Raw genomic sequence first — 57671 nt, forward strand, 5'->3', positions numbered from 1 at the left:
TTTAACGTGATGGGTTCGGTTTTTCATTTATAAGATAAGTCAGTTAGTTTAGTTTTGTACCAAGCTCTTTGACTATCATCATTTTACTGTTGATGGATTGGGTTGGTTGAAACAAGGTCCGGATCGCCGGTTGAAGTACCAGCCGAAGAAGTAAAATAATCGCTAGGAAAAAACGGAAGAGTTGAAGGATCAATTGTTCCATTCGTTATCTTGCCTGCCCCATCCGCCTTAAAAGTTTTGGAAATAACATTGCCTTTAATCTGTCCCCCGTTAGAAAGATAAAAGTCGGCATTGGGTGCAAAAAATAATTGAGTGGTGTTAGACGTTCCCCCACTGACTGTAAAGTGCTGACCGCCAGTCAAAATGACCCCTGTAAAACCAGCTCCAGCAGTAATTGTTATATCTGCCGTTTTGGCATAGAGATTCCCATAAATTGGCATATCGCTCGCAAATGTCAAATCATTCGTTCCACCATAATAAATGTTTAATTTATTAGGATCACCCGCAGACCCATTTGCTGATTGATTAATACTGCCAGAACCGGTGGTAAAGCTCGATTTAACATAAATCGTGAGCTTGCCGCTTCCGGTTACAACAAGGTGACCCGTCTCAACTGACAATTGATCGACGACAATGCTTCTATCGGTATTTCCAGTATCAATGGTTAGAGTATAATTACTCCCAATGTGAATCTTTGAAAAAGACATGTTATTATTCATTGTTAAAGTGTAATTTGGTGCAATCCAACTGTTTACATCCAGAACCCCATTCTTAATTATTTCGTATGAATTTGAATCAGATGGGACGGATGCATTAGCAGGCACTGGATAGCTTGGATAAACAGGGAAATCTGGTAATTTTATTGAATAACCAGTGATTGGCTGAGGCGTGCTCTTAAGAGTAATGCCATTCGTTTGTATATTAACAACTTGTCCTGCAATCGAAGCAGGTCCAACATAATATATATTGCCGTCAATTCGGTTACCTCCCCCACCTGACATCGTAATTGAGTGGACCCCTCCGCTTGTTCCAGCTGTTCCAATAATAGTACCGCTCGCTTCCAAGTCAATGGATGGTTTCGAACTATCCTGAGAGGTCGTAAAAACAGTCATATTGGGTAAAGCATAAGTTGGAGTTTTTGACACATAATTAACACTAAAAGATTGGGTTACCGTAGCCGTTTCTGTCCCAATTTTTCCAACTGAAGTAATCTTATATTGTTTGGTCGTTGCTGCACTGCCACTCGGTGTGACATCTTGCACATTAGCTGTTGCTGTTGGTTGGTTCCCGTTCTGGGGAGAAAAATCAGCGTAGTTAGAAGCCGTTAGATAAGTTGCAAGCGTACTAAAAAAGGCGGAAGCGCTAGTTGCCGTTTTGTACGTACTATTAATTTGATCATTCATCTCTTTTAACTTATAGGTTGCCCCTGCTTCAGCTATATAGTAAGCGGATTGGTGACTCCGATCGACTGTCGCAAGCTTGATATTCGTCTCAGCAACTGTTAGGAGACCTACTCCTAGAATGGAAAACACAACGATAACCATCAAAACAATAGCGAGCGCCATGCCTTGCTGATTCTGGAGTTGTCTTAAAGCCTTCCCAAATCCCTTTCGCATTCCTTTCCCTACTCTCATCAGTTTCTAAGCCTCCTCTTTGCAGGCTTATTTTCCAAGACATCTTTAATTAAACTAAACGCTTTTTGATTCATTTATTGTCTAATATATAAATTTGTAGAAAGGGTTACTTTATTCCCTTGCTGATCTGGAACACTTACCAAAGTAAGGGTTACTTTATTTCCTATTAGAGTGACCCCGAACTGACTGATTCCATTAACCACAGGCTGGCCATTTTTATTTATGGCAGACGTGCCTTCTTTATAGGTCACGTTCTCTTTGACAAACTTCAAGCTGTTATCATAAGGATTCGCCGGCGTGTTATTCTCGTCAACGGTTAGATCACTCAGATCAACACTCCTTATTTGTTTAGTCAGAAGAGACATAGCGAGTCTTACATTATCTTGATTTTTGAGATTTTGTGATTGCACATTGTATTCTTTTAAACCAAGAAGATGGATAGAAGTAATCATAACAAGAACAATAGAGAGGATGACTAATGTAGCCATAACTTCAACTAAAGTTAAACCTTGGTTGCCCGACATGTGTTTGGAAATACGTTTTAATTTTTCCACGAGTACACCGTCTCCATTTGCGCTTGCAGTTGATTCATGGCAGCCGTTTTATAGACTTTTACCGTCACATCTTCCAATGGCGTTTGTTTCGGTGTGAGTTGAACGAACACATAATGAGTGCCGTTTGTTTTTGTATAACAGAGTGATCCTGTACTACTGCAATTTTGAACCGTTGGCGTATACCCGGTTACTAAGCCAGGATTAGTCGAAATTTGACTGATGGAAGAAGATGTACTTTGATTATAAAAAAACTCCATCTCACTGTTCGCGACAAAGGTGGCGTCATCCACCTTATTAGTGATTTGATTGGTTTTGGAGGATTGGACAAACATAGTCAAAAATGGTCCTACAATTAAGGCAAGGAGAACAATAGAGGCCATGACTTCGATCAGTGTAAATCCTGATTTGGAGGTGACTAAGTGTACGATCTTTCTTTTCATTTTGGTCCTATTCTCCTATCGGCTAAAAAAAATATCAGTCATTTTCGTGTCGGATTATATACATTAATGTCAGAGTATACTATATTACACTTAGATTCAATGATTATTCTTTGATGAATTAGTCCTTTATACCTATAAAAGATATTTTTTTAAAAACATCCACTTTCAAACGAGACTTATTACCTACTATAAGAAGCCGAGTGTTAGTTCATCATGGGAGGACTGCGAGTTGATACGCAAACATAAACGACTTGGAGATTTGTTAATTGAAGTCGGTACGATTACGCAAGAACAATTGGACAAGACCCTTAAAGAAAAGGATCCAAATGAGAAGCTCGGAAACGCGCTTGTAAGAAGCGGGTATTTAACCGAGCAGCAGCTTTTGGAAGTGCTTGAGATTCAATTGGGTATCCCATTTGTGAGTCTCTATCAATATCCGCTTGATCCTTCATTAAAATCCATCATATCGAAGGAATTTGCCAAACGTAATCTGTTAATTCCTCTTAGTAAGGAAAATAATAAATTGACCGTAGCCATGGCGGATCCACTTGATTTTTATGCAATAGAAGATTTGCGTTTATCGACTGGTTTTACGATCGAAACGGTCCTGGCAACTGAAGAAGATATTCAGCGCACCATCACCAAATTTTACGAAGTCACAGAAAACATAGATGAATTGGTTCCGGACACCATCCAGGACAGCAGTGCTCCGATTAATTATGATTTGGAAGAAGATGACTCCCCTGTCATTCGTATTGTCAACCAACTCATCCAAAACGCGGTCCAACAGCGGGCCAGTGACATTCATATTGAGCCTCAAGAAACCTCCATCCAAGTACGCTACCGTGTAGACGGGATGCTGCGAATTGAACGGACATTGCCTCGGGATATGCTTAGAATGTTAATTGTCCGAATTAAAGTCATGGCTAATCTTAATATTACTGAAACAAGAAGACCACAAGACGGCCGTGTGAAAATCACGATGGACCATCAGCAGATTGACCTGCGAATTTCCGTGCTGCCTACCATTCTTGGGGAAAAAATTGTTATCCGGCTGCTTACGGTCGGCGAAGCGATTGTCAATATGAGTCACTTAGGCTTTGATCCAGACAATGAAAAGAAATTTAGACAGCTTATTGCCAATCCAACGGGAATTGTTTTAATCACAGGACCTACGGGATCCGGTAAAACGTCTACCCTTTATGCCGCTATTAATCAGTTGAATGACGAAACGGTCAACGTGATAACAGTTGAAGACCCGGTTGAGTATCAAATTGAGGGTATTAACCAAATCCAGGTGAATCCACGTGTTGGGTTATCTTTTGCGGATGGACTGCGAGCGATTCTGCGTCAGGACCCTAACATTATCATGGTCGGAGAAATACGGGATACCGAGACGGCAAATATCGCGGTCCGAGCATCTCTTACTGGCCACTTAGTACTAAGCACCATTCACACCAATAATTCCGTTTCCACCATTACACGCTTAATCGATATGGGTGTGGAACCCTTTCTTGTGGCTTCCTCATTAACAGGGGCCGTTTCCCAGCGGCTTGTCCGTCGAATTTGTCGAGATTGTGAGGAAAGCTATGAAGCGAGTGAAATGGAAAAATCCATTTTTAAAGATCAAGGGATGGAAGTCCCAGAGCATCTCCATCGTGGAGTTGGCTGCGGCAGATGTAATATGACGGGTTATCGAGGGCGTATCGCGGTTCACGAAGTGTTGGTTATTGATGAAGAGATCCGCCGAAAAATCATGAACAATCATTCAGCTTCCTCCATCCAGGACTATGCCTTTTCCGGCCAACACGCCTTATTAATACATGATGGACTTAAGAAAGCTTTACAAGGAATTACCACAGTAGAAGAGGTATTAAGAGTATCAAACAGGGCGGTGTCTCAATGAAAACAGAGTTAGATGACTGGTTAAATTTTGCGTATTCAAGAGGGGCTTCAGATATTCACTTATCGGCTGGGACCCCTCCGACCTATCGGCTTCACGGCGACCTCTTTAAGATTGAAGGGCCTGTGATCTTACCTCATATGACTGAGGAAATTACAAAAGAAATTTTGACAGAAGAACAATATGCGACATTTCTAGAAAACGGGGAGCTTGACTTTTCCTACAGTATTCCTAACATTTCCCGCTTTCGTGTTAATGCCTATCGCCAGCGCTCGTCCGTTAGCATCGCCTTTCGTGCCGTTCCGCCAAATGTGCCGAGGATGGAAGACTTGAAGCTTCCCACGATCCTCACAACGTTTTGCCAAAAGCCTCAAGGACTTGTCCTCGTTGTAGGACCAACCGGAAGCGGGAAATCGACCACCCTTGCTTCTATGATTAACTATATTAACTTAAGCTTTAAAAAACATATCATTACGCTGGAAGACCCTATCGAGTATTTGCATCGGCATCAGAACTCGATTATCGACCAGCGCGAAGTCGGGTATGACACGCAGAATTTTACAAGTGGACTAAGAGCCGCGCTTCGCCAAGATCCCGATATCATATTGGTCGGAGAGTTAAGAGACTTAGATACCATTCAGACGGCCATTACGGCAGCTGAAACGGGACATCTTGTCTTTGCCACCTTGCATACATCGGATGCTCCTAGTACGATTGATCGGATCATCGACGTCTTTCCGCCCGGCCAGCAAGCGCAAATTCGCATCCAGCTTGCCTCTGAGCTCGTGGCGGTCATTTCCCAGCGGCTGTTTCCAACCCCTCATCATGATGGGAGACGGGCTGCTCTTGAGATTATGATCAATAATCCAGCCATCCAAAATCTGATTCGTAATGAAAAGGTCTACCAGATCCCAAGTGTCATTCAGACGAGCCGTGCACAAGGGATGCAGAACATGGAAAATGCGATTCTTGATTTGCTGAAAGAGGGAGCCATTTCCCGAGAGGCTGCCCTGCCTTACTTAAAAGGAGGCGTTGCAGTTGGCGTATTTTGATTACACAGGCCGGGATGTTAAAGGCAGAATGAAAAAGGGAAATATCACGGCTGAATCCAAACAAGATGCCGTAAAGGCTCTTAGAGAAAAAGGCATTGCTGCTATGGAGATCGCCGAAGGAACGCCCTCTCTCCTTACGATGGATCTTAAAATTGGGCCGAGTGTCAAGTCCAGTGATATGGTTATTTTCCTCAGGCAATTTGCTACTCTCATTAAGGCGGGGGTTCCTATTGTTGACTCGGTCGAAATTTTATCTGAGCAATCCGAAAGCAAGGCTTTAAAAGCAACACTTACCCAAATCGCCCATGAGCTCAAGCAAGGTCAATCGCTTTCAGCAGCCTGTGAACAGCATAAGAAACTCTTTCCGCCGCTCGTTATCAATATGATCAAAGCGGGCGAAATTGGCGGTTCGCTTGAAGAAACCCTTGAAAGACTCGCCACTTTCACTGAAAAACAGCATGAATTAAAACAAAAAGTAGTGTCGACCATGTTCTACCCTGCGACTATAGGCCTAATGGCGATCGGTGTCATTGTCTTTATTATGGTCTATGTGGTGCCCATGTTTGCGAACATGTTTGAAGGCTTCAATGCGAAGCTGCCGCCTATAACCCTGTTTGTACTAGGCTTAAGCCACGTCATTGTTCATTATTGGTGGATCGTCCTTTTCATCATCATCGTTATTTCGATATTTTTCTATTTTTTGCTACAAAATAAGTCTAGTAAAATGGTCCTAGATTATGCTATATTAAAAGTGCCCATTTTCGGTAAACTATCTCAGAAGGCTGAGATTGCTCGAATCACACGGACACTCAGTTCGCTCTTCTCCAGTTCCGTGCCGATTCTGCAAGCCTTAACAGTTGTAGAGCGAGTTACGAATAATGAGGTCATTCGCAAGGTCATAATAAATGCCAAAGATTCTTTAGAGAAGGGAAGATCGTTAGCCGAGCCATTAAAAGAGAGCTGGGTATTTCCACCGCTTGTTCATCACATGATAGCGGTTGGGGAGCAAACGGGGGCCCTTGACTATATGCTTGAGAAAGTTGCGGACTTCTATGAAGCAGAAGTTGAGACTATGACAGACCGTTTAAAGTCCCTCATTGAGCCTGTGATGATCATCATTCTTGCAGCTGTTGTAGGTTTTATTGTGTTATCTATCGTGATACCAATGTTTAACCTGTACAGTCAATTAAGTTAAACCAACAAATTTTATTTTTTATGGAGGCACATTATTCAATGATCAAAAAATTACTCAAAAAACAAGACGGTTTCACCCTCGTCGAACTACTTGCCGTTATCGTTATTCTTGCAATTATCGCAGCTATTTCTATTCCTGCCATTGGGCACATTATCAATAATAGTCGTAATAAAGCATCCGTTAACGATGCACTTCAGATAATTGATGCAGCAAAACTTTATGTAGCAGATCATCCAAATTATACACCTAGCGATACTCCAGATACTGACTCCGAAATTGTGGGTACAACAGGGGATACAAATAGTTTAGCAACTTACCTAAACAGCACTGTTTCGGGTTCAACATTTGAATATGTTTATGAAGATACTAGTGGCGCCTACCACATAGTTGGCCACAAAGTAAATGGAAAAACTGACCCTGTTACAACAGCTGCCAATGATGCAACTGAAGCTCAATTAATTAAGTATATTAATGATGGTACCCTTCCTTCTGGATCCTAATGATTTTAATCTATCTCTACCTTCTCGCCCTTGGCCTGGTCCTCGGTTCGTTTTATAACGTGGTCGGGCTTAGGGTGCCGAAAAATGAATCACTCATTCAACCGCCGTCACATTGTCCGCAGTGTGGACGGCGGTTAGCCTATAGAGACCTCGTCCCGGTCTTCTCGTGGTTGTTCTTGAGGGGACGCTGCCGGACTTGCCAGAAGAAAATTCCAGTTTTCTATCCTATTATGGAATTGATCACTGGTCTTCTTTTTGTCTTAATGCTTGATCGATTCGGTTTTTCGGGTGAGTTGCTCGTTGCCCTAGCCCTTGTCTCTATGCTTGTAATTATTACGATTTCTGATATCCACTATATGATGATTCCGGACAAGGTTTTACTTGTCTTTTCGATTGTTTTCATTGGGCTTCGCCTCGCTCATCCCCTCACCCCGTGGTGGGACAGCTTGCTCGGCGCAGCAGTCGGCTTATTCCTTCTGCTGCTTATTGCGATCGTCAGCCGTGGCGGCATGGGCGGCGGCGATATTAAGCTATACGCGGTTTTAGGATGGGTGTTAGGAACCAAGCTCGTTATCCTGTCTTTAATTTTTGCTTCCTTCTATGGCACCCTCTTTGGTTGTATCGGACTCCTCAGTGGAACACTAAAGCGAGGCAAACCCATCGCCTTTGGTCTCTTTATAGCCCTTGGCACTTTAACCGCTTATCTCTATGGAAACAGTCTCATCCAAGCTTACATGAATTGGATTTACCAGTAATGGAGGTAATTCAGTGGCCTTTACAATGTTTCAATCAAATGCACACTATAGTCTCATCATCAAGGACCATGTTATTCGGTTCGTTGAATTAAGAAAGCCCGTACCTAATGGGGTTCGCCACTTTTTGGAGCAGCCGATCCCTCAAGGTGTTATTGAAAATGGACATATTATGAGGAAGAAAGAATTAGAAACCCTTTTAAAAAACTGTATTAAAGATTGGCATTTGCGAGGCAAAAAAATCTTTATTACGGTACCTAACTCGGTTTCCGTTGTTCGAAAGCTCGATCTTCCCGGACATTTAACAATAAATGAAATTCGTCCTTATCTTTTTATGGAGATCGGTCAAAGCATCCACCTTCCTTTTGACAATCCGGTCTTTGACACTCATCTGATCGAGAACAGTCAAGACATTACCCAACTGCTTCTTTTTGCGGCGCCTGAAAATGTTGTCAGAAGTTATGTGGATCTATTAGAGGACTGCGGGACAAAGCCCGTTGCGGCAGAAATCTCACCTTTATCTTTGCACCGGCTCTATAAAAAGCTTGATCTAAGCACCGAACAAAATACGATGTTCCTGCAATTTGATGAGGATGGAACGAACGTCAGTATTTTCAATAGGGACTTGCTCCTCTTTATTCGTCAAGTTGCTAACGACTATAATGAGGACTTGTTGCTTGAAACAGAAGAACGTTTCACCTTAATTTTTTCTGAAATTGATCGCATCATGAATTTCTATGAATTTACGATCAATAACGGCCTTGCCGGTGTCCAAAAAATCGTGCTGACAGGCGATCATCCGGATATCCAATCTTTCTTCACCAGCTTGGAAAGAACCGTTCATATTCCTGTGTATCCTTTATTCAATGAGAAGATCAGCAGCCTGACGAACCAGCTTCTTCCAAGCGGCTACCAGGTCAATATCGGTCTTGCCCTTAAAGAGGAGGTAAAAAGATGACGATTGAAATCAATCTTATCCCTCTTAAGACACGAAAACAAAAATGGGGAAAGCCCGTTTCCATACTTAGCATCATTATTTTTGTTCTGCTTGTTGCAGGCCTCACCGGACTTTATTTTCAAAAGATTCATGAACGTAACCAAGCACACGCACGACTGCAAACGATTCAAAAAATCATTCAAAAACATACGAACGATCAAGCAAATGTGACTCAGCTTCTAGCACTTCAGAGCGAAGCAACCATGGTTACGAATGGAGCTCCTCAATCAGAGGCGCTATTGATGACCTTTGTGGGTCTTCTACCTAAAAATGGGACGTTTTTGACTTTTGACTATCAAAATGGTGTTATAACTCTGACAGGACAATTTAAAGGCCTCGATGAAGTGGCGGCCTTCTACCATGCTGTTCAAACTAACTCACTAGTCAGCCAGGCGACCATTAACAATGTCAATGCCACATCGGCCACAAGCTGTACAGCGAACATGACCATCCAGATCGACGCAACAGCCTATCAAGCTTTGGGAGGGAAGAAATAATGAAGCGCCCTTTTGGCATTAGCCCTCTCCTACTCGTCATTCTTGGCTGCGTGATTGTGATCGGCGGCCTGGCATACAGTTATTTGTACCTTATCAATCCTTTGAACGAACAGATTCAGGCTGTCAATCTTCAAATCGGTCAGAAAGAAACGCAGCTTCAAACCTTACAGACCAACACAAAAGAAGCCAAGCAACTCGATAAGGATCTATTGCTCTCCCATATTCCAGCGAGTGTTGAGTTTGGTCAATTCTTAATCCGTCTAAATGACAACGCCACTGCTGCACACTGTCAGTTGACCTCAGTTACGCCAAGCAATTCGGTTTCCGGAAACAGTACGACTGCAGCAGATACGTCTTCCAGCACGGCCTCTGCAACAGGTGCGGTTACTCAACTGCCGTCTGGAATACCATCCAGTACGTATGATATCGTTGGCAGTGCGACTAGCTTTTCTGACATGCAGGCGTTTATTCACAGTCTAGAAACGATGGACCGTTATGCCTATGTCGAGGCGATTCATTTCACATCAAATGAAAAAGGAAGCATTCCTTTTACGCTCACGGTCACTACGTTTTATGATCCTAAGTTTAAGGCACTGGGAACATCGAGATATGATCTTGGCTATCTGCCTCCTGCCAATAAGAAAAGCCCTTTTTGATCCGATCATGTAACGGCAAAAGAACCTCAAGCCATGGGGTTCTTTTTTACATTAAGAAATAAAATTTTAGCCATGCAGAAAAGCGACGCAGAAAAAATTTTTAGAATCAAAGTATAAGTAAAACTAAGGCTTCCGTCATTAAGGACTTGGCGATAGGCCAAGTAAACCTAATGCCCAAATCACTTTTTTAGACTGCGCCTTTCCTGCTTATTATAATAGAAGAAGGTTAAACTACTTTTTTGAGGCGGGTGTTGGAATGAAGAAACATCAACTAGGGACATCAGATTTAGTTATCAGCGAAATTGGCTTCGGTACAATGTCCTTGCCACAGGATGAGAAAGAAGCGATTCGTCTCGTCCATGAGGCGATTGATCAAGGCATTAATTTCTTTGATACAGCCGATCTCTATGATCAAGGCCGGATTGAATCGGTCCTTGGAAAAGCCATTAAAGGAAAGCGAGACGATCTCGTCATTGCGACAAAGGTCGGAAATCACTGGGAGCAAGGAAAAGATGGCTGGTATTGGGATCCTTCTAAGGCGTACATAAAGGAAGCCGTCAAAGGCAGCTTACAGCGACTCGGGATCGACGCGATCGATCTCTATCAGCTTCATGGCGGCACACTCGATGATCCCATTGATGAAACAATTGAAGCTTTTGAAGAATTGAAGCAGGAAGGACTGATTCGCTACTACGGCATCAGTTCCATTCGGCCAAATGTCATTCGCGAATACGTCAAACGGTCAAACCTAGTCAGTGTCATGATGCAGTATAGCTTACTCGATCGCCGTCCTGAAGAAGCTGTTTTAGACTTATTGCACGAGCATCACATCTCGGTCATTGCACGTGGACCTGTCGCAAAGGGGCTGCTGTCTGAAAAAGGGTTAGACAAGATTCCGGCAAACGGCTATCTTTCCCATTCGCCAGATGAGCTCCAAAAAACGATCGAGCAACTGCTTGAACATGTGAAGCCTCGCGATTTGTCACAGGTTGCCTTGCGTTACGTCATCGACCATCCAGCTGTCGCAACAGCGATTCCAGGAGCTAGCCGTCTTTCCCAGCTGCTAGATAATGCAAAAGCCGCACAACTCGAGCCATTAAATCAAGCAGAGCGCGACTCCCTTCGTCAGCTCACCCCTGCTCTCTTTTATGATCAGCATAGATAATAATAAAACGCTTGTCTTCCTGAGGATGAAGACAAGCGTTTCTTTTTTTTGCAGATCAAAAGTTCGGCTGTTAGTTTAGCTTACCCATTTGGTTGGTTGTTGCTGTAACGGACACGGAGTCCATTAGAGGGGCAAAATTTAGGATATTGTCAATCTAATGGACACGGAGTCCGTTAGAAGGCCTAATCGGGGCGTTAATGAGCCAAAAGGTAGCTGTAACAGACTGGGTGTCCGTTACAGACCAGCCCCGCACACCTGCCCCGCCGCCTCACCTCGGCTTGCGGATTGATCTAATGGCTTTTTCTCAACTTAAAAAGCTTGGTTTTCAATGACCATCGCTATCCCTTGGCCGCCGCCAATACATAAGGAGGCGAGTCCATACCGCTTGCCTCTGTTGCGCAGCTCATAAGCCAGAGTCAGCAGCAGACGTGCCCCACTTGCCCCGACTGGGTGACCGAGAGCAATCGCCCCGCCGTTTACATTGGTCTTCTCTCGATCGAGCTCGAGCGCTTTTTCAACTGCCAAATATTGAGCGCTGAATGCCTCATTGATTTCCACAAGATCGATGTCTTTTATAGAGAGGCCTGCACGTTTGAGCGCCATTTGGCTGGACGGTACAGGACCAATCCCCATTTTCGTTGGGTCGACACCGGCCATCCCCCAAGACACGATTTTTGCTAAAGGTTTTAGGTTGCGTTTCTCTATGAATTCATTGTTAGAAATGACTAATGCGGCTGCTCCGTCATTTATTCCGCTTGCGTTTCCTGCTGTGACCGTCCCCTCTTTTAAAAAACTTGGCTTAAGCCCTGAAAGTGTATGGACAGACGTTCCTTCACGAATGTGCTCATCTTGCTCGACTAAACCTTTTTTGGTTGGAACCGCAACTATTTCTTCCCGAAAGCGCCCATTTGACCGAGCTTTGGCTGCACGTTCATGACTAAGAGCGGCGTATTCATCCTGCTCCTCCCTCGAGATAGCATAGTCCTTCGCCAAATTTTCTGCTGTGATGCCCATCCCACAGCCAGCATGATCATCCGTTAAGGTACTTAACAGCATGTCTTCATAGACAACAGACCCGAACTTGGCCCCGTTTCCCCTAATCGTAAAATTACTATAGGGGCTTTGAGACATGTTTTCTGCCCCTCCCACCAAGGCTGCCTCGGATTCGTTTAATAAAATACCTTGAGCAGCCGAGACGACAGCTTGCAAGCCCGATCCGCATAAACGGTTGACGGTTAAGGCTGAAGCGATCTCAGGCACACCGCTTTTCAGGCCAATATGACGTGCCAAATAAGCCGCATTTCGATCTGAATGAATGACATTTCCAAAAACCACTTGATCGATCGCCTCTGCTTCGACGGCTGCACGCTCCAGCGCTGCTTTCGATGCCGCGACGCCTAATGTTACGGCACTTTCATTTCGAAGGGACTTCCCCATGCTTCCAAAAGGTGTCCGTGCCCCTTCTAATAAATAGATTGACATCTTTTAGCCTCCTTCATCCCACTTCCAGACTCCTTTTAAAACGCTTACAATAACTATATCATAACTGTGCCAACTGCAATCAAATAAAAAAAAGAACAGGATACTTTACGTCATCTTACCTTGCCATGTAAAATAAACATAAGGTCTTGTAAGCGTTACCAACGAAAAAGGAGGGATCGACTTGTCACTCCCTGAAAAAGTCACTCTGATTGAAGTTGGCCCGAGAGATGGGCTGCAAAATGAAACCAATCTGATTCCAACCGATGTCAAAATCACTTTTATAAGAGCGCTCATGAAAGCCCACATTCAGGAAATGGAGTTAACCTCCTTTGTCTCCCCAAAATGGGTTCCGCAAATGAGTGATGCTGAAGCGATTTTGGAGGCATGCTTAGATTCCTCGATGATCCGTCAGTTTGTTTTGGCCCCCAATCAGAAGGGCCTGGAACGCTTTTATGCGTCTCATGCACGAGAGGTTGCGGTGTTCGTTGGCGTCAGCAATTCGTTTAACAAAAAAAACATTAATAAGTCAACAGATGAAAGCTTGAATGAACTTAAACCACTCATAAAAGAGCTAAAAGATAACGGAAAATTTGTCCGCGCCTGCATTTCGACCGCTTTTTATTGTCCCTACGAGGGGAAAATCCAGCCTGAAGCGGTTTATCAGCTATGCGAAACATTTGCGGGCTATGAAGTGGATGAATTGAGTGTCGCGGATACCATTGGCATGGCCAATCCAAAAGATGTATACGAAGTTTTTAGTGAGCTCAAGACGAGACTGAGTGACAGCGTCTTAATCACGGGGCATTTTCATAACACGAGAGGAACCGCCTTAGCCAATATTTACGCGAGTTTAGAAGCGGGCATCACACGCTTTGATTCATCTGCCGGAGGACTTGGAGGATGCCCCTTTGCACCAGGCGCAAGCGGCAATGTGGCGACTGAGGATGTTCTCTTCATGCTTGAAGAGATGGGGATTGAAACAGGAATTGATCGTCAAAGGCTCCTCGAAGCAGTCGATCTCGTGAAGCCTTCCATCACGAGACCGCTGGACAGTAAGCAGTATCAACTTTACCGAAAAGAATCCTCTAGCCGTTAATCGGAATCACGCGCATCCTCGGATTGATCATTCGCTGGTGGCTTTTAAGCTGAAAAGTTTTATAATGAGGAGAGTAATCGACGGTTAAGTGCTCATTATAATAGACTTGGAAAGCACTTGGGATATAAGTGGGGTAGTGACTGCTGTTGATTGCCTGATCTCCTTCTGTCGGAGAAGCAATCTGCTTCAAATGGATGACCCCGTCATTCACACACCCGCAGCCTTCTGTGTCATAGTCTAAGCGAATCAAGAGGTCAGACTGATCAAAATCACGTTCTAAGACCTCACAGGCGAGATCCGTATAGGTGATATCCATGATGATCTTCCTTTCAAAGTACGTATTCTGTTCCATTATTATAGCACGAGGGCATCTTTACTTACTCTTAAAAGACCTTAGCATTCTTTCAAAAAGGAGAACAACTCATGACCGAATCCATCCGCGTTTCCCATGAGGTGCTTGAGCATTTCCATATGGACCAAGACACCTTTCTTAACTTTTTGGCAAAGCTCTCTAAAAATACGCTGCTTGAAACACTTAATATGACGTATACCGAAATCGCGAGTGACCGTTTAGTGATAACGATGCCGGTTAATTCGACGGTTCATCAACCGATGGGACTTCTTCACGGCGGCGCCTCAGTCGCTTTAGCTGAAACAACTGCTTCAATGGCAACCATGCTTAATATTAACCCAGAAACCCACAACTGTGTGGGACTTGAGATCAATGCCAACCATCTTAAAAGCAAAAGAGACGGCCTTTTAACGGCGACAGCTACCCCTTTACATAGAGGGCGTAAAACGATGGTTTGGGAGATCAAATTGACAGACGAAGACAACCGGCTCATTTGTATCTCAAGATGTACGATGGCCGTCATTGAACGGCAGTAAAGAAATCGCTTAGTTGAATGTCGCTTTCCGCAGAAGACTTTGATGTAACTTTGAAGAACATGACAAATAGAGGGCGTCGTCAGGTTATAATGGCGAAAGTTTAGTTACTCTTATACCTCCACCCTTAATCGCATCAACAAATTTTCCCTGACCACTAAATAAGAACGTTAAGATCGACTTAGTGTCGGTCTTTTATTTTGCCTTTTCTAAACTAAAATCTCAAGCGCCGTCGCAAGCTTCCTGGAAAGAAGGCAGCAAAGAGACTTTTTTCTAACAGTCCTGTTAAGCCTATTTTGCAAATCCAAGAATTTCTTTCAATTAGCCAAATTTTTGAAGCATTCCTTACTAAATCTCTCCCCTATTGTTGTTCTCATTTTCGTAAAATAATACATTTACTAAAAAATACTAAATGACTATTTTTATAATAATAGTATAATTCAGCTATAGGGGTAAGGAATTCTACATAATAGTTATCATAAATAGAAAGAGGGCTGTTATGGAAACAAATATAAGAGAAGAAAATGTTTACAAAGCTTTAAGTGACTTTCTCGAAACAAATAAAAAGAAATTCTTAGCTTTATGGGAGGAACAACTCATTCTTAATCCTGAAGATAAAAAGGATTTAGTAAGAGAAAACGGGTATTTGATGTATGAATTTACTATTCATTCCATGATTAATGAAGGCAAAGAGAGCGAACTAAAATTATTGGCAGAAAAAGTAGCAAAAGAACGCTGTGAAGCCAATATTAACATTGGCGATTTTGTTTATAATGTGAATCTTGGAAGAAGCATCATCATTAAGTGCATTAACCACTCCGGTTTTAAGTCAGAAGTGTTACAGCAAATCATTGATAGGATCAATAAACAATTTGATTTATTCTGCTACTACGCGGTCTCAAGGTATACAAAATTATTAGACAAAAAGATCAATGAAAAGAACTTATTCATTACTCAAACCCATAAAGACCGATTAACCATTCTTGGCCAAATGTCTTCTAGCTTTGTTCATGAATTTCGAAACCCGCTTACATCCGTTATGGGATTTATTAAACTGCTTCAAAATGACTATCCGGATTTGCCTTATTTAGACATTGTCAATAAAGAGCTTGAACAACTCAAATTCAGAATTACTCAATTCCTTCACACATCCAAGCTGTACCCTACCGCTGAAACCAAAAATGAGGAGATCTCAGTCAAACAAATTTTAGAAGAAGTCCTTGATTTTTTATACCCGAGTATTGCCGATTGTAATATCGAGGTAAACTCCACTATCGAAGGAGAAACAATCGTTAACGGAGATCCCAATGAACTAAAGCAAGTTTTTCAAAATTTATTAATGAACGCCATTGATGCCGTAAGTGAAGTCGAAATACATAGACAAATCAACATACATACTGAAGTGATTCATAGTCAGGTCGTCATTTCCTTCTCAAATAATGGTCCCGTTCTAGATGCGGATGCTATCCATCTCATTTTCGAGCCTTTCTATACAACCAAGAAACTAGGAACGGGTATCGGATTATTTGTCTGTAAAAACATTATCGAAAAACATAACGGTAAAATTACCTGTTTTGTCACCGAAGACTTGACCACATTTCAAACGGTGTTGCCGATCATCTCGAATTCGGAAATCTAGTTTAAGTGCTACTTGGCAAACGCCATGCTGGACTTTCGAGCCTGCTGCTTAGATTCCCTCGTGAAGGACTTCTAAGAATCTTCATCGTGCCGGATTGCGAAAAATCTTCATCTTTTGAAAATGGATTTTACGCTCGAACAATTTCCATATAACGGATGTTGTACATAGGTAATTCCCCATATATTAGATTTTAGGCATAAGTCGATTACTATACCTAGTTTGTTGTCCCGAATTGCTGTAACGGACATATATTCCGTTACAGCCTCCATTTTGATGCTTTTTAAATTGTAACGGACACTCAGTCCGTTACAGACACATTTTGCCTCTTTCATGGGGCGATTTTGCCCTCTAATGGACTCAGTGTCCGTTAGATTTCCAAGTACCCCATTTTTGCCCTTCTAACGAACTCAATGTCCGTTAGAAACACAGCACTACTCTATAAACGAAAAAAGGAGAACTGCTTAATCGCAATTCTCCTTTTTTCGGTTGCCCAGCGGCATTCTATTCTTGCAAATCTGCTTCTTGGAATACTTCGTGGTCCCCTTCTTGGTTGACACCATGTTGATTTGCGCATGACCTCATTCCCTCAAGCCAAAGTTTAGGCGCAGGGGCCCGGCCACTATCAATAATTAATGATCCTATGTAAAAAAGGAATCGTCATTTAAACGATTCCTTTATCGATTGCCCGGCGACGTTCTACTCTTGCCAATCTACTCGCTTGGAATACTTCGTGGCACCCCTTCTTCGATTGAAACCTTGTTGATTTGCGCATGACCTCATTCTTTTAAACCAAGGTTAGGCGCAGGGGCACAGCCACTTTCAATAATTAATGATCCAATGTAAAAAAGGAACCGTCATTTAAACGATTCCTTTATCGATTGCCCGGCGGCGTTCTACTCTTGCCACTCTACTCGCTTGGAATACTTCGTGGGTCCCCTTCTTCGATTGACACCTTGTTGATTTGCGCATGACCTCATTCTTTTAATCCAAGGTTAGGCGCAGGGGCCCGGCCACTATCAGTAATTAATGATCTTATGTAAAAAAGGAATCGTCATTTAAACGATTCCTTTATCGATTGCCCGGCGGCGTTCTACTCTTGCAGGGGGAAGCCCCCAACTACCATCGACGCTGAAGAGCTTAACGGCCGTGTTCGGGATGGGAACGGGTGTGACCTCTTCGCCATAACCACCGGACAAAGTATTCAATTGAAGGATCGTACCTTCAAAACTAGATAGGAAGTCAAACAAACACTAATTTAAGGTTAAGCCCTCGATCGATTAGTATCCGTCAGCTCCATGCGTTGCCGCACTTCCACCTCGGACCTATCTACCTCATCATCTCTAAGGGATCTTACTGACTTAAAGTCATGGGAAATCTCATCTTGAGGGGGGCTTCATGCTTAGATGCTTTCAGCACTTATCCCGTCCACACATAGCTACCCAGCGGTGCTCCTGGCGGAACAACTGGGACACCAGCGGTGTGTCCATCCCGGTCCTCTCGTACTAAGGACAGCTCCTCTCAAATTTCCAACGCCCGCGACGGATAGGGACCGAACTGTCTCACGACGTTCTGAACCCAGCTCGCGTACCGCTTTAATGGGCGAACAGCCCAACCCTTGGGACCCACTTCAGCCCCAGGATGCGATGAGCCGACATCGAGGTGCCAAACCTCCCCGTCGATGTGGACTCTTGGGGGAGATAAGCCTGTTATCCCCAGGGTAGCTTTTATCCGTTGAGCGATGGCCCTTCCATGCGGCGCCACCGGATCACTAAGCCCGACTTTCGTCCCTGCTCGACTTGTAGGTCTCGCAGTCAAGCTCCCTTGTGCCTTTACACTCTGCGAATGATTTCCAACCATTCTGAGGGAACCTTTGGGCGCCTCCGTTACTCTTTAGGAGGCGACCGCCCCAGTCAAACTGCCCACCTGACACTGTCTCCGAACCGGATTACGGTCCCGGGTTAGAATGTCCATACCGAAAGGGTAGTATTCCACCGACGCCTCCACCGAACCTGGCGGTCCGGCTTCAAAGGCTCCTACCTATCCTATACAATCGATACAGACATCCAATATCAAGCTGCAGTAAAGCTCCATGGGGTCTTTCCGTCCTGTCGCGGGTAACCTGCATCTTCACAGGTACTATAATTTCACCGGGTCTCTCGTTGAGACAGTATCCAAGTCGTTGCACCTTTCGTGCGGGTCGGAACTTACCCGACAAGGAATTTCGCTACCTTAGGACCGTTATAGTTACGGCCGCCGTTTACTGGGGCTTCAATTCAGAGCTTCTCCTAAAAGGATAACCCCTCCTCTTAACCTTCCAGCACCGGGCAGGTGTCAGCCCCTATACATCACCTTTCGGTTTAGCAGAGACCTGTGTTTTTGCTAAACAGTCGCTTGGATCTTTTCACTGCGGCTCAGCAGGGCTATTCACCCCGCCAAGCACCCCTTCTCCCGAAGTTACGGGGTCATTTTGCCGAGTTCCTTAACGAGAGTTCTCCCGAGCGTCTTAGGATTCTCTCCTCGCCTACCTGTGTCGGTTTGGGGTACGGGCACCTTGAGACTCGCTAGAGGCTTTTCTTGGCAGTGTAAGCACGGGCACTTCGGTACTAAAATTCCCTCCCCATCACAGCTCAGCCTTACGAAGGCGGGATTTGCCTCACCTTCAGCCTTACTGCTTGGACGCGCATAACCAACAGCGCGCTTGCCTTGCCTTCCTGCGTCCCCCCATTGCTCAAACGTCTACTGGTGGTACAGGAATATCAACCTGTTGTCCATCGCCTACGCCTTCCGGCCTCGGCTTAGGTCCCGACTAACCCTGAGCGGACGAACCTTCCTCAGGAACCCTTAGGCTTTCGACGGAGGGGATTCTCACCCCTCTTTTCGTTACTCATACCGGCATTCTCACTTCTAAGCGCTCCAGCAAACCTTCCAGTTTACCTTCTCTGCCCTTAGAACGCTCCCCTACCATCCCATTGGGATCCATAGCTTCGGTGATACGTTTAGCCCCGTTACATTTTCGGCGCAGCGCCACTCGACCAGTGAGCTATTACGCACTCTTTAAATGGTGGCTGCTTCTAAGCCAACATCCTGGTTGTCTGGGCAACGCCACATCCTTTGCCACTTAACGTATACTTGGGGACCTTAGCTGATGGTCTGGGCTGTTTCCCTCTCGACGACGGATCTTATCACTCGCCGTCTGACTCCCGAGGATGAGTCCTTGGCATTCGGAGTTTGACTGAACTCGGTAACCCTGTGGGGGCCCCTCACTCAATCAGTGCTCTACCTCCAAGTCTCTTCCCTCGAGGCTAGCCCTAAAGCTATTTCGGGGAGAACCAGCTATCTCCGAGTTCGATTGGCATTTCACCCCTACCCACACCTCATCCCCGCACTTTTCAACGTGCGTGGGTTCGGGCCTCCATTCAGTGTTACCTGAACTTCACCCTGGACATGGGTAGATCACACGGTTTCGGGTCTACAACCTTAAACTATCGCCCTATTCAGACTCGCTTTCGCTCTGGCTCCGTCTCTTCAACTTAACCTTGCTTAAGATCGTAACTCGCCGGTCCATTCTACAAAAGGTACGCCGTCATCCCCCCGGGTCCCCGCAAAAGCCTGCTTTTGTGGGTGGGGAGGACTTCGACTACTTGTAAGCACACGGTTTCAGGATCTCTTTCACTCCCCTTCCGGGGTGCTTTTCACCTTTCCCTCACGGTACTGGTTCACTATCGGTCACTAGGGAGTATTTAGCCTTGGGAGATGGTCCTCCCGGATTCCGACGGGGTTTCACGTGTCCCGCCGTACTCAGGATCCACTCAGGTTGGGGGTCTGTTTCGACTACAGGGCTGTTACCTTCTCTGGCCGGCCTTTCCAAACCGGTTCGTCTACAGCTCCCCTTCCGGGATGAGTGTCCTACAACCCCAAGAGGCAAGCCTCTTGGTTTGGGCTGTTCCCGTTTCGCTCGCCACTACTAAGGGAATCGCATTTGCTTTCTCTTCCTCTGGGTACTTAGATGTTTCAGTTCCCCAGGTCTGCCTTCCATACCCTATGTATTCAGGTAAGGATACTGCCCGTTCAGGGCAGTGGGTTTCCCCATTCGGAAATCTCCGGATCAAAGCCTACTTACAGCTCCCCGAAGCATATCGGTGTTCGTTCCGTCCTTCATCGGCTCCTAGTGCCAAGGCATCCACCGTGCGCTCTTATTCGCTTAACCTTGTTACAATTGATGTCTTGTTTGCACTTCATTATCCAGTTTTCAAGGGACGATTTCGAGTGTTCACACACTCAAAACCAAACAAATAACCAAAAGCACCTAACGCTAAGAATCGTTTCCTTAGAAAGGAGGTGATCCAGCCGCACCTTCCGATACGGCTACCTTGTTACGACTTCACCCCAATCATCTGTCCCACCTTCGGCGGCTGGTTCCTTACGGTTACCTCACCGACTTCGGGTGTTACAAACTCTCGTGGTGTGACGGGCGGTGTGTACAAGGCCCGGGAACGTATTCACCGCGGCATGCTGATCCGCGATTACTAGCAATTCCGGCTTCATGCAGGCGAGTTGCAGCCTGCAATCCGAACTGAGAGTGGCTTTATGGGATTCGCTCGACCTCGCGGTTTCGCTGCCCTTTGTACCACCCATTGTAGCACGTGTGTAGCCCAGGTCATAAGGGGCATGATGATTTGACGTCATCCCCACCTTCCTCCGGTTTGTCACCGGCAGTCACCTTAGAGTGCCCAACTGAATGCTGGCAACTAAGATCAAGGGTTGCGCTCGTTGCGGGACTTAACCCAACATCTCACGACACGAGCTGACGACAACCATGCACCACCTGTCACTCTGTCCCCCGAAGGGGAAAGCCCTATCTCTAGGGTGGTCAGAGGATGTCAAGACCTGGTAAGGTTCTTCGCGTTGCTTCGAATTAAACCACATGCTCCACTGCTTGTGCGGGCCCCCGTCAATTCCTTTGAGTTTCAGCCTTGCGGCCGTACTCCCCAGGCGGAGTGCTTAATGTGTTAACGTCAGCACTGAAGGGTGGCCCCTCCAACACCTAGCACTCATCGTTTACGGCGTGGACTACCAGGGTATCTAATCCTGTTTGCTCCCCACGCTTTCGCGCCTCAGCGTCAGTTACAGACCAGAGAGCCGCTTTCGCCACTGGTGTTCCTCCACATCTCTACGCATTTCACCGCTACACGTGGAATTCCACTCTCCTCTTCTGCACTCAAGCTCCCCAGTTTCCAATGACCCTCCACGGTTGAGCCGTGGGCTTTCACATCAGACTTAAGAAGCCGCCTGCGCGCGCTTTACGCCCAATAATTCCGGACAACGCTTGCCCCCTACGTATTACCGCGGCTGCTGGCACGTAGTTAGCCGGGGCTTTCTGGTCAGATACCGTCAAGGTGATAGCATTTCCTCTATCACTTGTTCTTCTCTGACAACAGAGCTTTACGATCCGAAGACCTTCATCGCTCACGCGGCGTTGCTCGGTCAGACTTTCGTCCATTGCCGAAGATTCCCTACTGCTGCCTCCCGTAGGAGTCTGGGCCGTGTCTCAGTCCCAGTGTGGCCGATCACCCTCTCAGGTCGGCTACGCATCGTCGCCTTGGTAGGCTATTACCCCACCAACTAGCTAATGCGCCGCGGGCCCATCTGTAAGTGATGGCAGAACCATCTTTTACATTGACACCATGCAGTGTCAACGATTATCCGGTATTAGCTCCGGTTTCCCGAAGTTATCCCAGTCTTACAGGCAGGTTGCCCACGTGTTACTCACCCGTCCGCCGCTCGATCCACAACCATCACCCCGAAGGGATCTGGAAGTTTCACGCGCTCGACTTGCATGTATTAGGCACGCCGCCAGCGTTCGTCCTGAGCCAGGATCAAACTCTCAAAAAAAGTGCAGTTAAAGCACTGCTGGCTTTTGCCGAGGACAGATCTCTTCTGAAAAGAGGCCTGTCCCCCTTTAAAAAACTATGTTCGTTTGATTCCTAGCGTTAAACTCAAAGTATAACTTTGACTGGCGCTTTTGGTTTTTGTTTAGTTTTCAATGTACGAAACAATCTATTAATCTTTCACTATCAATCGCCGTCTCTCAAAAGCGACTTTATTATCTTATCACACCAACAAGATGAAGTCAACAAGTTTTTTCTTCGTTAAAATCATCCGTCAGAAGCGACGCTTATTAATATATCATCTTAAACGAGTTACGTCAACAACTTTATTTCTAAATAATTCATGTTCACTCTATAATAGCTTATACCTTCCTATACATTTAGTAATTCAGTTCTATCAATATTGGGACAAACGCACTAGGCTTCTCAGCCGAACTTGTCTTGCTAATTCCATGGCTAAGGCTATCATTCTCGGGTCTATGCAAAACTAAAGGATAATGCACCTATATTTTTAGGGAATTTAGACAAGCCAACACGGAGAATGTCATCGGGGTAAATTCATGACGTGCTTCAAGCAAAAGGCTCCTTGCGACTAAAAGCATACGCTCTGTAGTTGGCTTCCTCAAGCACTAGCCAACACGAAAAATTTCACCGAAGTAAATTCATGAGGGTACTTCAAGAAAGAGGTTTGTTCGTCACCATCTTAGTTTTATGTAAACTCAATCGGTTATTTACTTTTACCTCTTAATTAGGAAATTAAATAGAAGATGAATTTGGATCTCTAGAACAGGCTTATTGGAAAGCTCGGGCAAATCATTCTCGTCAAAAAAGGCAACATCCGCTGTTTCGACCCCCTTTTCAGCCTGTCCCCCTACAATTTCACAATGAATAAACAATTTATAATAATGAAAAGGATGGGAGGATGAGGATGTCTATTATAATCCCAAACCGCAAGAAACTTTGTTGTAATGACATCAAATCCAGCTTCTTCTTTTATTTCTTTAATAATATTTTCCCATGGAGATATGCCAATATCACAAAATCCTCCCAGAAGTAACCGTAGATTATCTAATTTTTTTACCATTAAAAGCTTTTGATCCTCGAAGACGGCTCCTCGGATATCAACCTTTGGGGTTAATACCCCATTTCAGTTGTAAATAAATTTGGTATATTCGTTTAAAATCTCCATGCTCATTTCACGAAGTTGTCCGAAGCGGTCACGATCAAAAGGGTCTTTCGTAATCAGATACATTTACACCAGCTATGTTCACCAATGCAACAACCGATAGACCCAAATCAGGAAAAACAAGAAAATCAGAGGAAACTCCTTTAATTCCTCCACTGTGGGCAATGATGGTGTATCCATGATGCTTCTCAACATGAACCCCGTAGTCATAGCCGTATCCGGTAGGCAAGGATCGTTTGAGCTGCACTTGCTTGCTTTGCCCTCTCAGTACTTGAAAATCATCGCAACATTCCACCTCACCTGTTCATCTTGACACTTGACCCATTCCTCTGTTCGGGGTAATAGCTGATGAGTGCACTTCCAATGGCAAATGGCCCTAAGTTATTGCTGACATAACGAGAACGATCTTCTAGTATTGGCTCAAAAATATCTAAAAAGGCTCTATCCACTGGGGATTTTGTGTCTTTCCCGCATACATGATCGCTAAAACAGCAGCTCGGCGGATATTTTTATTTGGATCAATTGACCATATTTTAATAATAGGCAAACAATCATCAAAAAAATCGTTCAAGGATTACTCCGCAGGCACTTGCCACCCATTCGCGAACTTCCCAATTAGAACTGTTAGCTAGCTTGTCCAAGGTCAGATTGACACAATCTTGATCGCGTGAAAAATAATCAGTCAAGGCCATGGCGCCAATCTCCTATGCAGTTGGATTCTCAACATCACACCCCTTGATGAACGCCCTTTCGACTGTCTCATCCACTCATTTTGGCGTTCATCCCCTTGATGAAAGCCCCTCTTGACTGCTCTCAACCCTATTTTGGCGTTCATACCCTCGATGAACGCCTTTCCGGCTGCCTCATCCACTCATTTTGGCGTTCATACCCTTGATGAACGCCTTTCCGGCTGCCCCACTCCCTCTTTTTGGCGTTCATACCCTTGATGAACGCCTTTCCAGCTGCCCCACTCCCTCTTTTTGGCGTTCATACCCTCGATGAACGCCATTCTTGCCTGCTCTCAACCCTATTTTGGCGTTCATCCCCTTGATGAAAGCCTTTCCAGCTGCCCCACTCCCTCTTTTTGGCGTTCATACCCTCGATGAACGCCCCTCTTGCCTGCTCTCAGACCTCTTTTGGCGTTCATACCCTTGATGAACGCCCTTTCGACTGTCTCATCCACTCATTTTGGCGTTCATACCCTTGATGAACGCCATTCTTGCCTGCTCTCAGACCTCTTTTGGCGTTCATATACCCTTGATGAACGCCATTCCGGCTGGCCCACTCCCTCTTTTTGGCGTTCATCCCCTTGATGAACGCCTTTCCGGCTGTCTCATCCACTCATTTTGGCGTTCATCCCCTTGATGAACGCCCCTCTTGACTGCTCTCAGACCTCTTTTGGCGTTCATACCCTTGATGAACGCCCTTTCGACTGTCTCATCCACTCATTTTGGCGTTCATACCCTTGATGAACGCCATTCTTGCCTGCTCTCAACCCTATTTTGGCGTTCATACCCTTGATGAACGCCCTTCCAGCTGCCCCACTCCCTCTTTTTGGCGTTCATCCCGTCGATAAACGCCATTCTTGCCTGCTCTCAACCCTCTTTTTGGCGTTCATACCCTTGATGAACGCCATTCTTACCTACTCTCAACCCTATTTTGGCGTTCATACCCTCGATGAAACGCCCTTTCGGCTGCCTCATCCACTCATTTTGGCGTTCATCCCTTTGATGAACGCCTTTCCGGCTGCCTCATCCACTCATTTTGGCGTTCATCCCTTTGATGAACGCCCTTTCGGCTGCCTCATCCACTCATTTTGGCGTTCATCCCCTTGATGAACGCCTTTCCGGCTGCCCCACTCCCTCTTTTTGGCGTTCATCCCGTCGATAAACGCCATTCTTGCCTGCTCTCAACCCTCTTTTTGGCGTTCATACCCTTGATGAACGCCATTCTTACCTACTCTCAACCCTATTTTGGCGTTCATACCCTCGATGAAACGCCCTTTCGGCTGCCTCATCCACTCATTTTGGCGTTCATCCCCTTGATGAACGCCTTTCCAGCTGCCCCACTCCCTCTTTTTGGCGTTCATCCCCTTGATGAACGCCCTTCTTGCCTGCTCTCAACCCTATTTTGGCGTTCATCCCCTTGATGAACGCCATTCCAGCTGCCCCACTCCCTCTTTTTGGCGTTCATCCCCTTGATGAACGCCTTTCCGGCTGTCTCATCCACTCATTTTGGCGTTCATCCCCTTGATGAACGCCCCTCTTGACTGCTCTCAACCCTATTTTGGCGTTCATACCCTTGATGAACGCCATTTCGGCTGCCTCATCCACTCATTTTGGCGTTCATCCCCCTTGATGAACGCCATTCTTATCTACTCTCAACCCTATTTTGGCGTTCATACCCTCGATGAACGCCCTTTCGGCTGCCTCATCCACTCATTTTGGCGTTCATCCCCTTGATGAACGCCTTTCCAGCTGCCCCACTCCCTCTTTTTGGCGTTCATACCCTCGATGAACGCCCCTCTTGCCTGCTCTCAGACCTCTTTTGGCGTTCATACCCTTGATGAACGCCCTTTCGACTGTCTCATCCACTCATTTTGGCGTTCATCCCCCTTGATGAACGCCATTCTTATCTACTCTCAACCCTATTTTGGCGTTCATACCCTCGATGAACGCCCTTTCGGCTGCCTCATCCACTCATTTTGGCGTTCATCCCCTTGATGAACGCCTTTCCAGCTGCCCCACTCCCTCTTTTTGGCGTTCATACCCTCGATGAACGCCCCTCTTGCCTGCTCTCAGACCTCTTTTGGCGTTCATACCCTTGATGAACGCCCTTTCGACTGTCTCATCCACTCATTTTGGCGTTCATACCCTTGATGAACGCCATTCTTGCCTGCTCTCAACCCTATTTTGGCGTTCATACCCTTGATGAACGCCCTTCCAGCTGCCCCACTCCCTCTTTTTGGCGTTCATCCCGTCGATAAACGCCATTCTTGCCTGCTCTCAACCCTCTTTTTGGCGTTCATACCCTTGATGAACGCCATTCTTACCTACTCTCAACCCTATTTTGGCGTTCATACCCTCGATGAAACGCCCTTTCGGCTGCCTCATCCACTCATTTTGGCGTTCATCCCCTTGATGAACGCCTTTCCAGCTGCCCCACTCCCTCTTTTTGGCGTTCATCCCCTTGATGAACGCCCTTCTTGCCTGCTCTCAACCCTATTTTGGCGTTCATACCCTCGATGAACGCCCTTTCGGCTGCCTCATCCACTCATTTTGGCGTTCATCCCCTTGATGAACGCCTTTCCAGCTGCCCCACTCCCTCTTTTTGGCGTTCATACCCTCGATGAACGCCCCTCTTGCCTGCTCTCAGACCTCTTTTGGCGTTCATACCCTTGATGAACGCCCTTTCGACTGTCTCATCCACTCATTTTGGCGTTCATACCCTTGATGAACGCCATTCTTGCCTGCTCTCAACCCTATTTTGGCGTTCATACCCTTGATGAACGCCCTTCCAGCTGCCCCACTCCCTCTTTTTGGCGTTCATCCCGTCGATAAACGCCATTCTTGCCTGCTCTCAACCCTCTTTTTGGCGTTCATACCCTTGATGAACGCCATTCTTACCTACTCTCAACCCTATTTTGGCGTTCATACCCTCGATGAAACGCCCTTTCGGCTGCCTCATCCACTCATTTTGGCGTTCATCCCTTTGATGAACGCCTTTCCGGCTGCCTCATCCACTCATTTTGGCGTTCATCCCTTTGATGAACGCCCTTTCGGCTGCCTCATCCACTCATTTTGGCGTTCATCCCCTTGATGAACGCCTTTCCGGCTGCCCCACTCCCTCTTTTTGGCGTTCATAAGGCTTTTTATAAATGGGAATAGATCTTCCACCTTTGATTTCCTTATTTAATCTTGGCTGGGGCTGTACCTGCATGTTTTGTCGAGTGTTTCTCTAAATTCTTAATAAGCTCTTTTAAATCAGTCTCTTGAATCGCTTCTTCTGCCTCTGTTTTCCATTCATTCATGAGCAACTCTCGCCTTTAAGATGCAGGTTAAGCCAATCAACCATCTCTCCTAGCATCCCTAAACTGATGTAATGATCCAGCCGCGGAATTTCTTGATAAGTGATAAGCTCGTGCCGGGCTTTATAAACATCGCGTAACGCCTCATAAAAATACTTAGTACCTCCAATTGGGACGATTGAATCGGAGCTGCCATGCTGAAGAAGGACAGGCCTTAAAGGTAAGGTTTTCAAACGGGAAACGGGGTCTTTTTCTCTTATGGGCTTCATTTCCTCTTCTGTCGCAGTTGTACGACCATCAAGTTCTCGGAATAAACGCTCGGCTTCCTCCCAGGCTCCTGATCCATTTGCTGCGATTAACCCATAGATTTCTGGAAAATGAGCAAAAATCCCCGAGACAACCAACCCGCCTGCTGAACTTCCCAACACAGCTGTTATTCTGGGATCGACCTGCCAATGCGCCTTCGTATAGCGAAGCAAGAGAGCGAACTCCTCAACAGCTGAAAAAATAATCGACCAAAACTCTTTCTGGAGGTCTTTTTCCTCATAGCGTCCCCCATGCTTAGGCAGGTCCGGTAAAATAACTTGATACCCTAATGCACTTAAAAGAGTGCCCATTAACCGATACGCTTCTTTACTTGATGCCCAGCCATGATAAATAAACACCGTAGGCAACGTCCCCGTTTTGTCAGGGGGACAGCTATGTAAAACAGGAATGCCATCAATCACGGTTTCTGTTATTAATGTCATTTCATTAAACCTCATCTTTTTATCTAGACATAAATTCCTAATAAATTTATATCACAATTTTCCGAACAATAAGTTGATTTGTTTTTGATTTTAAAATTTCTTAATTGACATTGACGCAACGTAAAGGACTAAACTATAGCTGTAAAGGGAGTGTGAGGATGTATACGATTCAAGAACTCGCCAAGCTCGCCGATATTAGTACTAGAACCTTAAGGTATTATGATGACATTAACCTTTTAAAACCTGTCATGAGAAATCCTGCGGGTTATCGTTTATATGGGCCCGAGCAGGTTGATCGATTACAGGATATCCTCTTCTATAAAGAACTTGGCTTTGATTTAAAAACAATTGCTTCCATCATCAATCAACCGACATTTGATAGGCAATCAGCCCTCCTGCAGCATCGCGAACAGCTTTTACAACAAAGAAGCTCCCTTGACCGCTTGATTAATAATGTTGAGAAAACACTTAGATCCATGAAAGGACGTGAGACGATGAATGATAAGGAGAAGTTCGAAGGGTTTAAGAAACAAATGGTTGAACAAAATGAAGCCACTTATGGAGTCGAAATCCGAGAAAGCTTCGGAGACGATGTTGTCAACCAGGCGAATGAGAAATGGCTCAACCAAACACCCGAAGAGCATGAACACGCGAAGTCCCTTGAGCAGGAAATGTTGCAAAAGCTAAAAGAAGCTTTTAAAACCGGGAATCCGGGAGGCCTTCTTGCTCAAGAGGCAGCTGTTCTTCACAAACAATGGCTGGAATGCTATTGGCCAACCTATTCAAAAAAAAGCGCATGCCGGTCTTGCCCAAATTTATGTTCAAGATGAGCGTTTTAAAGCTTATTATGATAAAGAACAGCCCGGCTTAGCTGATTTTCTTAAACGGGCTATTTCAGTCTTTACAAGGATCACCAATTAATCGTACAAGAAAACAACCTGTCAGCCTTTTCAACTGACAGGTTTTATTTTGTGAAGGATCCCGTTGTACCTTGAGTCACTTTAATAAGATCGACTCCCTTTAAAAAGATCTGTTGGCCTCTTTTTCCTGCACTTATACTGATTGGGTCAAGCGGTTCAATGGATTGGTCTAGATATAAAGGATAAGCCTTTTTCACACCAAGCGGCGATACGCCCCCTCGGATGTAACCTGTTAACCCTTGAATTTCTTTAACCGCAACCATTTCAACTTTTTTGTTCCCACTGAAATTGGCGAGCGCTTTTAGATCCAATTCTTTATCACCTGGGATACACGCCATTAAAATTCCGGTTTTATCACCGCGCAAGACAAGCGTTTTAAAAATATGGGATGGAAAAAGGCCTAATTTCGCTGCAACCGTTACAGCGTCTAGTTCCTCCTCCTTCCATTCATACTCATGAAGACTATAGGCAATGTGATTCTTATCCAACACACGACAAGCATTTGTTTTGGCTGACAAAAACGACCACCTCTCTTTATTCCACTCTTCATTTTTTGAATTCATTATATCATTAAAACAGTGGAAACACTTACCAGAATACGCTTATAAAAAAGACACATACTAGTAGTACATCAACCAAAGGAGTGAATTTCAAATGTCAAACAACAGTAATCAAATCTTAGTTCCAGGTGTAGAACAAGCATTGGATCAAATGAAGCAAGAAATCGCTCAAGAATTTGGTGTACAACTTGGTGCTGATACAACTTCTCGTGCAAACGGGTCTGTAGGTGGCGAAATCACTAAACGTCTCGTTGCTCAAGCTCAACAACAGTTTGGCGGATACTCTCAACAATAAACAATTATAAAATGGCGAAAGGACATCACCTAGGTGATGTCCTTTTATTATGGATTATATGGGTGAAACAGAGGTCGACGTCTTTTTCTTCTTCTCACGCGCCGATTTGTTTATAGTAAAGGTCTCAGAAGCAGGACGAATCATAATTTTCGGTACCAAATCTTCCGGATTGAGTTTTAAACGCTCGCGCCCGCTTGGATGGATTACCCCAACTAAAAAGCGCAGATACATTAACGTAAAATAATACATAAGGCCTTTTGTCATATCCACCACTTGAAAGCCCATTTGCTTGACGCCGCGATTAATCATAGAAATTCCGTAAACGGCTTTGACTTCTTTAAACTCAGGTTGTTTAAGTAAATCATCCACTAGAGGAAGCTGTTTCTGAGCCAATCGAATCAGCTTGATCGCCAATTGAACATACGACTGCGATTCCGAGCCAAGCTGATAAAGACGATCATTATCAAAATGAAGTTCAAAAACTAGATCTCCCTTTCTCAGCTGATCCCCATTTGTCATTTGAATCGGACGACCTTTAAAAGGACGCACTCGATAGTGAAAAAAAGGATTCTCTTCATCAATGGTTTTGAGATGAAATAATTTTTGAAAAATATGTTCGTATCCCAACCATAATGGCAGGAACCATTTCTTATAAGTCAAACATAAAACAATAATAATGAGTACAATAAGACCCGTGACAATCATGCTCCCCCCTCCTTCTTGTCAAAACTTACATTTAGCACGACCGACCAAGTATACATGTTTTATATACATAAAGGTGGCTTTACGGGTTGAGTGGTAAATCTAGGAAACTGGGTGATTAAAAAAATCGATAATTTCTTGGGCTATACGTTTTGTCGCTCCCATTTTCCTGATCCTTAGACTGTTCTCATGCATTTCTTTTAGACAAGGCGAATCATTTAAATAGAGCTCGACTTGATTGGCCATGTCCGTTTCATGAGTCAAAATTTTGGCAGCGCCTTCCCGCTGCAAATACTTTGCATTCTCTTCTTCTTGACCTGAGACAGGGGGCAGAATGAGAAGGGGACAGCCGCATGCAAGTGCCTCTGAGAGAGTGACACCGCCTGATTTCGTCACCATTCCTGTCGCAAGCTGCATGAGCTCATGAAGCGTATTGACATATCCCATAATCCGGATATTAGGAGCATCGGCGTATTTTTGAGCCATTTCGTCCTTCAATTCGCTGTTTTTACCACAGATGACGATCGTTTGAAGTGAAGCATCTTTTCTTAATCCCTCACACATCGACTTAATGTCTTTCGATACGCCATAGGCTCCAGCCAAAATTAACACCATTTTCTTATCAGGAGATAACTGATATTTTTCAAACAGAGTTTCTTTGGAACTTAGAATTTCAAAGCTTTCTCGAATGGGAATTCCGCTGACGATTACCTTATCAGCCGGTTCACCCGCACGAATAATCTCCTCTTTTAATTCTTCTGTGGGGACAAAATAACGGTCAATTTCCGGATGTATCCATCTTTGGTGAAAAGAAAAATCCGTAATGACAGAGAAAATCGGAAGAGAAAGCTCACCCTTTCTTTTGAGCTCAGAAGCGGCTGACCCAGGAAATGTATGAATGAGGAGGTCCGGTTCCTCTTCCTCTAATAACTGTTTCATTCTATGTATACCAAAAGAGTGCAGCATCCTGGCCCGCTTTGATGTGAGCGGCAAATATTTCGTACTATTATATAGCCATCCATAAATAGCAGAAAAGTGAGTATAGCTTTGCAGATAAAATTGACGTGACAGATAATCAATAACAGGATGGGATTGATTCATCAGATTAAGCGTCTTAACCTCTAGCATCCCAATGGATGTCAGTTCTTCGTTCAGAGCTCGAGAAACCTGAGCATGACCCTCTCCATAATCGGCGGATAAAATAATGACTTTCCTCTTCAATTAAGTTAGCCCCCTCTATTTTATACGCCAAATTTAACCTGAGAAACAAGACCATTCTTAATTGTAACATTCTAAAGTCCTATATTCCATTCAAAACCACTTAAATCAGAACAAGAAGACTATGTATAAAATGAGGGAAGGAACACACGCTAACACTATCTGAATTAACCATTATAGAGGTTCATTGGAGGTATTAGGATGGCCCCATCGCAACAAATTACTCAGGCGCTTCAAGCTGTAGCTGCTGCTCAAGCAGCTGTTCAAGCCGCCATAAATTCAGGTGACACAAATCAAATGCAACAGGCCGAAACCCAATTGCAAGAAGCGCAGAAAGTCCTTCAACAAGCCCAGGGGGTACAAAGTCAATCCCCTATTCAGCAACAACTGCTCAACCAACAACAACAGCAGCAACAACAAAACTATCAGAAAGCAGCCCAAGCCCTGGAGCAAGCACAAACAGCCCTAGCACAGGCACAAATCGTTAACCAGCAACAGGGGCAGTAAGAGACAAAGCGTGTACTCGCAGTGCGTTTGGGCTCATCATCACTTTTTTAACTTAGACCACTTAATCTGTGTGTGAACACTGTTTGGCTGTCCACATTGCATTCTTGTGCACGAGATGAGTCTCACCCTCACCTCTTTCCCGAAAAATTGTTTTTCACACAAAATTCTTGCTACTCCAAGAGTTTCCCTTTTATAATATTAGTAATTGGGAAATTGCGGGGTGTATGAGAATGATGAACTCCTATTTTATGCTATTTATTGTTCTGTGGTCTGTTTTTTTTCTCGTGATGATGGGAATTGGCGGCTACTTCATGTTTCGCAAATTCTTGAAAAGCCTTCCAAAAGAAGATGGCAAATCGATCTTAGATTGGCAGAACGATTATATTAAACAAACCCGCCATCTATGGTCTAAAGAACAGCTTGCTTTTCTTGAAGAACTCGTTACGCCTGTCCCCTCTTTGTTTAGAGACGTCGCCAGAGATAAAATAGCAGGAAAAATTGGGGAAGTAGCGCTTCAGAAACGGGCCAAGCAATTAACCGAAGCCATCATCATTGAGGGATACATCAAGGCAACACCAAAACGTGACCACAAATTCTTGCGTCAAACCTTAATCAAACATCATGTTTCACTTCGACCCTATGAACATCTTTTTGAGCCGTAAACGAATAGCCCCCTTGGTTTTCCAAGGGGGCTTTTTATAAAATGCAAAGGGTCATTTTTTCTGGCAGGCATTAATTAGAAAGGTTCAATTTAACAACTTCGTTTAGCCAAACTCACGAATTTTCCTTTTGGGTCGCATATTCTTCAAGTGTCAAATGGTGCTCATAAATATAGGTAGCGGCTTTGACACCTACGTAGCGAATATGCCAAGGTTCATATTCATAACCCGTTATTGATTCTTTCCCCTTAGGATACCGAATGATAAAGCCATATTCATGAGCATGCTTAGCCACCCATTTTCCTTCTGGCTCACTCCCAAAGGCCTGAACTAAATCATCCTGAACATCGGCTGCTGTTATATCCATAGCGAGTCCTGTCTGGTGCTCACTTGTTCCTGGGTATGCACTGACAATGGAAGCTTGTGCTTTCCCTTTTGTTTTAACATTATAGGCATAAACGGATTCTTGTCGTATATAGGACCGATACCCCGATTCACCATAAAGCACGATCCCATCATTCTTAGCCGCAGCAAACATGGATTCAAGCGCCTTGGCAGCCACATCGCGCATCATTCGCTTCTCAATTAAATCCGAATAAGGAAACGCCACTTTCGGATAAACAAGATGTGGAGGCACATAGCCGTCCGGAAGCTTGTGTGTTTTATTCACTAGTACTGTTATTGAAGTCGGATCCTTCACAACCTGAATACCCGATGCAGAATCACTTTTAGAGCTTATCTTACTGCTGGAAGACTCGGCAGTCTTGGAATCGGGCGAATCGCTTTTAATTGGAGTCTTTTCTGAATAGCTAGTTGAGTCACTCGCTTTTGTCGACCCATTCGTTCCGTTTGCGTTGGTCGCTGTGGAGGTTTCTTCATGGGTTCGAGATGTAGAACTTTTTGGATTCGTTAGCTTTGGAGCATTAGAGTCACGGTCCGTTCCGCATGCAGTTAACATCGAAATCATTAAAACAAGCGAGGCTGCTTTCAATCCTGTCTTCACAAATGGTTTACTCCTTTTTCTATTCTCGCTTAAGCTTACCATGATTTTTTTGGGGAAGAAAATATTATGTTTACTCGGAGATTTTCCATTCATAATCGTTAAAGATGAACCTTGAAACAGGGGATTTTCACTGTTCAAAATGAAGGTTTAGAAGCGCAATGGGGAGATCAAACAAATCATCAGAGGAGAATACTTGAGTAATCCGCACTTGTTTAAAGAGGCAGGGATTGACTTCTCCCTACCTCTCTCATCATCGACCACGCAAAATAACATCTATGAGGAGACTCTTTCTTTAGATCATACGGTTGCATTTACTACAGCATAAGAAGTGCCTCAAGTCATTTAAGGCAACTTAAAAGCAACAGACTTCATTATTCATTCACACCAATAGGCTTCACTTGTTTATTTTCTCCATGATCGAACTGACATTTCCTGAGTTACTCAGAGTCTTATACTGTTTTTTATCAGCTAGTCGTTTCAAAAGGGTTGGAACAAAGGGCACATTAAGAATGAGAGCCGTCCAAAGTCTCATCCCCAAATCACTAGGCTCCATTATTCTCCCTTTGCGCTCAATAACATAAAGTCTGCCAATAAACTGATCCTGCAGAACAGGCTCATCAAAATCAGGTTGATTATCTGCCTTTAACCAATATTGCTTAACTCCATCGGGATTTTTGGTCATTTTATAAAACCGGTGCCCGATTAACTCCCCATTCGCATTTATGTATAGGATCACATCACCTTTAGCCAGGTCCGTCGTCTTAAAAGGAATAAATCGGCATTTATCCTTGTCGCGAATAAAAGGAGACATACTGCTTCCCGTTGCTTCGATATCAATATAGCCCTTTGATTCAACAACCTGATAAACCATTTGGATGGTCTCGCGATTTGCTAACATGATTGATCACTCCCACTTCTATTACACTAGCAGTCTCACATACTAAGACTAGGTTCGCCAGCATAACCAAACTAGGTCAATCCGCGCACCCATTTCTTTCAAGCGACCCTTTTTATCGTCACTTATATTACAGTTCTATTATAATTTCATTTCCGTTCTATTAAAAGAACTATCGATCGTCAAATAGTGATGAGAAACGACTTTTTTATACAAATAACGGCAGAAAAATCCTGTTATAGAGCCGATCCTCCCACATTCTACTTATCGAATTTTGAGTAAGTCGAAAGTCTCAACCTTTTAATGAATTGAGGATCATTTGATGGACGTGGTTGAATTCCGAATTGGAAACAAGGACCCAGCTCACACCATCAAGATATTTCGGAGTTCCTTGAACTTCATAATTAGTGATCGATTGACGGCATTGTCTATAATTAGTAGCGAGCTTCTTCATATCGTTTAACGTAAGATTTGTTTTTACATTATTCCCTACCACACCTAATAATTTATTTATTTTAGGTACGGTTGTAATGCTTTTCCCTTCATCTAACAAAGATTCGATGACTTCTCTCTGCCGCTCATTGCGTCCGAAATCCCCTTGTGGATCGTCATAGCGCATTCTTGAATAGGCTAGGGCTTCTGCCCCAGTTAAGTGGAGAGTCCCAATTTTATAATGAAAATTATTTTGAGTGAAATCCAAATCATTTTTGACGGTAACGCCTCCAAAGGCATTCACTAGACTAGAGAGACCTTCCATATTTACTTTTATATAATAAGAGATAGGGATATTTAAGTATTTCTCTACTGTTTGAACAGCCAATGATTCATTCCCATAGGAATAGGCAGCGTTAATTTTGCTGTAACCAGAATGACCAGCAATCTTGACCCGCGTATCCCTTGGTATACTGGTTAACATCATCGATTTCTTCTCTGGATTTAAGGAAGCAACGATCATCGTATCTGACCTCCCCTTATCTCCTGCTCTTTCATCGACACCTAATAAGAGAATGTTAATAGCATTAGGGGCTATGCCATTTGACGATGCCGCTACCTTAGTTAAATTTTTCTTACTCGACAACTTAGATGAGGATAGTTTAGATAAGGGATCGCTCGTAACGCCATCTAAGGGCTTATAGACATGAGCAGCAGTACTTGAGACGGAATGGTAAAGGTAAAAGCCGTAACCCGCGATAGATAATAAAAAGACACCGATTACAACTCCTATAATTAGAAAAATTTTTTGTCTCTTACTTTTCATGTTTGTTTTGACCCCTTAAAGTTTAGTGATTTTGGATTCAACACACTTAGTCGCCTACCAATTTTTTTAATAAACTCTTTAAAATAATGAAGAAAAATATAAAAATAATAGGATAAAACAAAAATCACTGGGGTTATCAAAATATGAAACCATATTCTTGATTGTAAATAGTCACTATTTAATTGGGTTAGAAAATTGGTCATGATACTTAAGAACAATACATGAGTAACGTATATCCCAACTGTTTGACCTCCAATTCTCGTAAAGATGGAACTTTTACCCCGATTAGAATTTTTTAAGACAAAGCACACTATTATTATTGTTAATGGGATCGTACATAGTTGATAGTTACTCTCACCTTTGTACCCATTCATTGGACCAAGCATAATGATGTTTTCCGCCAATCCTAATAAGAAGAACAGAATTAAAAGGTATATAAGAGATATATTTTTTACATGATTTAATTTCTCCATTATCCATTCATAATTAACTGCTATAAGATAACCTAAAGTTGTGTAAAACAATCCATAGAATAAACAATCGTTTGTAGGAACGGGTAGATAATAGATTCCTGAATATCTTTGGCCAAACAGCCCTATCAAATTAAACAAAAGCCCTAATCCTAGTAAAAAATAAACTTTTTTAAACTTTATAAACGCAGATAAAATTAAAACAGACCAAACTAATGCGGTTAAATACCAGAGTTGATATGAAGTTTTGCCGTAGCCATAATAAATAGGAATTAATTTTAATTGGGACCAGATGAAGGATTTAACTTGAACTGCTATCGATTGTCCATGAATGCTTGATAAATAAATGCACATTAATACGTCATAGGCAAAGTAAAATAAATACCATACAACAAAAAACTTAATTAATCGAATCACATATTTTTTGGTATATTTATATCCCGATGTAGAAATCCGTAATTTTCTCCCATACAAATATCCTGATATAACAAAAAAATAGGATACATCAAATCTTGGTAGAACAGGAATGGCATATTGGAAATATAAAGAGTTTAACCCCCCCGTAGTTTGGGGGATAAATGGAGCAGCATGAAACCATACCACAAGCAAAATTCCAAAAAATTTAAAGTAATCAATCATATAGTTTTTTTCCATTTAAATTATCCCCCATTGTCCCCCACTTATTGCTGTTAGCCTTATTAAAAATCCTTCTTCTAAGTTAATTTACATTGGAATAAGTTCTTCTTTTCGCTTATCGACCACTCTTATGGCTTTTCCTTCTGATCGCGGGATACTTTCTGGCTCAAGAATCCTAACACTTATATTGACTAAACATTGACTCTTTAAAAGCTTTTCTATTTTAGAGATTAGATTTTTATTATCTATGCCCCTTTGAAATCTCTCCTTGGAAATCTCAACAAACAATGTCACTTGGTCAAGAGCACCGTTTTTGGTTAAAACAAGTTGATAGTGCGGGGCTAGTTCATCAATTTGTAATAATGTACTTTCTATCTCGGATGGAAAAACATTGACCCCTCTTATAATTAACATGTCGTCGATTCTTCCTTTAACTCGAGACATACGAGTAGTCGTTCTCCCACAGCTACATGGCTCTCTATATAAAGTGGCGATATCTCCGGTTCGATATCGAATGATTGGGAGAGCCTCTTTAGTTAAACTTGTAATCACTAGTTCTCCTTCAACACCATCTGGTACATTTTCACCAGTAGTCGGATCTATAACTTCTACAAAAAAGTGATCTTCAGCAATATGCAATCCATTTTGAGCCTCAAGACATTCACTTGATACTCCTGGCCCCATTACTTCACTTAATCCATAAAGGTCCATCGCTTTTATTCCGATGCGTTTCTCTATTTCTAATTTAAGTTCTTGTGACCAAGGCTCAGCCCCCATCAAGCCGTACTTTAAGGATGTCCCCTTTGGATCTTTCCCCATTTTCTCCATTGTTTCCGCAATATTCAAAACATAAGAAGGGGTTCCACTAATAATTGTAGGTTTTAGGTCCTCTATCATTAAAATTTGTCTTTCCGTATTTCCACCTGAAATCGGTACTGTTGTCATTCCTAAACGTTCTGAACCATAATGACAGCCAAGTCCACCCGTAAACATCCCATATCCAACAGCATTATGCATTACCATTCCAGGTTCACCACCTGCTGCTGCAAACGCTCTTGCCATCAACTCTGACCAGTTATCAAGGTCATTCTTGGTATACCCAACAAGTGTTGGCTTTCCTTTTGTTCCCGATGAAGCGTGTAATCTGATAATATCCTTCTGTTCAACTGCAAAAAGACCAAATGGATAATGATCTCGTAAATCTTGTTTGACTGTAAATGGAAGCCGTTTTATAGATTCTAATGTCGTAATCTGCGATGGTTCGATTCCTTTCTCTAAAAACTTTGTCTTGTAAAAAGGGACATTATTAAACACCCTATTGACAGTCTGCTTTAGACGTTCTAATTGAAGTTCTCTTATGTTACTTTGGGGCATGCATTCTGCTTCATAATTGAATATCATACAATCTCCACCTTTTAAATTTTTTTTGATTAGATAAGGATTAAAAAAACTCCACTAATAGATAGTCCATTCAACTAATTATTCAATTTCAAAAGTAAGACTACTAAAGTTATAAACACCAAGTGTGTCAAGAAGGCTAATTCTCACAGGCATTGAAAATTCTAACAGCCACCTTTCTATATATAGAACATTTTCCTTAAACCCATTCTGTTTCCTTTTTAATTACAATTTTATCGGGTTTAAGATAAAACGAAAATTTCTTTTTGACTACTTGCAAGAAACTATAAAAGTAATATGATACAACAAAGATACCTAGGGAACTAATAAGGTGATAGAAGAGGTAGTGTTGAGTTGGAGAGTACCCTATTAATTTAATAGTACTTGCCAGCAAACTCACAAAAAAGGTATGGGAAACATAGATCCCTACTGAGTTTTTGCCTATTTTGGTAAAGAAAGATTTCTCTCCGAAATTTTGTTTCTTAATGGTTATACCAAATAGGATAATAGTTAAAGGTATGGTACTTATTAAATAATTTTCACCTTCTGTATCCCCATTTAGAAAACCAATGGTGACCACTTCTTCGATGACAGCCAAAAAAGATACAACCAAAAACAAAAGGAATAAATCAGACAATTTAAATCTCTCTAATAGTTTTAACATTGATTTGTAGTGAATGGCCATATAATAACCCATTGTTGTATAAAACAGACCATAAAACAAAGCATCTCGTGTTTGTAAAGGAAGATGGAATAATCCTGAGTAGGTCTGACCAAACAAGCCAATAAAATTTAAGAGTAAACTAAAGGTCAATAAAAACGTCACTTTTTTCAATCTGATAAAAATAACCAAAATCACGACCGACCAAATGAGGGCCGTTAAATACCAGAGTTGGTAGGATGTTTGAGCATCACCATAATAAATGGGTATTAACTTCAATTGTGAGTAAACATAAATCATGATTTGTTTTGTAACATCTTGCCCAGCCGATCTTGCCTGGATGATACAATTAATCACATCATAGGCAAAATAAAAAATGTACCAAGACACAAACAATTTAATTAATTTCAAAAGATATTTTCTTGTATAACTAGAAATATCCTTAATATTTATTACTTTTCTGCCAAATAAAAAACCTGATACCACAAAGAAAAAAGAAACGGCGAACCTTGGTACTAATGGAATAAAGTCATGCGAGTATATTCGATTAATTCCTATTACATTTGCTGCAGATGGTGCCGCATGATACCAGACCACGAGAAACATTAGAAAACATTTCATGTAATCAATTGAATAATTTCTTTCCACTCACTTTCCCCCATCTCATCTTAAGCACTTTTGGCATACTTTCTTCTTTTAACTTCTACGAGCCTTCTTGATAAATCTTTACCAATGTTTATACAAGGGACCTCTACAAAGAGCCAGGCTAATTTGGCCACTCCAATACTCAGGAAGATTGACGCGAATAAAATCAAGGTTAATGGAATGGACCTGTAAAACAAGTGAACTAGTAATAGAATCACGATGAAATGATAAAGATATAGACTAAAAGAGATCCTTCCTAAAAAAACAAAAGGTCCTTTTAATAAAAACCTCTCAACCCTGTTAGAACCTAAAGCAAATAGAATCAGCCCAGCTGCGCCTAGCATCTCACCGTATTGACTAATATTTATATCCACCATACCATTACCGATTTCTTTAAAAAGAAAAGAAGCATTAAGCAAACCATGATTTATAATAAAAGGGAACAAAACTTCTGAAAAATTATAAATCACCAGTGAAAAAACAAATAGGAGTATTTTAGTAATAAGAGTGAGACTTTTGTAAAACGAAATTATTTTCAGTCGGTGCTTAGCAATTAAGACCCCTGTAACAAAAACGGGAATCATTCTTAACGTATCAAAATAGGTGGTTGCATAACCATTTGAAATCTCAAAGTGAAATTTATTATTTAACCCGCCTACCATAGCCATAGCTAAACAAATAGAAATGGTTGTTTTTAGTTTGGTTCTCTTGACCAGAAGCACAATTAGAGGAAAGATAAGAGATATACGCATCTCATGAATGAGTGACCAAATGACGGGATCATAAGCATTTGAATGGATGTTACCAATTAAAGTTAAATGCTCAAGAAGGTATTTCCCAATTGGCTTAGCATCCCATACCCCGTTCAAAAACAAGCTAACACTTTTTATATTCCCAGAAACCAAGAGAGCCAATGAAAAAGCCACACAAATGGCTAATATATAGGGCAGGTAAATTCTGAAAATACGTTTTATTATATAAGGAAGATAAGGCACCTTATTCTGATTTAAGAAAGGTAATGACAGCACAAAACCACTTAACACAAAGAAAAACATAACAGCACCACCGCCATTTATAAATACTCTTAACGGTGACCACGTTAATAAACGGGTTATTAGAAGTGGCGTCACTTTGTAAACTAGTGAAATATGAGCAAACATGACAATAGCAGCAACTATACCACGCAGGGAATCCAATTGCCCGAATCGTTTTTCCATTCTTTTAACCTTCCTCCCTGGACTTCTTATAAAAAGAGGTCCATTCACAACAAAATGGTCACTCATAACATCAATAAAGGATGGCCTATTCAGCCAGCCTTTACTACAATGTTCCTATTGAATCCATGCTTCATTAATCGGCAACCGGTCTAATGAAACGCTGCTTTAATTTGCTAAGAGGCCTTTTTATAGTTAAGACAAAATTAAAGTAAAAACGATAAAATCGGTATAAGATATCGAAAAGAAAAATGGGAAAGTGAGCTATTTTTATATATGGTTTAAATTCATTCAAACGGAAATTAGCATAAAATTCAGTTCCATTTTCAGCAATTTTCTGTCTTAATTCATTTCTATATTTTTTTTGAGGATCTACTTTCTTATTTAATTGCAGATTTCTATAATTGTTGTAAATGTCTTTAAAAAAACGAAAACTGGCTAATTTTATGATATAAGGATCTTCGACATGTTCTTTCAAAAAATAATACCGCTCTTCTTGGGATTCAACCCCATCCAGGTTTCGAAGCGAGTAGGTTCCTTGTTGGTCCATACGACTCCCTTCTCTTCGGACATAATTATATTTCCCTTTTCCTACATAGACGTACTTCTTTGCTCGATAATAGATTTTATAAGCCATAAATCCATCCTCATATAGCTTATTGGGATATCGTAAATTCGCAAAGAGCTCTCTCTTATATAATTTATTGACGGGACAATTACGAATGGGGAAATCAAGCAGACTTTTTATAGCAAACAAGTGATCCCCCGATTCAATTCCCCCGTGATTTTCCTTTACCTCGATCCGATCATTCCAAATCATTTTAACCGCACACTCGACCAGATCCGCTTCATACTGAACCGCTAATTTATATAATAAGTCGTACATGTCTAAATCGATATAATCGTCTCCATCAACAAATCCAATGAATTCACCCTTTGCTTTCTCAATACCAAGGTTTCTTGCAGAGGCCGGACCGCCATTTTTTTTGTGGACAACCTTAACTCTTTGGTCGAGTTCTGCGATTTCATCACAAATTTCACCTGTTTTATCTTTAGAACCATCATTAACTATGATGAGTTCTAAATCATAAAACGTCTGATTCAAAATAGAGTCAACGCATCTTTCAATGTAAGTTTCAATGTTGTAGGCTGGCACAATAATACTTATTTTCGGCTCCATCCTATAAACTCCTTAAAAATGATTTGATTTGACTAATTTAATTCTTTTGACATTTACCTTGTGCAGTAACCCAATAAAAATTCGAGCTAAATATTTAAATTCATCACTTTTGAAGAATAGAAAGAGATACAAAACACTTGGAATAATCAAACTGATGATCCCTTTTTCAATCAAAGTAAAAAAATCAGATCCTTTAACACAGTGCTGACAAATGAGTTTAGTCAAAAAGATAGAGATAATCGACAAAATCGTATAAAACGAATAGGTTAAGTAATAAGAAAGAGAGGAACGTTTGAAAACATGCTTATAGGTTAAATAGGGAACCACCCAAAAGACGGTCACCAGTGTACTAATTGTTGTCCCAAGGAAAATACCCGATAGGCCCATGTCTTTAACCAAAATAATAGAAGCGACTAGATTAATCGCTCCTTCAATAAGGGGAACATAACGATCTTGTAAAAAGACCCCCGATTTATCTTTAAAAGCTGATATTGAACCTCTTAAACCTGTTAAATAAAAATTAAATAAGATTAGATAGAAGGTGGTTTGATCTAATAGAAATTGTTTTCCCAGCCACCAGCTAATAAAAGGATCTAATAAATTAAATAAAAAAACCGTCGCAACTGAATAAACCCAGAAGTTAACAAAGTAGGTGACTTTAAAAATGGAATACGTTTTGTTTTCATCCTCTGTTGCAATAAGATTTCCGATACTCGCCCCCATACTTCCTAATATTGGTGTCATAAAAGCACTGAGTTGATTGATTATCATTATATAATTTGAATAGATTCCAACCGTTTTCACACCAATAAAATAGGAAATAAGTAAATTATCCGTTCCAAACACGATATAGGAGCCCAAGTTGTGTAAGAAGAGAGCCTTCACATTTCTTATAATACCCTTCTGCTCTTCTTCACTAATCTTAGTTGTCTCCTTAGTTTTGAGAAAGGTGTAACGGTTATTGATAAGCCTTCCATTGCAAAGATTCTGCACAATAAAAATGAGCAGATCAAAGGCTAAATAAAATATGTAGCTTTTCGTCACTAAGAGGATGACGATTTTTGAAATCATACTAAACAAACTAAATAAAAAATTAATACGAGTTAAAATATAGCCTTTCTGATCAGCATATATGAGTGCAACTTTATGGGCATTTAAATAGCCCACAATATTACTTGCAATAAAAAGGAAATAAACAACACCTATATGAGGCATGGATTCGCTTTTCAAAAAATAATGCAGAAATGGATATAGCATGATACCTAAGAACGTGATAATGATTGATAATAGAATATAAGTCTTTTTATATAAACGTATTAAGGCTTTTATTTTGTATTGATTATTCGTTGCCAATGCTCTATATAAGTAGAAAACAATACTGCTTCCAACACCGCCTTCTACTAACGCAAGCATTGCCAATACATTGGTCAAAAGTCCATTAACACCTAGGTACTGAATGCCCAAGGAATCAAGAAACACCTTTCTGGAAATAAGACCCAGAAACACCATGATGGCCTGCGTTGAAAGGCTAATGACCATATTTTTTAATGAATGGCTTATTCTCATAAGATCCTACCTTATAGATATACTTTTGTACCAAAAGCTTCGTTTGAACGAAAAAAAGGATAAGATTTGCCTCTCTTTTCTTACACAATTTTTTTAACAACGTATAATACCAGGAGGGACATTTGCATTTATTTAAACTCATTGTAAATTGGTCGTCATTAATAATGCGTTTGATAAGATTCTTTTTTTCTTTCCTGGATAAACTTGATTCTACAATACTCTGTATGTAATTAAGTGTGGAAAGAATAAATTCATTCTCGATTTTTCGAATTAAGAAGATGGAATGATATTGGCTGCAAAGCTTTCTTCCAAAGTTTCGATTATCAAGCAGATAATCATATAAATTAGGACGAAACGTAACGGTTAAGGATTCTCTTTTACGAATCACGTAATTATAAAGGGGTTGATCAAGAAAAACAATGCTTTCTACCATGGACAGTAATAGTAGATTAAATCGAGCATCTTCCCCATGATTTCTCGTTTCATCGAATCGCCTATTTTGAAAACAGGAGCGCTTATAAAGTTTATTCACACAATGCATTAAGCTAAACCTTTTTCCCCCAATAACCATTGGCATAATTTCATCTCTAATAACGCTTTGATTAATCGGACAATCAACATCTTTCCAAACCTCTGAAACCGACACTTTATTAATAATTTGGTTATCTGTTTTTAATTGTGCAACCACTACATCTGGTTTCATTTTTACCATGACATCAACCATAGCACTATACATATTAGGCTCAATGGTATCATCCGGATCGACAAACCCAATATAGAGCCCTCTTGCATTGTCAATTCCGACATTTCGAGCAGAGGATACCCCCCTGTTTCGCTTCTTTATAACTTTTACCCTTTTGTCTATTTTTGTATATTGATTACAGATTTTAAGACTGCCATCTTCAGAACCATCGTCAACGAGGATTATTTCTATAGCTTTAAATGTTTGGGCTAGAATAGAATCTATACAACTAGATAAATAGGGCTCAACATTATAGACAGGAACAATAATGCTAACCAACGGCTCCATCCATTAACCTGCTTTCTTAAAAATCTAAGTAGCCTATAAGTTATTAATAAGCTTTTTTCTTAACTCTTTATTATCAATAAGCTGTTTCAGCCTGTTAAATAATTCTTTCTCATTATTGACAATAAACCCATTATAACCATCAACCAATTGTTCATAAGCTCCTATAAAATTTGTGGCTACAATTGGTTTTTTTAATAGTTTCGCTTCAGCTAACGTTAGACAGAAACTATCATGTCTTGACGGTTGAACATAGATATCTGCCTCCGCTATATAGGGATAGGGGTTTAGAGTTGATCCCAAAAGAATAAAATCATCGCTTAATTGATACGATTCAATCAAGCTTTCGTACTCTATCCTTGCCTTCCCCTCTCCCACACAATACCACCTGGCGTTATAGCCTTCTTCTTGTAGCTTTTTTAAAACAGGGATTAACAAATCCTGGCCCTTCTCTTTTGAAAGCCTGCCAACTGTCACAATTTTAATTCCTTCAAATCCAGGATCAAACTGGATGGATGCTTTGGCCATTTCTTTTATGGCTTTTTCAGACAGGATATTTTCTACAACGATCACTTTATTTCTCACAGATGGAATTAACTGAACAAGCGATTTTTTGGCAGCACTTGAGACCGCAACTAATTGATCAAACTCTTGATACATTTTGTTATATAATCTTTTATTAATGACATGATGATTGACATCAAAATGAACCCATGATAGTTTTCTTGCCGCCTCCACTTTGTAAGCGATATAGAAATCTATAATATCTGTTGGTCCCTGGTAAGCCACAGCAATATCATACTTATCCTGTTCTTTTTCAATATCTCGCATTACATAATTGTAGTAAGCAAGTCGATCATTGGCATGTTTTGAAACAAGATAGTAACCAATAAATGAGAGAATACGCGCATAACGGCGTTTAGACCTGTATAACTGAATGGTTTGTTGCGGTGTCCCCATAATGATGGGCTTAATCGTTTTATACCATGGCGCTTCAACAACATGAACCCACTCTGGGATCAAATTCAAAAGTTCGCCTCGCTTCTCTAAAAGCATAACCGTGACATCATAGCGATTTCTAGGAATCTCAGATAATAAAGAGGTAAATGCCTTTTCAACTCCTCCAATTCTCATACTACTAAGCATAAAAAGTACTCGTTGTCTCATGACTTCCTCCCTGACAAAAAACCTCACGCCTTTATAGACCTGAGGTTACACTAGCATCCAGTCCCTTATTTGGAGTAGACGATGAATCGATCACATGCTTTAGATTCTGAAGCTTATTTAACAGCCTTAAATCTTTAATATAATTAAGGTTAATAACTAGAGTCTCTAAGTTTAAAAAATACTGTATACCATCGAGGTTTGTTATGTCCTGATTGCTCAAATCCAACTCTTTGATTTTTAAAAGATCTTTAATTAGAATCCAGCGATCGTTTGAAATTGTTAAGAGCTTCCGGATATGCTTTTCAAAGTTACGATCAATGAAAGTGGCGACCCCTACAATTTCAGCCGTTGTATAAAATTCCAAGTCATTCTTTTTGGCTTCCTTTATTACGAATTCTAACGTCTCTGGTGTAATTCGATATTTTCCAGCATCAAGCGCTTCCTCGCCATAATCAAAGGAGTCCCAATCGATGTGTTTGGGTAATACAGAATGGCAGGTGAAAACAAGGTTCTTCTCAGTTTGTTTGATTTCTTTTAAAAGATTTTTGAGAAACCTAGGATGAGATAAATTAATTTGATCAATACCAAGCGAAGGGATATATCCAGTCTTATTAAAAGGGATAACGAGTTCATTATGACCTCCACCCCTTACGGCCTTAAAATACTTTGGACTTATACCCTCAATTGTTCTTTCATCCTTCCTATAGTAAGGAAAGGCAAACGTGACAGGTCTCTTAAATTTCTCTTCTGTTACGGAGTGCTGTTGATTCTCCAGCCAATTAAATAAGGGCTCAATTTCATCCGTGATCCAGGCTTGAACACCATGAAGGTTTGTATAATCAACTGAATTATTATGCTTAAACGTGTGATGAGCTATTTCATGACCGTGAGCCTGCAATTCAATTAACTTATCAATTTCCTCCTGAGTGTGTTCTCTTTGGCCCTCAAAATGATGAAAGGCATTAACATTGAATGTGGCCTTAATATCATAATAGCCAAATAACTCTCTTAATGTATCATACCAGCCATCCACTCTAAAACTATCATCAAATGAAAAGGCAATACCCGGTTTATTGAGATATTTAACTTTAAATTCTCCAAGTGAACTGGTGGCCTGCTGCTGTTTGACAAGTTGACTCAAATAATTAATATGCCTCCAATCATGGTAAATAATCCTTGCTTTTTTTTCAGCGTTCGTTAATAGATGTCTTATACGCATTGCCGTCTTTCTCCCCCTTTTCCTTTAAGCTATAATGCTCAACAATTTAGATATATCCGTTTTATTAAGAGAAAAGTCTACTTTTAAATTTTCTGTCAGAGTTTGACAAAGCTTTTGATTCAAACATAACTCTTTAATTGCATGAAAGAGTTCGTCTTCATTATATTTAACCATTAGGCCTGTTTTCCCATGACTAATTTGTTCCTTTGCCCCAACGAAATCCGTAGTCACAATCGGTTTATAAAATACTTTTGCCTCTGAAAGAGTATTACAGAACCCTTCATTTCTTGAAGGCTGTACATAGATGTCACATTGCTTATAATAAGGAAATGGATTCAACTTCATTCCTAATAGAATGAGTTTATCTTGTAAATGATAGGTCTTAATTAATTCCTCAACTTTTCCCCTATAATCCCCTTCCCCAACACAATACCATTTAACATCTAAGCCCTCAGACACAAGCCGCTGAAGAATTGGAGGGATAAGATCGTAGCCTTTTGCTCCATCGAGTCGACCAACCGTTAACAACTTAATTCCATTAAAAGATGGATCATTAAAGTCAACTTCCTTCTCAGCTAATTCGTACATTTTGATGACATCTAAGATATTGTAAAAGACGGATGTCTGGTTTTTTAACTCGGGAAAAACATTAACAAACTTGTCTTTTGATTGCTTTGAAACGCAGAAAATCCGATCGTATTTTAAATAATAGTCTCTATACAGGCTAATATCCTTTTCGTATTCCACATCATTATGGATCCATGCCACTTTAAAAGCCGCGCTAATATTATTCATGGCGTACAAAACAGAAAAGGAGGTAGGAACATGATAAGCAATAGCCATATCAAAAGATTCCTTTGTTTTTGGTAGAACTCGTGAATGGTTTTTTTCCCAATCAAACTTTGTTCTAGAGCGACTGGACTGATACGCAAAATAACTTACTTTCAGCGCTTTTAATAATTTTCCATGCTGTAGATAAGATTTAATTTGATTACTCGCGGTGGTTTCATAACGATGTAAGTATTCTACTTTTATGTGTTTAGGGATTTCGCTATCTAACTCTCCACCAGGGTCCATGATAAACAGAGTCACATGATAATTTTCCTTTGGTATGGCTTCAAGCATCGAGATCAGAGACTTCTCCGTTCCGCCTAATGCCATTTTCCACGTTACAATGGCAATCTTTTTCACAACTAGCTCCTCCTTGTAATCATTTGCTCTTAGATCCTAGTTTAATAAGGTATAAAATTTATTGAGGTCTCCTCGATAAACGATCTGCTCTTTTTCTAAATTGGCTTTAATTCTTTGATAGTGATCGTGATCATTAAGAATTCGATTAAGTGCAGTAAGTAATTCTTCTTCATCAAAATTGACAATGATACCTGTTTTATTATTTGAAATTTGTTCATTTGCACCTGCAAAGTTGGTTGCCACAATTGGCTTCTTAAATAATTTAGCCTCAGTTAAAGTTAGACAGTAACCCTCATGTCGGGAAGGCTGAACGTACAGGTCACATTCCTTCATGAATGGATATGGATTCGTTTGTAACCCCAGCAGAATAAAATCTTCTTCAAGACTATATTTCTTAATCAAGGCCTCATATTCTGACCGCATAGGTCCCTCTCCCACACAGTACCATCTTACGCAATGCCCTTCTCCTTTTAATCTTGCAAGAACTTTTATAATAAGGTCTTGACCTTTTTCAAAGCTAAGCCTTCCAACCGTTAGAATCCGAAAACCTTTAAAATTATCTTTAAACCCATTCCCATTTTCGGCCATTTGTAAGATTAACTCTGGTGAAAAGACATTTAGAAATGTTTCCGTTTTATTCATAAATTCTGGAAAGCAACTAACTAAATGATCCTTTCCTTCTTTAGAAACAGCAAATATATTATCAAATTTCCGATACATCGTATTCCAATATTTAACATCGATCGTCAATTTTGATAGATCAAAATGAATCCACTGTATTTTTTTTGCAGCTTTTATTTTTTCAATTACCAGATAGGAAATAAACTCCATTGGGCCAGCATAGGCAATGGCCACATCATAGCATTCATGGATATCCAAAGGAGCCAATGTTGTTAGCTCATGAAATAACCTCTGCTTTTTCCCCCATAACTTCTGAACAATGTAAAAACTAAAATAGCGAATTCCTTTGAGAATTCGCCCCTGTTTTAAGGTATGAAGTACGGTTTGGGGTAATGGATCATTAATCACAGCCTTAATTGACGGGTATTGGTCATAAATAATTGTTTTAACACCTTCTGGAACTTGATTTCTGAACTCCCCTCGATTTTCCAAAAGAATAAGTGTTATATCAAACTGATCTTTTGGCATGACCGTGAGCATGTTAAGCAGCGCTTTCTCAGTCCCGCCAACATTCAAATTGATTGCCACAAATGCGACTTTTTTTTTCATTTTGATTCCACACCTACTAATGATTCATCGTTTAGCAACTTATAGAACTTCAATAGTTCTTCATAATTCTCTTTCTTTTCTTTTTTCAAATACTCTACAATGCTTGTTCTTAAAGAAGGATCATTGATTAATCTCATAATGCCTTCACAAACAGCCTCAGCCGTTAAGTCAACCACTAATCCATTTTTTTGATCAATCATTTGGGCATCAACAGCATCAAATCGGGTTGTAATAACAGGAGTATTTAACATTCTGGCTTCCGCAATAGCTAACCCATATCCTTCATACCTGGAGGTTTGAACGTAAATATCTGCATTCTTAATATAAGGGTAGGGATTAGAAGTGATCCCCAACAACTTAAAACAATCCTGTAAATCATTAGCTTTTATAAATTGGTTTATTTCATCTTGGAGCGGCCCTTTCCCAAGTACATACCATTTAAAATAAATCCCATTTTCTTTCAGACGTTTACAAGCCTCCAAAGCTAAATCATATCCTTTTTGATAAGCCAATCTCCCAATCGTTAGGATTCTTAGCCCATCGAATTTGTCATCAAATCCTTCACCCAAAGAGGCCATTTCATTAATTAATGTTGGATCGTGCAGATCGTAAATGACGGTTGTCTTATTCCGATAGCTAGGGAACATTTCCATAAAGATGTCTTTTGTGGATTCGGAAACACATACGATCTGATCGATTAATTCATAATAGCTTTGCTGGAACAGTCGGTCTTTTTCGGTAAGCCGATAGCTGACATTGACCCAAGCAAGTTTTTTGTTTGCTTTCACCTTTTCTGACACATAAAAGGTTGGAATTCCTTGAGCATAACTAATCGCAACATCATAAAAATGAGGATTGGATTCAATCATCGGAGACACACATTCCCAAAAGACTCTAGCTTTTTGAGCATTGGAATAGTGGTTCGCTCTTAAAGAAGCAGAATACTTAAGTCTTGAAAGCAAGAGATTGAAGTCTTTTTGAATGATGGCATACTTAAATGCTCTTTTTAGACTAAGTTGAGAGAACGTCGAATATTTAAGCGGTTGTAATAAATGGACTTCCTTTGGAACTAGGGGCTCGAGCTCTCCCCCATACCCAAACAGTAACAGGTCCACTGTGACTTGAGAAAAATCCAAAAGATTTAATAATGTGACGAGACTTTTCTCAGCTCCGGCACAATTTAGAGAATCAATAACAAAAAGAAGCTTTTGTTTGTTTGTCATACCTTCTGTCACTTCTCTTCAAACATTATTTTCAAATAGAAAGATCTTTTTATACCAATTAGAGTTAAACATAAAGATAAAAATGGCAAGCTTATGTTTCCAGCTTAATAATGGATTCCTAATAAAGTAATAACGAAACTGACTAAACTGTCTTTTTAATTCTCTCAATTCCTTATCACAATTTGATAGGTTCGTTTTAGCTAAAAAATAATTCCAAAAAAAAGAATCGATATAACCTCTAAGTGCTAAGTTGGCTAATCGGGGTTGTTTGATTGATTGAAAGAAATCAACGCGTTCTTTAAGGGCATGAACTTTATCTAAACGTTTTACAGAATAAGGAGCGTTCATTACACTATTTGGCCTTTGAAGGTAAAAATAAAAAGTTTCATTAATATAAGAAACTTTTTGGGATGCATATAAGATTTCATGAATTATGAACTCATCTTCGCATATCCTTCCTTCTTTAAACTCTAAACCTTTAAAAAGGTGCTTCTTATATAATTTATTTACCGGAATAACCAATCTTAGATTGGATGTATTACTGTATAACTGTTCCAATGCTTCAAGATTACTGTAATGCTCAAGTTTAACTTCGCCGTTCACTTTGATTTTACAAGCGGGTTTCTTATTGCTACTCACCTTGATAAAATCGCACATCGCAATATCAGAGGCGTTCTCATTGATGACCTTATAAAGACATTCATACATCCTATAATGGATAAAATCATCACTGTCGACAAAAGCAATGTACTTACCCAATGCTCGCTTAAGACCTGCATTTCTAGCAGAGGCTGCACCGCCATTCTTTTTGTGAATGACTTTTATTCTTTTATCTTTTTTTGAGAGTTCTTCACACATCTCTCCGCAAGAATCCGGGGATCCATCATTTACTAAGATTAACTCAAAATCTGAAAAGCTTTGTTTCAAAATGGATTGAACACAAGTCTCTAAACAGGCCTCCGACTTATATACAGGGACAATTATGCTTATTTTTGGCTCCAAACTGGTCCTCCTGTTCGACTTATTCCATTACTCGTTTTAATGCAACCTGAGGTTTTCTCACGATGTTTCTTTATTTCTTAATAAAAGAAGCCACTTTATATCTAAACAATAAAAGGATAATAGCAATTTGTATTTCCAAGGCAGGATCTTATTGCCCATTAAATCTAAATAGTTCTTTCTGACAAACAATTGTATCCTTGTTAAGTATTCTTTTTTACTTGTTCTATTTTTCATCTGATTTAAGATATAAAACACATTATCTGTACTCCAATAGCCGAAACAAGCTACCACTTCTTTAAAAATAGTAGGGTAATTCTTTTTCATATACATTAAAATCTCTTCCCAGCCTAAAAACGCATCTAATCTTTTTTCATTGTACGTCTGATTTAAAATGCTATTTTCTCTCTTAACATAGATATAACCCGTGTAATTTAGATAAACTATTTTTTCAGCTTTAGAGAATAGTTTATAAGTTGTCGATAGGTCTTCGTGGATTCGCCCTTCTGGAAATTCGATATTAGAAAAACAACTTCTTCTATACAATTTATTCCACAATGCAAATCGATACAAATGCCCTTTAAATAATTCTCTCATAGCTTCTAAATTAGTCATTTCTCTATTAGGGTGTTTATTTTCAACATAAATAACTTCCCCGTTGATTTCTCTCAATAAATTACAAATCACAATATCTGCCGCTGAACCTCTTGCGTTCTTATACAACACCTCAAACATGTCAGGGTATACCCAATCATCACTGTCAACAAACCCTATAAACTCTCCCTGAGCTTTGTGAATTCCTGCATTTCGCGCTGAGCTTACCCCACCATATTCTTTGTGAAAAACCTTAATACGGGAATCTTTCTTGGCATATTGATTGCAAATCTCGCCGCTTCTGTCGGTTGACCCATCATTGACAATGATGATCTCAATGTTTTTTAGAGTTTGTTCCAAAACGCTATTTAGACATTTCTCTAAATAGCCTTCAACATTGTAGACAGGTACAATAATGCTGACCAAAGGAGTTTCTTGCTGCTCCCTCATTCTATAACCTCACCTTTTCTCTGAGTAATGACGACGAAACCCCTTGGGTATAGGGTAAATAAACAACCGTTGTCCCTACTCCGTTCAGCTTTACTTCTACCTCATTAAAGAGTTCATTACCTCTCCAATCATCTCCGACAAACATCGCATCAAACTTGTAAGCCTCCCAGGCTGAAAATTTATCTCGGTTTTCTTGAGCGACCACTTGATCAACATATTTAATCGATTCGATAATTTCTCTTCTTTCTAGGTAAGGAATAACCGGGAGCTTGTTTTTATAAGTCATCACTAATTCATCCGTACTGACACCAACTATGAGAAAGTCACACAGGTTCTTTGCACGCTGAAGGATATTCAGATGGCCCACATGGAACATGTCAAAAACACCTGTTGTATAACCTACCTTAAATGGTTTCATGCGCTCACCTCCTACAAAATTTTAAAAAGCCTTACAAGTTATGTAAGACCTGTTAAGACATCATTCTTTTATGCCATTGGGAAGAGGATTTAACTTGAGGATCTAGTTGCGCGTTCTCCAAAGCAAATGTTTTGAATGTGTAACACCAAAGCCTCACTCGCATGACCGGTTTCATAGGAGCCGACCTTTTCTAAAAATTGGTTGATCCTTTTTAAGTAGGCAACTCGTTTAAACTGCCCAATTTGCTCCATTAACTCCTCTTGACTAAAAGCTTTTAAAAAAGGAAGCTCATCGATTGAAAAATAAAGCTCTCTCTCATTTCTCATATACGTTTCAAGATCTGGAAGATACAGGAAACATGGACGCTTAGTTAGAGCAAAATCAAACATAAGTGATGAATAATCAGTAATCAATAAGTCTGTTACATAAAGAATGTCTTGCGGGTCATCGTAATGGGTGACATCTAAGACTTTTTGGCCCATAAAAAAAGCTTGAGACTGCGAGAGTAAATGGGGATGAAGCCTTACTAAAAATGTCCAATCCCCTCCGTATTCTGCCTCTAATTTTTTCCTAATGGCGTTAAAATCCAATCGGTAAAGATCTAATCCTCCATTTGTTCTAAAGGTTGGAGCATAGGTGACAACTCTATGACTTTTAGGGATTTGAAGCTTTGCCTTGATCCATTCACTCTTCTTAATGTCCTTTTGAAAAAAAACATCATTTCGCGGTGTCCCTTTCTCAAAAATAGGGCCCTGATACCAAAAAGACCGGCGAAAGATAGTCGTGCTTTCCTGACATCCCGACAAGAGGAGGTCACACTTACTCGAATCTTTTTTTGCCATCTTCACGTAGTGTGTGGTTAAATGGTCAATAGCGTCTTTTTCAATCTGTTTAAGACGTAACGAGCTATGCCAGGTTTGAATGTAATATTGATTCTTTCTTTTCCTGATAATAGGCAGGGTACGATAATCCGTTACAATTACTTTAGATGTACTAAGTTCATAAAAGAAGCGTAAGGATAACCATCTTACAAGACGGTAATCTGAGAACGCTCTTTTCTCATTGGGATGAACAAAGGACCAAACAATTTCAAAGGAATCTTTAGATACATTTTTGAGGATATACTCCGATAGGTACTTTGGATTTCCGCCATATTGACTTCCATAATAACTAAAAAAAATAATTTTATTAGACTTAATTGGCAAGATTCTTAGAAGGAATGTAAGAACGAATATACATAGACCTTTAAAGTTCAGCACCCATTGACTCATGTTCCTTATCGCCTCATTTTCATTTATTAATGACTATTCTTTTTAATCCCCTCTCTTTGGGAAGTATCCCCGCTCTCCTGGCTATTTTTCTTAAAAATAAAAAAGTTAATTGCAAATAGGGGTGAATAAGGAACAGGTTCATTTGTTGGGTTAAATCCCAATCTTCCTGTTTGTTTAAATGAACATTCTTTGCGATCCATCTGAAATCTTCTCTTAACCGTCTCCGATTCACTCTGCTCTCAACCTTTTCTAGACTAAAGAGGAGTTGGTGATAATGAATGAGCGTCTGTTTTAATAAAGTCTTAAGAGACTCATTAACCAAGTCCTTATAGTTCATCGAAATAAACCAGTGGCGCTCCTTTAATCCTCGCAGCATATCTAAATTTCGACTCGTATAATGAGCAACAATACTATCATTTCTCTGAAAATAGTAATACAACGGTTGATTCAAGATGACGTATCTATGAACGCGATGCATTACCTGATGGGCCCAAAAAACATCTTCAAATAAGACACCTTTTCTAAATGGCAGTTCTTTAATCAGTTCCGTTTTATACAACTTCCCCCAAGCAAAGTTTTTGACTTTCTCATTCTTAACAAGCTCTCTCATCAGTTCAGGATTATCTAATATTACTGGAGAAACTTCTCCATAATAGCGATCATCCAAGAGAAGATAATCTTGGTACGCATAATAAAAATTGGATTGAACCACATCCGCTTGAAACCGATGCAACTGGTTCATTAATGTTTCAATGGCAGTTGGTGCGATCCAATCATCACTGTCAAGAAAGAACATGTAATCTCCCGTTGCTGCTTGCATGCCAACGTTTCGTGCATCAGATAATCCACCATTTTCTTTGTGTAGTGGCCTAATACGAGAATCCTCTTTGGCAAATGCCTCGATCCATACTCCGCATCGGTCAGGAGAACCATCATCCACTAAGATAATTTCTAAGTTCCTGTACGTTTGTTGAATCACACTCTGAACACAGCGTTTTAAATAGGCTTCTACCTTATAAATGGGAACAATTATACTAATTTTATCGGTCATTCATTACCAGACCCCTCATGGCTCTAAAACTTTACTTCTACTTATTCTCTCTGTCCTCATTTTTCCATTTAATAAACTCAATCAACGCTTTATATTCCTGAATCGTTCCTTTTTCAATTCCCATATCTTTTAATTCATTTGCGATGCCTAATACTTCTTGATCAAGAACCTCTGAATCTAATTGAGTGTCTGACAGTAAGAGATTTAGATCAACATCTAATACCGCAGCCGTTTTTTCTAATATGTTTATAGAAGGGTTCTTGTTAATACCTCGTTCAATATTGCTTAAGTACGATTTGGATATCTTTGCTCGTTCAGCCAGCTCTGATAATGTTAGTCCTTTAGCAGTTCTAAATTTAGTAATATTTTTTCCAATCATGGCTATACCCCGATTATTTGTTTTAGATTTTAGTTGTCTTACTCCCCATCCCCCTCTATCTAACGTTATAAATTGTTGACTAAAGGAAGTTTATAAAAAGAAATCTAAACGGCTATGGCATCAGAAGACTTGATCCCGCCTTCTTGTAAACCTCGTAGATGCATTGAATGACTCTAGCCTGTTCCTCTGGGGTCAGGCTAGAACCGGACGGCAAACAAATTCCTTGATAGAAAAGAGAATCAGATATCGGTTTGCCTCGATTATGTGAGTAAAAAGCGTTTTTTAAAAAGAGCGGCTGAAGATGGAGAGGCTTCCATACTGGGCGCGCTTCAATATTCTCTTTATCTAATGCCGAAAGTACCTCTTTAACAGAAAATCCCGCTTCTCTTTCATTAATCGTGAGTGTGGTTAACCATCGATTCGAATAGGATTGCTCTAATTCTGGCATCATCCTTAATCCGGGCACGTTTACCAATGCCTCCTCATACCTTCTAAAAATTGCTCTCCTTGCCTCAATTCGATCTTCTAGAACCTTTAATTGCGCTCTGCCTACTCCCGCTAGAAGGTTACTAAGCCGGTAATTATATCCCATTTGGCTGTGCTGATAATGAGGCGCGGGATCCCGCGCTTGTGTTGCCAGAAATCTTGCTCTTGATAGACTCTCATCATCATTGGAAATAAGCGCTCCTCCACCTGATGTCGTAATAATTTTGTTTCCATTAAATGAGAAGACACCGAAATGACCAAAAGATCCGCTTTTCTTACCTCTATAAGTCGATCCAAGACTTTCTGCCGCATCTTCAATGATTGGGATACGATAGAACTCACAAAGCGCGCTAATTTCATCCATTTTGGCAGTTTGACCATACAGATTGACAACAATGACAGCTTTTGGCAGTTGACCCTCCTTCACCGCTTCCATGAGTGCTTGTTCTAGGGCTTTTGGGGACATATTCCAACTATCAGGCTCTGAATCAATGAAAACCGGCTCTGCACCTTGGTAGAGAATTGGATTTGCGCTTGCTACAAACGTTAGTGTTGAACAGAAAACCCGATCCCCCTTTTTAACACCCAAAAGACAAAGTGCTAAATGAATAGCAGCGGTTCCCGAACTTACCGCAACTGCGCCTCTAATTCCTGCATAATTAGCTAATTCTTCTTCAAAAGCATTTACATGAGGTCCTAAAGGGGCAATCCAGTTTGACTCGAAAGCTTCTCTGATATAAAGTTCTTCCTCTCCGCTTAGATGTGGTGGTGATAGATAAATGCGTTGATTATTCATGATTATTAACCTCTCTAAGGAATGGGGCTTTCTCTTTCACAACCCTGGCTGGTACACCTACGGCCGTCTTAAAGGAAGAGATGTCA

The 57671-nt window shown here is 41.1% G+C and carries 63 protein-coding genes, 3 rRNA genes and 1 pseudogene (1 of these 67 cut by a window edge); 16 read left to right on the forward strand and 51 right to left on the reverse strand.

Annotated features, from left to right (window positions below; translation table 11 throughout):
• Window positions 1-83 precede the first annotated feature (83 nt).
• From PU629_RS14975 to PU629_RS14985, 3 genes are all read right to left on the reverse strand, one after another.
• Window positions 84-1634, reverse strand: a complete 1551-nt coding sequence (locus PU629_RS14975) for a pilus assembly PilX family protein (RefSeq protein WP_275280868.1) — start codon at window positions 1632-1634, stop codon at window positions 84-86.
• Between the two features lie 74 nt (window positions 1635-1708).
• Entirely contained in the window at window positions 1709-2188 is a 480-nt protein-coding gene (locus tag PU629_RS14980; protein ID WP_275280869.1) for a PilW family protein, read from the reverse strand.
• Entirely contained in the window at window positions 2176-2628 is a 453-nt protein-coding gene (locus tag PU629_RS14985; protein ID WP_275280870.1) for a type IV pilus modification PilV family protein, read from the reverse strand. Before PU629_RS14985 ends, PU629_RS14980 begins: the two co-directional genes overlap by 13 nt.
• 229 nt (window positions 2629-2857) lie before the next feature.
• On the opposite strand from PU629_RS14985, the gene PU629_RS14990 reads away from it, so the two are divergent.
• The 9 genes from PU629_RS14990 to PU629_RS15030 all read left to right on the forward strand — a co-directional run bounded on the left by PU629_RS14990 (window position 2858) and on the right by PU629_RS15030 (window position 11345).
• Window positions 2858-4534: a GspE/PulE family protein gene (locus PU629_RS14990; RefSeq protein ID WP_481900437.1), complete on the forward strand. Its 1677-nt coding sequence runs from the start codon at window positions 2858-2860 to the stop codon at window positions 4532-4534.
• Window positions 4531-5583, forward strand: coding sequence for a type IV pilus twitching motility protein PilT (locus PU629_RS14995; RefSeq protein ID WP_275280871.1), 1053 nt, complete (start codon window positions 4531-4533; stop codon window positions 5581-5583). The genes PU629_RS14990 and PU629_RS14995 overlap by 4 nt, the downstream gene beginning before the upstream one ends.
• The gene (locus tag PU629_RS15000) at window positions 5570-6778 is read left to right on the forward strand and encodes a type II secretion system F family protein (protein ID WP_275280872.1); all 1209 of its coding nucleotides are present in this window, start codon (window positions 5570-5572) and stop codon (window positions 6776-6778) included. Before PU629_RS14995 ends, PU629_RS15000 begins: the two co-directional genes overlap by 14 nt.
• 38 nt (window positions 6779-6816) lie before the next feature.
• Window positions 6817-7278, forward strand: coding sequence for a prepilin-type N-terminal cleavage/methylation domain-containing protein (locus tag PU629_RS15005; RefSeq protein ID WP_275280873.1), 462 nt, complete (start codon window positions 6817-6819; stop codon window positions 7276-7278).
• A gap of 74 nt (window positions 7279-7352) precedes the next feature.
• Entirely contained in the window at window positions 7353-8033 is a 681-nt protein-coding gene (locus PU629_RS15010) for a prepilin peptidase (RefSeq protein ID WP_343076289.1), read from the forward strand.
• A gap of 13 nt (window positions 8034-8046) precedes the next feature.
• Window positions 8047-8988: a type IV pilus biogenesis protein PilM gene (gene pilM, locus PU629_RS15015; RefSeq protein WP_275280875.1), complete on the forward strand. Its 942-nt coding sequence runs from the start codon at window positions 8047-8049 to the stop codon at window positions 8986-8988.
• On the forward strand, window positions 8985-9524 hold the full coding sequence (locus tag PU629_RS15020; protein WP_275280876.1) for a PilN domain-containing protein: 540 nt from the start codon (window positions 8985-8987) through the stop codon (window positions 9522-9524). Before pilM ends, PU629_RS15020 begins: the two co-directional genes overlap by 4 nt.
• Window positions 9524-10180, forward strand: a complete 657-nt coding sequence (locus tag PU629_RS15025) for a hypothetical protein (RefSeq protein ID WP_275280877.1) — start codon at window positions 9524-9526, stop codon at window positions 10178-10180. The genes PU629_RS15020 and PU629_RS15025 overlap by 1 nt, the downstream gene beginning before the upstream one ends.
• A gap of 256 nt (window positions 10181-10436) precedes the next feature.
• Window positions 10437-11345, forward strand: coding sequence for an aldo/keto reductase (locus PU629_RS15030; protein WP_275280878.1), 909 nt, complete (start codon window positions 10437-10439; stop codon window positions 11343-11345).
• A 309-nt stretch (window positions 11346-11654) separates the two neighbouring features.
• Here PU629_RS15030 and PU629_RS15035 read toward each other — a convergent pair whose 3' ends face one another.
• A complete protein-coding gene (locus PU629_RS15035) occupies window positions 11655-12827 on the reverse strand; it encodes a thiolase family protein (RefSeq protein WP_275280879.1) in 1173 nt (390 codons plus the stop codon).
• A gap of 175 nt (window positions 12828-13002) precedes the next feature.
• On the opposite strand from PU629_RS15035, the gene PU629_RS15040 reads away from it, so the two are divergent.
• On the forward strand, window positions 13003-13923 hold the full coding sequence (locus PU629_RS15040; RefSeq protein ID WP_275284445.1) for a hydroxymethylglutaryl-CoA lyase: 921 nt from the start codon (window positions 13003-13005) through the stop codon (window positions 13921-13923).
• Here the strand turns inward: PU629_RS15040 and PU629_RS15045 are convergent.
• Window positions 13913-14239: an iron-sulfur cluster biosynthesis family protein gene (locus tag PU629_RS15045; protein WP_275280880.1), complete on the reverse strand. Its 327-nt coding sequence runs from the start codon at window positions 14237-14239 to the stop codon at window positions 13913-13915. The two genes, PU629_RS15040 and PU629_RS15045, sit on opposite strands and share 11 nt — an antisense overlap.
• A gap of 155 nt (window positions 14240-14394) precedes the next feature.
• Between PU629_RS15045 and PU629_RS15050 the strand changes: the two genes are divergently transcribed.
• Window positions 14395-14811, forward strand: a complete 417-nt coding sequence (locus PU629_RS15050; RefSeq protein WP_275284446.1) for a hotdog fold thioesterase — start codon at window positions 14395-14397, stop codon at window positions 14809-14811.
• Between the two features lie 496 nt (window positions 14812-15307).
• Window positions 15308-16447 (forward strand): histidine kinase N-terminal domain-containing protein, encoded by a 1140-nt coding sequence (locus PU629_RS15055; RefSeq protein WP_275280881.1) that lies wholly within the window; start codon window positions 15308-15310, stop codon window positions 16445-16447.
• 1077 nt (window positions 16448-17524) lie between these two features.
• Here PU629_RS15055 and rrf read toward each other — a convergent pair.
• The 20 genes from rrf to PU629_RS15145 form a co-directional block, all read right to left on the reverse strand.
• Window positions 17525-17640, reverse strand: a 5S ribosomal RNA gene (gene rrf, locus PU629_RS15060).
• A gap of 64 nt (window positions 17641-17704) precedes the next feature.
• Window positions 17705-20654, reverse strand: a 23S ribosomal RNA gene (locus tag PU629_RS15065).
• Between the two features lie 124 nt (window positions 20655-20778).
• Window positions 20779-22339 (reverse strand): 16S ribosomal RNA (locus tag PU629_RS15070).
• Together the 16S, 23S and 5S rRNA genes form the textbook arrangement of a ribosomal RNA operon.
• Window positions 22340-23206: 867 nt before the next feature.
• Window positions 23207-23419: an NUDIX hydrolase gene (locus PU629_RS22630; RefSeq protein ID WP_481900438.1), complete on the reverse strand. Its 213-nt coding sequence runs from the start codon at window positions 23417-23419 to the stop codon at window positions 23207-23209.
• Between the two features lie 63 nt (window positions 23420-23482).
• Window positions 23483-23587: an NUDIX hydrolase N-terminal domain-containing protein gene (locus PU629_RS22635; protein ID WP_481900439.1), complete on the reverse strand. Its 105-nt coding sequence runs from the start codon at window positions 23585-23587 to the stop codon at window positions 23483-23485.
• The gene (locus tag PU629_RS15075; RefSeq protein WP_275280882.1) at window positions 23559-23816 is read right to left on the reverse strand and encodes a hypothetical protein; all 258 of its coding nucleotides are present in this window, start codon (window positions 23814-23816) and stop codon (window positions 23559-23561) included. Before PU629_RS15075 ends, PU629_RS22635 begins: the two co-directional genes overlap by 29 nt.
• Window positions 23817-24075: 259 nt before the next feature.
• Window positions 24076-24213, reverse strand: coding sequence for a hypothetical protein (locus PU629_RS15080; RefSeq protein WP_275280883.1), 138 nt, complete (start codon window positions 24211-24213; stop codon window positions 24076-24078).
• Window positions 24214-24404: 191 nt separating this feature from the next.
• On the reverse strand, window positions 24405-24530 hold the full coding sequence (locus PU629_RS15085; protein ID WP_275280884.1) for a hypothetical protein: 126 nt from the start codon (window positions 24528-24530) through the stop codon (window positions 24405-24407).
• 134 nt (window positions 24531-24664) lie between these two features.
• The gene (locus PU629_RS15090; RefSeq protein ID WP_275280885.1) at window positions 24665-24862 is read right to left on the reverse strand and encodes a hypothetical protein; all 198 of its coding nucleotides are present in this window, start codon (window positions 24860-24862) and stop codon (window positions 24665-24667) included.
• A 116-nt stretch (window positions 24863-24978) separates the two neighbouring features.
• Window positions 24979-25104, reverse strand: a complete 126-nt coding sequence (locus PU629_RS15095; RefSeq protein ID WP_275280886.1) for a hypothetical protein — start codon at window positions 25102-25104, stop codon at window positions 24979-24981.
• Window positions 25105-25292: 188 nt separating this feature from the next.
• Window positions 25293-25418 carry a hypothetical protein gene (locus PU629_RS15100; protein ID WP_275280888.1) on the reverse strand — a complete coding sequence of 42 codons (126 nt, stop codon included), beginning with the start codon at window positions 25416-25418 and terminating at the stop codon, window positions 25293-25295.
• Between the two features lie 12 nt (window positions 25419-25430).
• Window positions 25431-25610: a hypothetical protein gene (locus tag PU629_RS15105; protein ID WP_275280889.1), complete on the reverse strand. Its 180-nt coding sequence runs from the start codon at window positions 25608-25610 to the stop codon at window positions 25431-25433.
• Window positions 25555-25680, reverse strand: a complete 126-nt coding sequence (locus PU629_RS15110; protein WP_275280890.1) for a hypothetical protein — start codon at window positions 25678-25680, stop codon at window positions 25555-25557. Before PU629_RS15110 ends, PU629_RS15105 begins: the two co-directional genes overlap by 56 nt.
• A gap of 30 nt (window positions 25681-25710) precedes the next feature.
• Window positions 25711-25836 (reverse strand): hypothetical protein, encoded by a 126-nt coding sequence (locus tag PU629_RS15115; protein WP_275280891.1) that lies wholly within the window; start codon window positions 25834-25836, stop codon window positions 25711-25713.
• A 552-nt stretch (window positions 25837-26388) separates the two neighbouring features.
• Complete coding sequence (locus PU629_RS15120) at window positions 26389-26514, reverse strand: hypothetical protein (RefSeq protein ID WP_275280886.1); 126 nt, start codon at window positions 26512-26514, stop codon at window positions 26389-26391.
• A gap of 12 nt (window positions 26515-26526) precedes the next feature.
• Entirely contained in the window at window positions 26527-26706 is a 180-nt protein-coding gene (locus PU629_RS15125) for a hypothetical protein (RefSeq protein ID WP_275280889.1), read from the reverse strand.
• 256 nt (window positions 26707-26962) lie between these two features.
• The gene (locus PU629_RS15130) at window positions 26963-27088 is read right to left on the reverse strand and encodes a hypothetical protein (RefSeq protein WP_275280886.1); all 126 of its coding nucleotides are present in this window, start codon (window positions 27086-27088) and stop codon (window positions 26963-26965) included.
• Between the two features lie 188 nt (window positions 27089-27276).
• Window positions 27277-27417 (reverse strand): hypothetical protein, encoded by a 141-nt coding sequence (locus tag PU629_RS15135; protein ID WP_275280893.1) that lies wholly within the window; start codon window positions 27415-27417, stop codon window positions 27277-27279.
• Between the two features lie 11 nt (window positions 27418-27428).
• Window positions 27429-27551, reverse strand: coding sequence for a hypothetical protein (locus tag PU629_RS15140; protein WP_275280894.1), 123 nt, complete (start codon window positions 27549-27551; stop codon window positions 27429-27431).
• On the reverse strand, window positions 27548-28297 hold the full coding sequence (locus tag PU629_RS15145) for an alpha/beta fold hydrolase (RefSeq protein ID WP_275280895.1): 750 nt from the start codon (window positions 28295-28297) through the stop codon (window positions 27548-27550). Before PU629_RS15145 ends, PU629_RS15140 begins: the two co-directional genes overlap by 4 nt.
• 158 nt (window positions 28298-28455) lie before the next feature.
• Between PU629_RS15145 and PU629_RS15150 the strand changes: the two are divergent.
• A pseudogene (locus tag PU629_RS15150) lies at window positions 28456-29218 on the forward strand (MerR family transcriptional regulator).
• Between the two features lie 43 nt (window positions 29219-29261).
• Here PU629_RS15150 and ybaK read toward each other — a convergent pair.
• Window positions 29262-29735 (reverse strand): Cys-tRNA(Pro) deacylase, encoded by a 474-nt coding sequence (gene ybaK, locus PU629_RS15155; protein WP_275280896.1) that lies wholly within the window; start codon window positions 29733-29735, stop codon window positions 29262-29264.
• Between the two features lie 136 nt (window positions 29736-29871).
• On the opposite strand from ybaK, the gene PU629_RS15160 reads away from it, so the two are divergent.
• Window positions 29872-30072 carry an alpha/beta-type small acid-soluble spore protein gene (locus tag PU629_RS15160; RefSeq protein ID WP_275280897.1) on the forward strand — a complete coding sequence of 67 codons (201 nt, stop codon included), beginning with the start codon at window positions 29872-29874 and terminating at the stop codon, window positions 30070-30072.
• Window positions 30073-30126: 54 nt separating this feature from the next.
• Here PU629_RS15160 and PU629_RS15165 read toward each other — a convergent pair whose 3' ends face one another.
• Together PU629_RS15165 and PU629_RS15170 are read right to left on the reverse strand one after the other, a co-directional pair.
• Window positions 30127-30777 carry a YkoP family protein gene (locus PU629_RS15165; protein WP_275280898.1) on the reverse strand — a complete coding sequence of 217 codons (651 nt, stop codon included), beginning with the start codon at window positions 30775-30777 and terminating at the stop codon, window positions 30127-30129.
• A gap of 99 nt (window positions 30778-30876) precedes the next feature.
• On the reverse strand, window positions 30877-31995 hold the full coding sequence (locus tag PU629_RS15170; protein ID WP_275280899.1) for an MGDG synthase family glycosyltransferase: 1119 nt from the start codon (window positions 31993-31995) through the stop codon (window positions 30877-30879).
• Between the two features lie 198 nt (window positions 31996-32193).
• Here PU629_RS15170 and PU629_RS15175 point away from each other — a divergent pair, with 198 nt between their 5' ends.
• Window positions 32194-32499 carry a hypothetical protein gene (locus PU629_RS15175; protein ID WP_275280900.1) on the forward strand — a complete coding sequence of 102 codons (306 nt, stop codon included), beginning with the start codon at window positions 32194-32196 and terminating at the stop codon, window positions 32497-32499.
• Between the two features lie 230 nt (window positions 32500-32729).
• A complete protein-coding gene (locus tag PU629_RS15180) occupies window positions 32730-33161 on the forward strand; it encodes a DUF2621 family protein (RefSeq protein WP_275280901.1) in 432 nt (143 codons plus the stop codon).
• A 112-nt stretch (window positions 33162-33273) separates the two neighbouring features.
• On the opposite strand, the gene PU629_RS15185 is transcribed toward PU629_RS15180, so the two are convergent.
• From PU629_RS15185 to PU629_RS15295, 23 genes are all read right to left on the reverse strand, one after another.
• The gene (locus PU629_RS15185) at window positions 33274-34161 is read right to left on the reverse strand and encodes a M15 family metallopeptidase (protein WP_275280902.1); all 888 of its coding nucleotides are present in this window, start codon (window positions 34159-34161) and stop codon (window positions 33274-33276) included.
• A 394-nt stretch (window positions 34162-34555) separates the two neighbouring features.
• Window positions 34556-35059, reverse strand: a complete 504-nt coding sequence (locus PU629_RS15190) for a S24/S26 family peptidase (protein WP_275280903.1) — start codon at window positions 35057-35059, stop codon at window positions 34556-34558.
• A gap of 289 nt (window positions 35060-35348) precedes the next feature.
• Window positions 35349-36314 (reverse strand): LCP family glycopolymer transferase, encoded by a 966-nt coding sequence (locus tag PU629_RS15195; protein ID WP_275280904.1) that lies wholly within the window; start codon window positions 36312-36314, stop codon window positions 35349-35351.
• Entirely contained in the window at window positions 36311-37438 is a 1128-nt protein-coding gene (locus PU629_RS15200; protein ID WP_275280905.1) for an acyltransferase family protein, read from the reverse strand. The genes PU629_RS15195 and PU629_RS15200 overlap by 4 nt, the downstream gene beginning before the upstream one ends.
• Before the next feature lie 69 nt (window positions 37439-37507).
• The gene (locus PU629_RS15205; protein WP_275280906.1) at window positions 37508-38821 is read right to left on the reverse strand and encodes a phenylacetate--CoA ligase family protein; all 1314 of its coding nucleotides are present in this window, start codon (window positions 38819-38821) and stop codon (window positions 37508-37510) included.
• A gap of 196 nt (window positions 38822-39017) precedes the next feature.
• Window positions 39018-40085: an acyltransferase family protein gene (locus tag PU629_RS15210; RefSeq protein ID WP_275280907.1), complete on the reverse strand. Its 1068-nt coding sequence runs from the start codon at window positions 40083-40085 to the stop codon at window positions 39018-39020.
• Between the two features lie 62 nt (window positions 40086-40147).
• The gene (locus PU629_RS15215; RefSeq protein WP_275280908.1) at window positions 40148-41341 is read right to left on the reverse strand and encodes an acyltransferase family protein; all 1194 of its coding nucleotides are present in this window, start codon (window positions 41339-41341) and stop codon (window positions 40148-40150) included.
• A 133-nt stretch (window positions 41342-41474) separates the two neighbouring features.
• Window positions 41475-42518, reverse strand: coding sequence for a glycosyltransferase family 2 protein (locus PU629_RS15220; RefSeq protein WP_275280909.1), 1044 nt, complete (start codon window positions 42516-42518; stop codon window positions 41475-41477).
• A 12-nt stretch (window positions 42519-42530) separates the two neighbouring features.
• Window positions 42531-43982: a lipopolysaccharide biosynthesis protein gene (locus PU629_RS15225; RefSeq protein ID WP_275280910.1), complete on the reverse strand. Its 1452-nt coding sequence runs from the start codon at window positions 43980-43982 to the stop codon at window positions 42531-42533.
• Window positions 43983-44046: 64 nt separating this feature from the next.
• The gene (locus tag PU629_RS15230) at window positions 44047-45114 is read right to left on the reverse strand and encodes a glycosyltransferase family 2 protein (RefSeq protein WP_275280911.1); all 1068 of its coding nucleotides are present in this window, start codon (window positions 45112-45114) and stop codon (window positions 44047-44049) included.
• Between the two features lie 33 nt (window positions 45115-45147).
• On the reverse strand, window positions 45148-46278 hold the full coding sequence (locus PU629_RS15235) for a glycosyltransferase (RefSeq protein WP_275280912.1): 1131 nt from the start codon (window positions 46276-46278) through the stop codon (window positions 45148-45150).
• A 31-nt stretch (window positions 46279-46309) separates the two neighbouring features.
• Entirely contained in the window at window positions 46310-47497 is a 1188-nt protein-coding gene (locus PU629_RS15240) for a polysaccharide deacetylase family protein (RefSeq protein ID WP_275280913.1), read from the reverse strand.
• Between the two features lie 24 nt (window positions 47498-47521).
• Window positions 47522-48688, reverse strand: coding sequence for a glycosyltransferase (locus PU629_RS15245; protein WP_275280914.1), 1167 nt, complete (start codon window positions 48686-48688; stop codon window positions 47522-47524).
• A 36-nt stretch (window positions 48689-48724) separates the two neighbouring features.
• Window positions 48725-49918 carry a glycosyltransferase gene (locus PU629_RS15250; RefSeq protein WP_275280915.1) on the reverse strand — a complete coding sequence of 398 codons (1194 nt, stop codon included), beginning with the start codon at window positions 49916-49918 and terminating at the stop codon, window positions 48725-48727.
• A complete protein-coding gene (locus PU629_RS15255) occupies window positions 49915-51141 on the reverse strand; it encodes a glycosyltransferase (protein WP_275280916.1) in 1227 nt (408 codons plus the stop codon). The genes PU629_RS15250 and PU629_RS15255 overlap by 4 nt, the downstream gene beginning before the upstream one ends.
• Window positions 51142-51159: 18 nt before the next feature.
• Complete coding sequence (locus tag PU629_RS15260) at window positions 51160-52143, reverse strand: glycosyltransferase family 2 protein (RefSeq protein WP_275280917.1); 984 nt, start codon at window positions 52141-52143, stop codon at window positions 51160-51162.
• Between the two features lie 57 nt (window positions 52144-52200).
• Window positions 52201-53184: a glycosyltransferase family 2 protein gene (locus PU629_RS15265; RefSeq protein WP_275280918.1), complete on the reverse strand. Its 984-nt coding sequence runs from the start codon at window positions 53182-53184 to the stop codon at window positions 52201-52203.
• 1 nt (window position 53185) lies between these two features.
• A complete protein-coding gene (locus PU629_RS15270; protein WP_275280919.1) occupies window positions 53186-53602 on the reverse strand; it encodes an FAD synthase family protein in 417 nt (138 codons plus the stop codon).
• 89 nt (window positions 53603-53691) lie between these two features.
• Window positions 53692-54873: a CDP-glycerol glycerophosphotransferase family protein gene (locus PU629_RS15275; protein WP_275280920.1), complete on the reverse strand. Its 1182-nt coding sequence runs from the start codon at window positions 54871-54873 to the stop codon at window positions 53692-53694.
• Window positions 54874-54892: 19 nt separating this feature from the next.
• Entirely contained in the window at window positions 54893-55924 is a 1032-nt protein-coding gene (locus tag PU629_RS15280) for a glycosyltransferase family 2 protein (protein WP_275280921.1), read from the reverse strand.
• A gap of 37 nt (window positions 55925-55961) precedes the next feature.
• Window positions 55962-56303 carry a helix-turn-helix domain-containing protein gene (locus tag PU629_RS15285; protein ID WP_275280922.1) on the reverse strand — a complete coding sequence of 114 codons (342 nt, stop codon included), beginning with the start codon at window positions 56301-56303 and terminating at the stop codon, window positions 55962-55964.
• A 112-nt stretch (window positions 56304-56415) separates the two neighbouring features.
• Window positions 56416-57585, reverse strand: a complete 1170-nt coding sequence (locus tag PU629_RS15290) for a DegT/DnrJ/EryC1/StrS family aminotransferase (protein ID WP_275280923.1) — start codon at window positions 57583-57585, stop codon at window positions 56416-56418.
• Window positions 57578-57671 carry the 3' portion of an acetyltransferase gene (locus tag PU629_RS15295; RefSeq protein ID WP_275280924.1) on the reverse strand. The gene runs 569 nt beyond the window's last position, so the window shows 94 of its 663 coding nt (coding positions 570-663); its start codon lies off the right edge, out of view — the gene reads right to left on this strand; its stop codon occupies window positions 57578-57580. Before PU629_RS15295 ends, PU629_RS15290 begins: the two co-directional genes overlap by 8 nt.

The sequence above is a fragment of the Pullulanibacillus sp. KACC 23026 genome, from assembly GCF_029094525.1.
Lineage (GTDB): Bacteria > Bacillota > Bacilli > Bacillales > Sporolactobacillaceae > KACC-23026.

What these genes read in the sequence shown, in the direction of transcription:
- PU629_RS15290 (WP_275280923.1), bottom strand. Translation starts at nt 57,585, where the DNA reads ATGAATAATCAACGCATTTATCTATCACCACCACATCTAAGCGGAGAG.
- PU629_RS15250 (WP_275280915.1), bottom strand. Translation starts at nt 49,918, where the DNA reads ATGAAAAAAAAAGTCGCATTTGTGGCAATCAATTTGAATGTTGGCGGG.
- PU629_RS22630 (WP_481900438.1), bottom strand. Translation starts at nt 23,419, where the DNA reads ATGGTAAAAAAATTAGATAATCTACGGTTACTTCTGGGAGGATTTTGT.
- PU629_RS15035 (WP_275280879.1), bottom strand. Translation starts at nt 12,827, where the DNA reads ATGTCAATCTATTTATTAGAAGGGGCACGGACACCTTTTGGAAGCATG.
- PU629_RS14975 (WP_275280868.1), bottom strand. Translation starts at nt 1,634, where the DNA reads ATGAGAGTAGGGAAAGGAATGCGAAAGGGATTTGGGAAGGCTTTAAGA.
- PU629_RS15145 (WP_275280895.1), bottom strand. Translation starts at nt 28,297, where the DNA reads ATGACATTAATAACAGAAACCGTGATTGATGGCATTCCTGTTTTACAT.
- PU629_RS15205 (WP_275280906.1), bottom strand. Translation starts at nt 38,821, where the DNA reads ATGATATTCAATTATGAAGCAGAATGCATGCCCCAAAGTAACATAAGA.
- PU629_RS15105 (WP_275280889.1), bottom strand. Translation starts at nt 25,610, where the DNA reads ATGAACGCCAAAAAGAGGGAGTGGGGCAGCTGGAAAGGCGTTCATCAA.
- PU629_RS15165 (WP_275280898.1), bottom strand. Translation starts at nt 30,777, where the DNA reads ATGATTGTCACGGGTCTTATTGTACTCATTATTATTGTTTTATGTTTG.
- PU629_RS15275 (WP_275280920.1), bottom strand. Translation starts at nt 54,873, where the DNA reads ATGAGTCAATGGGTGCTGAACTTTAAAGGTCTATGTATATTCGTTCTT.
- PU629_RS15030 (WP_275280878.1), top strand. Translation starts at nt 10,437, where the DNA reads ATGAAGAAACATCAACTAGGGACATCAGATTTAGTTATCAGCGAAATT.
- PU629_RS15130 (WP_275280886.1), bottom strand. Translation starts at nt 27,088, where the DNA reads ATGGCGTTTATCGACGGGATGAACGCCAAAAAGAGGGAGTGGGGCAGC.
- PU629_RS15240 (WP_275280913.1), bottom strand. Translation starts at nt 47,497, where the DNA reads ATGCGTATAAGACATCTATTAACGAACGCTGAAAAAAAAGCAAGGATT.
- PU629_RS15080 (WP_275280883.1), bottom strand. Translation starts at nt 24,213, where the DNA reads ATGGCCTTGACTGATTATTTTTCACGCGATCAAGATTGTGTCAATCTG.
- PU629_RS15100 (WP_275280888.1), bottom strand. Translation starts at nt 25,418, where the DNA reads ATGGCGTTTATCGACGGGATGAACGCCAAAAAGAGGGAGTGGGGCAGC.
- PU629_RS15005 (WP_275280873.1), top strand. Translation starts at nt 6,817, where the DNA reads ATGATCAAAAAATTACTCAAAAAACAAGACGGTTTCACCCTCGTCGAA.
- PU629_RS15050 (WP_275284446.1), top strand. Translation starts at nt 14,395, where the DNA reads ATGGACCAAGACACCTTTCTTAACTTTTTGGCAAAGCTCTCTAAAAAT.
- PU629_RS15215 (WP_275280908.1), bottom strand. Translation starts at nt 41,341, where the DNA reads ATGGAAAAACGATTCGGGCAATTGGATTCCCTGCGTGGTATAGTTGCT.
- PU629_RS15280 (WP_275280921.1), bottom strand. Translation starts at nt 55,924, where the DNA reads ATGACCGATAAAATTAGTATAATTGTTCCCATTTATAAGGTAGAAGCC.
- PU629_RS15270 (WP_275280919.1), bottom strand. Translation starts at nt 53,602, where the DNA reads ATGAAACCATTTAAGGTAGGTTATACAACAGGTGTTTTTGACATGTTC.
- PU629_RS15175 (WP_275280900.1), top strand. Translation starts at nt 32,194, where the DNA reads ATGGCCCCATCGCAACAAATTACTCAGGCGCTTCAAGCTGTAGCTGCT.
- PU629_RS14985 (WP_275280870.1), bottom strand. Translation starts at nt 2,628, where the DNA reads ATGAAAAGAAAGATCGTACACTTAGTCACCTCCAAATCAGGATTTACA.
- PU629_RS15020 (WP_275280876.1), top strand. Translation starts at nt 8,985, where the DNA reads ATGACGATTGAAATCAATCTTATCCCTCTTAAGACACGAAAACAAAAA.
- PU629_RS15190 (WP_275280903.1), bottom strand. Translation starts at nt 35,059, where the DNA reads ATGTTAGCAAATCGCGAGACCATCCAAATGGTTTATCAGGTTGTTGAA.
- PU629_RS15125 (WP_275280889.1), bottom strand. Translation starts at nt 26,706, where the DNA reads ATGAACGCCAAAAAGAGGGAGTGGGGCAGCTGGAAAGGCGTTCATCAA.
- PU629_RS15195 (WP_275280904.1), bottom strand. Translation starts at nt 36,314, where the DNA reads ATGAAAAGTAAGAGACAAAAAATTTTTCTAATTATAGGAGTTGTAATC.
- PU629_RS15200 (WP_275280905.1), bottom strand. Translation starts at nt 37,438, where the DNA reads ATGGAAAAAAACTATATGATTGATTACTTTAAATTTTTTGGAATTTTG.
- PU629_RS15220 (WP_275280909.1), bottom strand. Translation starts at nt 42,518, where the DNA reads ATGGAGCCGAAAATAAGTATTATTGTGCCAGCCTACAACATTGAAACT.
- PU629_RS15110 (WP_275280890.1), bottom strand. Translation starts at nt 25,680, where the DNA reads ATGGCGTTCATCAAGGGGATGAACGCCAAAATAGGGTTGAGAGCAGGC.
- PU629_RS15140 (WP_275280894.1), bottom strand. Translation starts at nt 27,551, where the DNA reads ATGAATGAATGGAAAACAGAGGCAGAAGAAGCGATTCAAGAGACTGAT.
- PU629_RS15230 (WP_275280911.1), bottom strand. Translation starts at nt 45,114, where the DNA reads ATGGAGCCGTTGGTTAGCATTATTGTTCCTGTCTATAATGTTGAGCCC.
- PU629_RS22635 (WP_481900439.1), bottom strand. Translation starts at nt 23,587, where the DNA reads ATGTATCTGATTACGAAAGACCCTTTTGATCGTGACCGCTTCGGACAA.
- PU629_RS15255 (WP_275280916.1), bottom strand. Translation starts at nt 51,141, where the DNA reads ATGACAAACAAACAAAAGCTTCTTTTTGTTATTGATTCTCTAAATTGT.
- PU629_RS15285 (WP_275280922.1), bottom strand. Translation starts at nt 56,303, where the DNA reads ATGATTGGAAAAAATATTACTAAATTTAGAACTGCTAAAGGACTAACA.
- PU629_RS15160 (WP_275280897.1), top strand. Translation starts at nt 29,872, where the DNA reads ATGTCAAACAACAGTAATCAAATCTTAGTTCCAGGTGTAGAACAAGCA.
- PU629_RS15265 (WP_275280918.1), bottom strand. Translation starts at nt 53,184, where the DNA reads ATGAGGGAGCAGCAAGAAACTCCTTTGGTCAGCATTATTGTACCTGTC.
- PU629_RS15120 (WP_275280886.1), bottom strand. Translation starts at nt 26,514, where the DNA reads ATGGCGTTTATCGACGGGATGAACGCCAAAAAGAGGGAGTGGGGCAGC.
- PU629_RS15115 (WP_275280891.1), bottom strand. Translation starts at nt 25,836, where the DNA reads ATGGCGTTCATCAAGGGTATGAACGCCAAAATAGGGTTGAGAGCAGTC.
- PU629_RS15210 (WP_275280907.1), bottom strand. Translation starts at nt 40,085, where the DNA reads ATGTTTCTCGTGGTCTGGTATCATGCGGCACCATCTGCAGCAAATGTA.
- PU629_RS15055 (WP_275280881.1), top strand. Translation starts at nt 15,308, where the DNA reads ATGGAAACAAATATAAGAGAAGAAAATGTTTACAAAGCTTTAAGTGAC.
- PU629_RS15235 (WP_275280912.1), bottom strand. Translation starts at nt 46,278, where the DNA reads ATGAGACAACGAGTACTTTTTATGCTTAGTAGTATGAGAATTGGAGGA.
- PU629_RS15095 (WP_275280886.1), bottom strand. Translation starts at nt 25,104, where the DNA reads ATGGCGTTTATCGACGGGATGAACGCCAAAAAGAGGGAGTGGGGCAGC.
- PU629_RS14995 (WP_275280871.1), top strand. Translation starts at nt 4,531, where the DNA reads ATGAAAACAGAGTTAGATGACTGGTTAAATTTTGCGTATTCAAGAGGG.
- PU629_RS15085 (WP_275280884.1), bottom strand. Translation starts at nt 24,530, where the DNA reads ATGGCGTTCATCGAGGGTATGAACGCCAAAAAGAGGGAGTGGGGCAGC.
- PU629_RS15180 (WP_275280901.1), top strand. Translation starts at nt 32,730, where the DNA reads ATGATGAACTCCTATTTTATGCTATTTATTGTTCTGTGGTCTGTTTTT.
- PU629_RS15025 (WP_275280877.1), top strand. Translation starts at nt 9,524, where the DNA reads ATGAAGCGCCCTTTTGGCATTAGCCCTCTCCTACTCGTCATTCTTGGC.
- PU629_RS15045 (WP_275280880.1), bottom strand. Translation starts at nt 14,239, where the DNA reads ATGGATATCACCTATACGGATCTCGCCTGTGAGGTCTTAGAACGTGAT.